Annotated in this window: 61 protein-coding genes (2 of these 61 running past the window's edge); 28 read left to right on the top strand and 33 right to left on the bottom strand. The window is 37.7% G+C overall.

The window, feature by feature from the left end:
* Positions 1-483, top strand: the 3' portion of a protein-coding gene (locus ND855_RS05790) for an RNA polymerase sigma factor (protein ID WP_265355956.1). Its footprint begins 87 nt before the window's first position; 483 of the gene's 570 nt are visible here — the last part of the coding sequence; the start codon falls outside the window, past its left edge; it ends in the stop codon at positions 481-483.
* A gap of 18 nt (positions 484-501) precedes the next feature.
* Entirely contained in the window at positions 502-1032 is a 531-nt protein-coding gene (locus ND855_RS05785) for a hypothetical protein (protein ID WP_265355955.1), read from the top strand.
* 138 nt (positions 1033-1170) lie between these two features.
* Here ND855_RS05785 and ychF read toward each other — a convergent pair whose 3' ends face one another.
* The 6 genes from ychF to ND855_RS05755 are packed head-to-tail and all read right to left on the bottom strand — an operon-like array spanning position 1171 to position 6231.
* A complete protein-coding gene (gene ychF, locus ND855_RS05780) occupies positions 1171-2268 on the bottom strand; it encodes a redox-regulated ATPase YchF (RefSeq protein WP_265355954.1) in 1098 nt (365 codons plus the stop codon).
* A gap of 49 nt (positions 2269-2317) precedes the next feature.
* The gene (locus ND855_RS05775) at positions 2318-2809 is read right to left on the bottom strand and encodes a hypothetical protein (RefSeq protein ID WP_265355953.1); all 492 of its coding nucleotides are present in this window, start codon (positions 2807-2809) and stop codon (positions 2318-2320) included.
* On the bottom strand, positions 2799-3518 hold the full coding sequence (locus ND855_RS05770) for an RluA family pseudouridine synthase (RefSeq protein WP_265357572.1): 720 nt from the start codon (positions 3516-3518) through the stop codon (positions 2799-2801). The genes ND855_RS05775 and ND855_RS05770 overlap by 11 nt, the downstream gene beginning before the upstream one ends.
* Complete coding sequence (locus ND855_RS05765) at positions 3502-4377, bottom strand: DUF2797 domain-containing protein (protein WP_265357571.1); 876 nt, start codon at positions 4375-4377, stop codon at positions 3502-3504. The genes ND855_RS05770 and ND855_RS05765 overlap by 17 nt, the downstream gene beginning before the upstream one ends.
* Before the next feature lie 3 nt (positions 4378-4380).
* Positions 4381-4977: an LIC_11883 family protein gene (locus tag ND855_RS05760; protein WP_265357570.1), complete on the bottom strand. Its 597-nt coding sequence runs from the start codon at positions 4975-4977 to the stop codon at positions 4381-4383.
* Between the two features lie 9 nt (positions 4978-4986).
* Positions 4987-6231, bottom strand: a complete 1245-nt coding sequence (locus ND855_RS05755) for an exo-beta-N-acetylmuramidase NamZ family protein (RefSeq protein ID WP_265357569.1) — start codon at positions 6229-6231, stop codon at positions 4987-4989.
* Positions 6232-6282: 51 nt separating this feature from the next.
* Between ND855_RS05755 and ND855_RS05750 the strand changes: the two genes are divergently transcribed.
* Positions 6283-7509, top strand: coding sequence for a lipoprotein LipL46 (locus tag ND855_RS05750; RefSeq protein WP_265357568.1), 1227 nt, complete (start codon positions 6283-6285; stop codon positions 7507-7509).
* A 133-nt stretch (positions 7510-7642) separates the two neighbouring features.
* Here ND855_RS05750 and ND855_RS05745 read toward each other — a convergent pair whose 3' ends face one another.
* A complete protein-coding gene (locus tag ND855_RS05745; protein WP_265357567.1) occupies positions 7643-8197 on the bottom strand; it encodes a rhodanese-like domain-containing protein in 555 nt (184 codons plus the stop codon).
* Between the two features lie 106 nt (positions 8198-8303).
* Between ND855_RS05745 and ND855_RS05740 the strand changes: the two genes are divergently transcribed.
* The gene (locus ND855_RS05740) at positions 8304-8816 is read left to right on the top strand and encodes a peptidylprolyl isomerase (protein ID WP_135638381.1); all 513 of its coding nucleotides are present in this window, start codon (positions 8304-8306) and stop codon (positions 8814-8816) included.
* A gap of 211 nt (positions 8817-9027) precedes the next feature.
* On the opposite strand, the gene ND855_RS05735 is transcribed toward ND855_RS05740, so the two are convergent.
* Together ND855_RS05735 and ND855_RS05730 are read right to left on the bottom strand one after the other, a co-directional pair.
* The gene (locus ND855_RS05735; protein ID WP_265357566.1) at positions 9028-10884 is read right to left on the bottom strand and encodes a monovalent cation:proton antiporter-2 (CPA2) family protein; all 1857 of its coding nucleotides are present in this window, start codon (positions 10882-10884) and stop codon (positions 9028-9030) included.
* The gene (locus ND855_RS05730) at positions 10877-11455 is read right to left on the bottom strand and encodes an NAD(P)H-dependent oxidoreductase (RefSeq protein ID WP_265357565.1); all 579 of its coding nucleotides are present in this window, start codon (positions 11453-11455) and stop codon (positions 10877-10879) included. The genes ND855_RS05735 and ND855_RS05730 overlap by 8 nt, the downstream gene beginning before the upstream one ends.
* A gap of 21 nt (positions 11456-11476) precedes the next feature.
* On the opposite strand from ND855_RS05730, the gene ND855_RS05725 reads away from it, so the two are divergent.
* A complete protein-coding gene (locus tag ND855_RS05725) occupies positions 11477-13117 on the top strand; it encodes a DedA family protein (protein WP_265357564.1) in 1641 nt (546 codons plus the stop codon).
* On the opposite strand, the gene ND855_RS05720 is transcribed toward ND855_RS05725, so the two are convergent.
* The 3 genes from ND855_RS05720 to ND855_RS05710 are packed head-to-tail and all read right to left on the bottom strand — an operon-like array spanning position 13092 to position 15644.
* Positions 13092-13499 (bottom strand): DoxX family protein, encoded by a 408-nt coding sequence (locus ND855_RS05720; protein ID WP_265357563.1) that lies wholly within the window; start codon positions 13497-13499, stop codon positions 13092-13094. The two genes, ND855_RS05725 and ND855_RS05720, sit on opposite strands and share 26 nt — an antisense overlap.
* Positions 13496-14368 (bottom strand): alpha/beta fold hydrolase, encoded by an 873-nt coding sequence (locus tag ND855_RS05715; protein ID WP_265357562.1) that lies wholly within the window; start codon positions 14366-14368, stop codon positions 13496-13498. Before ND855_RS05715 ends, ND855_RS05720 begins: the two co-directional genes overlap by 4 nt.
* Positions 14352-15644 (bottom strand): adenylate/guanylate cyclase domain-containing protein, encoded by a 1293-nt coding sequence (locus ND855_RS05710; RefSeq protein WP_265357561.1) that lies wholly within the window; start codon positions 15642-15644, stop codon positions 14352-14354. The genes ND855_RS05715 and ND855_RS05710 overlap by 17 nt, the downstream gene beginning before the upstream one ends.
* Before the next feature lie 193 nt (positions 15645-15837).
* Between ND855_RS05710 and ND855_RS05705 the strand changes: the two genes are divergently transcribed.
* Genes ND855_RS05705 through ND855_RS05695 form a run of 3 tightly spaced genes read left to right on the top strand, consistent with a single transcriptional unit; the run spans position 15838 to position 18153 of the window.
* Positions 15838-16716, top strand: a complete 879-nt coding sequence (locus ND855_RS05705) for an LA_0442/LA_0875 N-terminal domain-containing protein (RefSeq protein WP_265357560.1) — start codon at positions 15838-15840, stop codon at positions 16714-16716.
* Positions 16717-16718: 2 nt separating this feature from the next.
* A complete protein-coding gene (locus ND855_RS05700) occupies positions 16719-17726 on the top strand; it encodes a hypothetical protein (RefSeq protein ID WP_265357559.1) in 1008 nt (335 codons plus the stop codon).
* 49 nt (positions 17727-17775) lie between these two features.
* Entirely contained in the window at positions 17776-18153 is a 378-nt protein-coding gene (locus tag ND855_RS05695) for a tetratricopeptide repeat protein (RefSeq protein ID WP_265357558.1), read from the top strand.
* 119 nt (positions 18154-18272) lie between these two features.
* Here ND855_RS05695 and ND855_RS05690 read toward each other — a convergent pair whose 3' ends face one another.
* The 11 genes from ND855_RS05690 to ND855_RS05640 form a co-directional block, all read right to left on the bottom strand.
* Complete coding sequence (locus ND855_RS05690) at positions 18273-19538, bottom strand: methyl-accepting chemotaxis protein (RefSeq protein WP_135638365.1); 1266 nt, start codon at positions 19536-19538, stop codon at positions 18273-18275.
* A 158-nt stretch (positions 19539-19696) separates the two neighbouring features.
* The gene (locus ND855_RS05685) at positions 19697-20545 is read right to left on the bottom strand and encodes a flagellin N-terminal helical domain-containing protein (RefSeq protein ID WP_100727265.1); all 849 of its coding nucleotides are present in this window, start codon (positions 20543-20545) and stop codon (positions 19697-19699) included.
* Between the two features lie 174 nt (positions 20546-20719).
* Positions 20720-21565 carry a flagellin N-terminal helical domain-containing protein gene (locus ND855_RS05680; RefSeq protein ID WP_265357557.1) on the bottom strand — a complete coding sequence of 282 codons (846 nt, stop codon included), beginning with the start codon at positions 21563-21565 and terminating at the stop codon, positions 20720-20722.
* 330 nt (positions 21566-21895) lie between these two features.
* Positions 21896-22723, bottom strand: coding sequence for an LIC_10740 family protein (locus tag ND855_RS05675; RefSeq protein WP_265357556.1), 828 nt, complete (start codon positions 22721-22723; stop codon positions 21896-21898).
* Positions 22698-23810 (bottom strand): N-acetylmuramoyl-L-alanine amidase family protein, encoded by a 1113-nt coding sequence (locus ND855_RS05670; RefSeq protein WP_265357555.1) that lies wholly within the window; start codon positions 23808-23810, stop codon positions 22698-22700. The genes ND855_RS05675 and ND855_RS05670 overlap by 26 nt, the downstream gene beginning before the upstream one ends.
* Positions 23774-25384: a DEAD/DEAH box helicase gene (locus ND855_RS05665; protein ID WP_265357554.1), complete on the bottom strand. Its 1611-nt coding sequence runs from the start codon at positions 25382-25384 to the stop codon at positions 23774-23776. Before ND855_RS05665 ends, ND855_RS05670 begins: the two co-directional genes overlap by 37 nt.
* A gap of 8 nt (positions 25385-25392) precedes the next feature.
* On the bottom strand, positions 25393-26235 hold the full coding sequence (locus tag ND855_RS05660; RefSeq protein ID WP_265355940.1) for a class I SAM-dependent methyltransferase: 843 nt from the start codon (positions 26233-26235) through the stop codon (positions 25393-25395).
* Positions 26232-28334, bottom strand: coding sequence for a tetratricopeptide repeat protein (locus ND855_RS05655; protein ID WP_265357553.1), 2103 nt, complete (start codon positions 28332-28334; stop codon positions 26232-26234). The genes ND855_RS05660 and ND855_RS05655 overlap by 4 nt, the downstream gene beginning before the upstream one ends.
* An 8-nt stretch (positions 28335-28342) precedes the next feature.
* Positions 28343-28765 carry a transcription antitermination factor NusB gene (gene nusB, locus ND855_RS05650; protein ID WP_100719589.1) on the bottom strand — a complete coding sequence of 141 codons (423 nt, stop codon included), beginning with the start codon at positions 28763-28765 and terminating at the stop codon, positions 28343-28345.
* The gene (ribH, locus tag ND855_RS05645; RefSeq protein ID WP_100719588.1) at positions 28762-29229 is read right to left on the bottom strand and encodes a 6,7-dimethyl-8-ribityllumazine synthase; all 468 of its coding nucleotides are present in this window, start codon (positions 29227-29229) and stop codon (positions 28762-28764) included. Before ribH ends, nusB begins: the two co-directional genes overlap by 4 nt.
* 23 nt (positions 29230-29252) lie before the next feature.
* Complete coding sequence (locus ND855_RS05640) at positions 29253-29405, bottom strand: hypothetical protein (protein WP_265357552.1); 153 nt, start codon at positions 29403-29405, stop codon at positions 29253-29255.
* 100 nt (positions 29406-29505) lie between these two features.
* Between ND855_RS05640 and ND855_RS05635 the strand changes: the two genes are divergently transcribed.
* Positions 29506-29949 carry an SET domain-containing protein gene (locus tag ND855_RS05635; protein WP_174705010.1) on the top strand — a complete coding sequence of 148 codons (444 nt, stop codon included), beginning with the start codon at positions 29506-29508 and terminating at the stop codon, positions 29947-29949.
* Between the two features lie 82 nt (positions 29950-30031).
* Here the strand turns inward: ND855_RS05635 and ND855_RS05630 are convergent, their stop codons facing one another.
* From ND855_RS05630 to ND855_RS05620, 3 genes are all read right to left on the bottom strand, one after another.
* Positions 30032-30238 carry a hypothetical protein gene (locus ND855_RS05630; protein ID WP_100719586.1) on the bottom strand — a complete coding sequence of 69 codons (207 nt, stop codon included), beginning with the start codon at positions 30236-30238 and terminating at the stop codon, positions 30032-30034.
* Between the two features lie 67 nt (positions 30239-30305).
* Positions 30306-31892, bottom strand: coding sequence for a glycoside hydrolase family 57 protein (locus tag ND855_RS05625; protein WP_265357551.1), 1587 nt, complete (start codon positions 31890-31892; stop codon positions 30306-30308).
* Entirely contained in the window at positions 31889-32641 is a 753-nt protein-coding gene (locus tag ND855_RS05620; protein WP_265357550.1) for a hypothetical protein, read from the bottom strand. Before ND855_RS05620 ends, ND855_RS05625 begins: the two co-directional genes overlap by 4 nt.
* Before the next feature lie 104 nt (positions 32642-32745).
* Here ND855_RS05620 and hpf point away from each other — a divergent pair, with 104 nt between their 5' ends.
* Positions 32746-33033, top strand: a complete 288-nt coding sequence (hpf, locus tag ND855_RS05615; protein ID WP_100719583.1) for a ribosome hibernation-promoting factor, HPF/YfiA family — start codon at positions 32746-32748, stop codon at positions 33031-33033.
* Positions 33034-33039: 6 nt separating this feature from the next.
* Positions 33040-33912, top strand: coding sequence for a hypothetical protein (locus ND855_RS05610; protein WP_265357549.1), 873 nt, complete (start codon positions 33040-33042; stop codon positions 33910-33912).
* Positions 33913-33926: 14 nt separating this feature from the next.
* Here the strand turns inward: ND855_RS05610 and ND855_RS05605 are convergent, their stop codons facing one another.
* Genes ND855_RS05605 through ND855_RS05590 form a run of 4 tightly spaced genes read right to left on the bottom strand, consistent with a single transcriptional unit; the run spans position 33927 to position 37390 of the window.
* Complete coding sequence (locus ND855_RS05605) at positions 33927-34481, bottom strand: LIMLP_12425 family protein (protein WP_265357548.1); 555 nt, start codon at positions 34479-34481, stop codon at positions 33927-33929.
* A 4-nt stretch (positions 34482-34485) separates the two neighbouring features.
* The gene (locus ND855_RS05600) at positions 34486-35091 is read right to left on the bottom strand and encodes an RNA polymerase sigma factor (protein WP_233440819.1); all 606 of its coding nucleotides are present in this window, start codon (positions 35089-35091) and stop codon (positions 34486-34488) included.
* A 60-nt stretch (positions 35092-35151) separates the two neighbouring features.
* Positions 35152-36972, bottom strand: coding sequence for a DNA mismatch repair endonuclease MutL (gene mutL / locus ND855_RS05595; RefSeq protein ID WP_265357547.1), 1821 nt, complete (start codon positions 36970-36972; stop codon positions 35152-35154).
* 43 nt (positions 36973-37015) lie between these two features.
* The gene (locus ND855_RS05590; protein ID WP_100727276.1) at positions 37016-37390 is read right to left on the bottom strand and encodes a Fur family transcriptional regulator; all 375 of its coding nucleotides are present in this window, start codon (positions 37388-37390) and stop codon (positions 37016-37018) included.
* A gap of 106 nt (positions 37391-37496) precedes the next feature.
* On the opposite strand from ND855_RS05590, the gene ND855_RS05585 reads away from it, so the two are divergent.
* Genes ND855_RS05585 through ND855_RS05575 form a run of 3 tightly spaced genes read left to right on the top strand, consistent with a single transcriptional unit; the run spans position 37497 to position 41551 of the window.
* Complete coding sequence (locus ND855_RS05585) at positions 37497-37976, top strand: flavin reductase family protein (RefSeq protein ID WP_265357546.1); 480 nt, start codon at positions 37497-37499, stop codon at positions 37974-37976.
* 9 nt (positions 37977-37985) lie between these two features.
* On the top strand, positions 37986-40232 hold the full coding sequence (gene purL, locus ND855_RS05580) for a phosphoribosylformylglycinamidine synthase subunit PurL (RefSeq protein WP_265357545.1): 2247 nt from the start codon (positions 37986-37988) through the stop codon (positions 40230-40232).
* Between the two features lie 32 nt (positions 40233-40264).
* Entirely contained in the window at positions 40265-41551 is a 1287-nt protein-coding gene (locus ND855_RS05575) for a hypothetical protein (protein ID WP_265357544.1), read from the top strand.
* On the opposite strand, the gene ND855_RS05570 is transcribed toward ND855_RS05575, so the two are convergent.
* The gene (locus ND855_RS05570; protein ID WP_265357543.1) at positions 41539-42216 is read right to left on the bottom strand and encodes a penicillin-binding protein activator LpoB; all 678 of its coding nucleotides are present in this window, start codon (positions 42214-42216) and stop codon (positions 41539-41541) included. The genes ND855_RS05575 and ND855_RS05570 overlap by 13 nt on opposite strands.
* Positions 42217-42502: 286 nt before the next feature.
* On the opposite strand from ND855_RS05570, the gene ND855_RS05565 reads away from it, so the two are divergent.
* The 7 genes from ND855_RS05565 (at position 42503) to ND855_RS05535 (ending at position 49616) form a co-directional block, all read left to right on the top strand.
* Positions 42503-42880: a hypothetical protein gene (locus ND855_RS05565; protein WP_265357542.1), complete on the top strand. Its 378-nt coding sequence runs from the start codon at positions 42503-42505 to the stop codon at positions 42878-42880.
* A 297-nt stretch (positions 42881-43177) separates the two neighbouring features.
* Entirely contained in the window at positions 43178-43786 is a 609-nt protein-coding gene (locus tag ND855_RS05560; RefSeq protein ID WP_265357541.1) for a hypothetical protein, read from the top strand.
* Position 43787: 1 nt separating this feature from the next.
* Positions 43788-44045: a hypothetical protein gene (locus ND855_RS05555; protein WP_265357540.1), complete on the top strand. Its 258-nt coding sequence runs from the start codon at positions 43788-43790 to the stop codon at positions 44043-44045.
* 54 nt (positions 44046-44099) lie between these two features.
* Positions 44100-46709 (top strand): DNA polymerase domain-containing protein, encoded by a 2610-nt coding sequence (locus tag ND855_RS05550; protein ID WP_265357539.1) that lies wholly within the window; start codon positions 44100-44102, stop codon positions 46707-46709.
* Positions 46710-47141: 432 nt separating this feature from the next.
* Positions 47142-47957 (top strand): DNA adenine methylase, encoded by an 816-nt coding sequence (locus ND855_RS05545; protein WP_265357538.1) that lies wholly within the window; start codon positions 47142-47144, stop codon positions 47955-47957.
* Positions 47908-48465 (top strand): hypothetical protein, encoded by a 558-nt coding sequence (locus ND855_RS05540; RefSeq protein WP_265357537.1) that lies wholly within the window; start codon positions 47908-47910, stop codon positions 48463-48465. Before ND855_RS05545 ends, ND855_RS05540 begins: the two co-directional genes overlap by 50 nt.
* A 2-nt stretch (positions 48466-48467) precedes the next feature.
* Positions 48468-49616 (top strand): DGQHR domain-containing protein, encoded by a 1149-nt coding sequence (locus tag ND855_RS05535; protein ID WP_265357536.1) that lies wholly within the window; start codon positions 48468-48470, stop codon positions 49614-49616.
* Between the two features lie 227 nt (positions 49617-49843).
* On the opposite strand, the gene ND855_RS18820 is transcribed toward ND855_RS05535, so the two are convergent.
* Both ND855_RS18820 and merTP read right to left on the bottom strand, forming a co-directional pair.
* Complete coding sequence (locus ND855_RS18820; RefSeq protein ID WP_322113527.1) at positions 49844-50053, bottom strand: GDCCVxC domain-containing (seleno)protein; 210 nt, start codon at positions 50051-50053, stop codon at positions 49844-49846.
* Positions 50054-50055: 2 nt separating this feature from the next.
* A complete protein-coding gene (gene merTP, locus ND855_RS05530; RefSeq protein ID WP_135689176.1) occupies positions 50056-50685 on the bottom strand; it encodes a mercuric transport protein MerTP in 630 nt (209 codons plus the stop codon).
* Between the two features lie 92 nt (positions 50686-50777).
* On the opposite strand from merTP, the gene ND855_RS05525 reads away from it, so the two are divergent.
* The 7 genes from ND855_RS05525 to ND855_RS05495 form a co-directional block, all read left to right on the top strand.
* Entirely contained in the window at positions 50778-51161 is a 384-nt protein-coding gene (locus tag ND855_RS05525) for a MerR family transcriptional regulator (RefSeq protein ID WP_238761893.1), read from the top strand.
* Between the two features lie 197 nt (positions 51162-51358).
* A complete protein-coding gene (locus ND855_RS05520) occupies positions 51359-52765 on the top strand; it encodes a KAP family P-loop NTPase fold protein (RefSeq protein WP_265357535.1) in 1407 nt (468 codons plus the stop codon).
* A 208-nt stretch (positions 52766-52973) separates the two neighbouring features.
* Positions 52974-53894, top strand: coding sequence for a hypothetical protein (locus ND855_RS05515; RefSeq protein ID WP_265357534.1), 921 nt, complete (start codon positions 52974-52976; stop codon positions 53892-53894).
* Positions 53895-54153: 259 nt separating this feature from the next.
* Positions 54154-54399 carry a CopG family ribbon-helix-helix protein gene (locus ND855_RS05510; RefSeq protein ID WP_265357533.1) on the top strand — a complete coding sequence of 82 codons (246 nt, stop codon included), beginning with the start codon at positions 54154-54156 and terminating at the stop codon, positions 54397-54399.
* Positions 54399-54815, top strand: a complete 417-nt coding sequence (locus tag ND855_RS05505) for a putative toxin-antitoxin system toxin component, PIN family (RefSeq protein WP_265357532.1) — start codon at positions 54399-54401, stop codon at positions 54813-54815. The genes ND855_RS05510 and ND855_RS05505 overlap by 1 nt, the downstream gene beginning before the upstream one ends.
* A gap of 210 nt (positions 54816-55025) precedes the next feature.
* Positions 55026-55832, top strand: a complete 807-nt coding sequence (locus tag ND855_RS05500) for a hypothetical protein (RefSeq protein WP_265357531.1) — start codon at positions 55026-55028, stop codon at positions 55830-55832.
* A gap of 198 nt (positions 55833-56030) precedes the next feature.
* On the top strand, positions 56031-56859 hold the 5' portion of the coding sequence (locus ND855_RS05495) for a hypothetical protein (RefSeq protein ID WP_265357530.1). The gene runs 113 nt beyond the window's last position; only the first 829 of its 942 coding nucleotides appear in the window; it begins with the start codon at positions 56031-56033; its stop codon lies off the right edge, out of view.

The following is a 56859-nucleotide window of genomic DNA, read 5'->3' as shown; positions in this document are numbered from 1 at the left end:
CTAATCATTGGAACTTGCGCACATTACGTACCAAGAGAAGAAGTGGTAGATACTTCCCAACTTGTGTATTTAAAACTCACAGAAAATGACTACCAATTATTACGTAAGTTCAAAGGGGAAAGTTTACCTGCCTTTATTATCTATTTAAACGAAATTGCCAAAAATATCAGTATGTCCCAAACACGGAGCATTCGCCGAACCGAATATAGAGAAGGGATTTCTCTCGATTTGAGCATTGATATTCTGGATGAGAGGTTAACCCAAGAGGATGTTTATTTCGAATGGGAAGAAAAAAAGGAGTTTTACGATCTCATTGAATCATTAGATGAACCCCATAAGGAAATCCTCATCTTACGACTCAAAGGGTATAAATTCAAAGAAATCGCTGAAATATTAGAAGTTCCTATCGGAACAGTACTAGCAAGGGCCAATCGTGCCAAAGAAAAGATAAAAAAATTACAAACCAAGGAAATAAAGCCGTAATGGGGGGACATCAATAGTATGGAGACAAAAGATCCGAATCCATTTATGAACCGACTCAAACTGAAAGAAGCCATGTATCTCATGTCCCAAGGGGAAGAAGTGGATCCTTCCACCCTCAGTAGGATCTTACAAACGGTAGTCCCAAATCCTGATTCCAAAATCCGAATTTACCTACAGTTTTTAAACGATTCCTGGAAGGTGCTCATGAGTGACTGGGAAAATGCCACACTACACACTTCCCAGATGGCTCTCAGAGGGCAGGGAAACCTAGGTGCATTCCGAGTCCACAGACAGGTGGCAGGAAGGGATCTGGATTTTGTTTTCCAACCAAATCCAGAAAAAAACCAAGTGTTTTTATCGGTAGAAGCATCCAATGCAGAAAGGTTATCAGCAAAATTATTTTTGGATGGAACTCCAGTAGAAACCTTACCCAAACTAGGTAGCCAATCGATGTTTGACTCACCCATCACCTTGGATTCCAGCCCAGAGCTTGCCATTTTTGAATCTGGCAAAGAAATTGGTAGGTATCATTTTATGTTACAATCGTAATTTTTTTGGAAGGTGTGCAATAAACAGGAAACAATAAGCAATTGATAGTGAGAGAAGTGGACCTACCTTTTGGTAACTACTTTCTTTTTCCAAACTAGTTCACACTTAAAGTCATCCCGACGAAAGTCGGGATTTTTTTTACGCGTTCACTCGGAAATAAATCACATCTCCATCTTGGACAATGTATTCCTTTCCTTCCACGCGGAGTTTCCCTTCTTCTTTTACTTTTGCTGCATCACCAGTCCGATCTAAGTCTTCATAACGCATCACTTCCGCACGGATGTAACCTTTTTCAAAATCAGAATGGATGACACTAGCAGCAATGGGACCAGAACTACCTTGTTTGGTTGTCCAAGCTCTTACTTCCTCCACACCTGCTGTAAAAAAAGTAAGTAGGCCTAACAGTTGGTAGGAAGCACGAATCATACGAGAAAGGCCTGATTCTTTTTCTCCAATCTCTTCTAAAAATGCCAATTGGTCTTCTTTTTCAAGTCCAGAGATTTCTTCTTCAAATCGACCACATAAAACAACAACTGGTGCTCCTTCTTTGTTTGCAAAGTCAGTGATGGTTTTAACAAGTGGGTTGTCAGTTGATTTTACATCTGAATCAAGGATATTGGCAACATATAACACGGGCTTAATGGTAATTAAATTGAATTTTTTTGCAATTTTTAACTCTTCTTCGTTTAATTCAACTGTAGAAGCCCTATTCCCTTTTTTAAGTGCTTCCAAAATTTTATCCATCACTGATAAAATTTCTGCTGCTTCTTTATTTCCAGTTTTTGCTGTTTTTGATACTCGTTGTTGTTGTTTTTCTAAACTGTCCAAATCGGCAAGGATGAGTTCGTAATTGATGACTGTGATGTCTTCTATAGGATCAACTTTTCCATGAACATGTGTTATATTTTCATCTTGGAAGGCTCTTACAACATGGCAAATCGCATCTACTTCCCGAATGTGGGATAAAAATTGGTTTCCGAGCCCTTCCCCTTGGCTTGCCCCTTTTACAAGTCCAGCAATGTCCACAAATTCAATCATTGTGGGAACTGTACGTTTTGGTTTATAGATTTCAGCCAGGCGGTTTAATCTTTCATCAGGAACTTCCACAACACCCGTATTTGGTTCGATGGTACAAAAAGGATAATTTGCAGCCTGTGCGCCTGCTTTTGTGAGTGCGTTAAAAATAGTCGACTTACCGACGTTCGGGAGACCTACAATGCCACAATTCAAAGCCATAAGGATAGGTTTTTTGAACCAAGCCTTAGGGACAAGGAAAAATGTTGTCTTAGTTTTGAAATCCTGTTTCTAAATAAACAGAAGTAAGGTAATACACAGAAATACAGATCACTGTGAGATAAAAACCTAAATAGAGTTTTCCAATTCGTTTCCAAGGGAATCTGTCATGTAATTGCAAAGTACTGACAATCCAATCGGGACTGGGATTTTCTGGTAACTCAACTTCTTTCCCTGACTTTCTCCAAACATGTTTTTTTTCTTCAAGTTTCAATTGATAAAAAGGAGAATCCAAACCCAACTCAGAAACAGACAATAATATACTAGGAATTTCAAAGTATTTAAACCGAATAAGTCCAGAAAATCCAGTAAAAATAGCCAAATAATTAATTACTACAATCAAGGGACTTGCCGTATAACGTGAGCTAAACAATAAATACAAATAGATGGCTAAAAAACTAATCGAGATCAATTTGGAAACTGATGTAAGATTTTTATAAAGTTTTTGTTCTTTTAGAAACAAAATAAATGGTTCACGATTCATAGCGAATTTGATTTCTCATTGGAATTTGAGATTTAGATATTGATGGCATTCTTCCCATCCAATCAGAAGGAATACCTGTCTCTACCATATGATTTTGGCCCTGTAAGTCAGTAAAGGAAAATCGAAACGAATGGAGATACATTCGTTTTTCTCCTTTTTCTTTTTTCCCATACAAAGTATCTCCTAGGACAGGAAAACCCAAAGAAGAAAGCATAACACGAATTTGGTGTCTTCTTCCGGTTAAAATTTTTGCAAGCCCAAAAGATATATTCTTTTTTTCATCAGATTCGAGGATGGTAAACTCCGTGATTGCTTTTTTACCTCCACTCCTTACGATACTTACTTGTTTATTCCCATCTTTTATAAAACATTCCATTCGGTGTTCTTTCCAATTTGGAATTCCATCAGATAAAAAAATATAGGTTTTCTCAGCATTTTTTAATAACTGGTCTAGTTCCAGGTTTTTGTCTTTATTTTTTCCGAGTAAGACAATTCCACTCGTACCAAGATCCAATCGATTGACAGTCCTTAGTTCAGGAATTTGTAAATGATTTGCAAGTAATCGAGTAAAGTCCAAACGATTTGGGTCTTTTGTTTCATGGACAGGAATTCCTTCCGGTTTTTCTGCGAGTAAAAAATCCTCACATTCAAATAAGATACGGGTGGTATACTGATTTCCTAATAGAATGAAGTTAGGCGGAGAATTCAATCCAAAGACCACCTAAACTTCGAATATTGATGACACCAGTGTCAAACAATAAGTATTGACCCTTGATTCCAACAAGGGTTCCTTCAACTGGTGTTTCTTTTGTGAGTTTTAAAGATTTTATTTTAGAAGGATAAGATAAAATCGGGTAATCGATTTCCATCATTTCTTCTGTAAGGATAGGTTTCCAGATTAACTTTTGTTTGGTTTCGATAGGAGAAAAAAATTCATTTTTTTCTAAATGGTTTAAAAATTTAACAGCTTCTTTTTTGAGATCAATGACTCCCGGATCTCCTGCTACCATTTTTTGCCAGGATGTTTTATCAGGTAAAAATTGACTGAGAAAATGTTCTAAAATGCCTGCGTCCCTTCTGGAATTCACCTCCAAAATGGGGATTCCGAATTTGGCACCTTGGTCCACCCATCGGTTTGTGACAGGATTTTCTTTTGTGATTCCAACTTTCATTCCACTGGAATTGGCAAAGTATACAATGTGTTTTTTAAAACAATGAGTATTCCCCCATTCAGCATCACGGCATGTTCCTTTGTGATGGTGGCAAGTTTCTGGGCGCATGATACAAAGATCATTTTCTGCTAACTTCGAAAAACAAACAAAACAATAACCTTGGTTAAATGACTTTTTTGTTTTTTTTCCGCAGTGCATACAGCGAATTTCATCATTTGTAGTGAGTGAAATTTTTTTGCCTAGAAAGGATTCGATTGGTACATCTGAAGTTAGTTCTTTACCTTCAATTGTTTTTGTTTTTTTGTCCTCAATATAATTTGCATATTCCCAAAAATAGGAAACAGGTTTTGTCCCTTTGTGGGACATCTTTCGAACATAACCTTGGAAACTTGGCATGGACTAAAAAGTAAATTCCTTCACTTCTTCTGGAAAAAATTCATCGTTCACTTTCACAAAATAAATTTCTGCCAAGGAAGGGGAATCTTCTGTTTTCTTCCACACAAAGATCACGATCATTTTTTGGTATAGGTAATGAGAGATTTGTCCTTTGGGTGAATAAAAAAGAGATAACTTGTTTTCACCTTCTCCTAGGTAAATCACTGTCCCGTTTAAATTTCGTGATTTCTCCTTTGATACTTTGATGTGGATTTTTCCACTTGGGTTCATGTCTTCTGGGTCCCTTCCCATTGCAAATTCTGCATCACTCACTTCGGACTCGGTTTCCACTTGGTCGGTAGCCCCTGTTACATCCAAAAAATTACATGGAAAGTCACCCGGCATGTTTGGAAAATCATCGGAACAGGTTTGGTAAGTGACTTCTCTTTCATCAAATTTGGTATGAGTCACCATCACAGTGGAACGTATGGTTGCATAGGCAAGAGACTTTAATACTTTTGCCGTTTTTTGTTTGGGTATTTGTTTGATTTTGGTTTCCGATGCGTGAACCACACCTAACAAAACAGTAATGGCTAATAAAAAAGTAAATTTAAACTTCATTTTGGATCCTTAGTAGATTAAGTAGGGCTCAATTTTTTTTCGTTCTTTTTCTTCATCACTAAGATAGGTATTATGAAACTCAACATAGGATTTACCATCGTTGATGGCAGAACGAAAATGATCATTCCCCCATAATTGGTCAACCCAGTGGTTTGTAGAACCTTTACTCCACTTAAAATCATTTGGATACGTTTCTTTTATAAGCCTAATGAGTTCATAAGCAAGTAACATAGGATCATAATCTGGTCTGACTAAATTCATACGTAATCCTGAACAAATTTTTCCCTTATGAGGACCAAAGGTAGGTTTAAAAAACACAGTTGAAAAATAATACGATTTGTTGCCGATGGCACTGAGTTTTGTAGCAAGTTCTTCAGGATTTGTCATCCAAGGTGCACCAAAATAAACAAAAGGGGCTTGGGTTCCTCGTCCAACTGATACATTCACACCTTCTAGTAACACAAGGGATAAATAATTCCTAGCGGAATCCACCATTGGTAAGTTAGGTGAAGGTGTTGTCCAAGGGATTCCCGTATCCTCAAAGTACATCCCACGTTTATAACCTTCTACCGGAATCACATCCAAATCCACAGATTCTTTTAAGTATTCCTTATTATAAAATTGGGCAGCTTCTCCAGTTGTCATCCCCGTAATGAGTAAGGAAGGAAATTCTCCTGCAAAGTTTAGGTGTTTAGGACTCATTTTTTCTCCCATAGGTGAGAGGTGCATCGCGACATGGATATGATCGAGAACAATGAGTTTGGTTTTTGTATTTTTTAAAGCATCCATCAGACGTTTGAGTACACTTAAATATGTGTAACAGCGCATTCCCACATCTTGTACATCAAATAAAACAAAATCCACTTCCTTCACTAAGTCTCTTAGTTCGGAATCCTTGATCCGATAGATGTGATACAATGGACGATTAAAGGTAGAGTCCATAGTAACAGGAGTTTGGCTAAATTCTTCCTCTAACCCAAGGAATCCATGTTCCAAACCAATCAAATGTTCTAATGTTATTTTGTGTTTTTCGAGAGATGAAATGATCTTTTTTGGATTTGTTCCAATTCCAGAAGGGTTTGTCGCAAGCATCAATTTTTTTCCCGCCATGGTAGGAAGGATTTTTTCGTAAAAAATGTCCTGGGACAATCGAACTTTGGAATCAGCGGGGTGGACACGAAACTGCGGAACCGTGTTCCCATGGCAAGCAAGGACAAGAAACGAGAGAGAAAACCTAAAAAAGTAATTGGTCATGTAAGTATATGTTTCTATAATATAGCAAATCTTCAAGGAGAAATGTCCTTCATGCTTCATCGACTTCGAATTGCTCCCTATACTGGGATTCTAGTCCTCACCATCTTGGCATGTGCTGGGTCCAATTCCGCGCAAAAAAACCCGTCTTTACCTGACAATGTGGTTACTGCTATGGGAGAGGCTCCCATTTACCAAGGAGACTTGGCCCTTGCCCGTAACAAGGCACTCAAAGATGCAAAACTCAATGCCATCCGTAAGTTGGTGGGAGAACAAATCACAGAAAAGTCGGGAGTTTCTGATGGGCAATCCCTAGGATCCAAACTCTATGGGAAAACCGATAGTTTTGTCAAAAAATACGATATCATCAGTGAAGAACAATGGAAATTGGACACCCAAGACATGATCCGTCTCAATGTCCGTTGTGAAGTGGAAGCAACAAAACTTTCTACAGCTGTGGATGCTCTCCTCGACGATGTAGGAAACCCAAGGATCGCTGTCCTTGTCCAAACCGTTGTGAATGGAAAATCCTATCCCATTGGATCAGCAACTAACATTGCAGAAGCGGAACTCATTGAAAAACTCCGTACAAAAGGGAATAAAGTTGTCGATAGTTCCCAACTCACTGCCCTCCTCAAAAAAAATCCTAGCCTTGCAAAACTTGACCTTACCTCTGTAGAAGAAGGTAGCCCCCTTCTCACACTGGCACAAGATTCAGGTGCGGAAGTATTGATTGTAGCAAAAGTTACAACCACTGACCAAAAACCTGTAGTCTTACCTGGCGGTAAAAAAACTGATTTTTTAAGTTCAGCGGCAACAGGCCCTTACCGTATCATCCAATTATGGGGTGATGGAAAAATTTTTGGATCAGGGAGTTTGGAAGGCCGAGGTGCTGACATTACCCAAGAAGTTTCCAGAGAACAAGCAGTGAAAGACTGGGCAAACCTTGTTTCTGTAAAAGTAGGAAAACAAATCAAAGATGAATGGTTTAAACTCACAGAACAAAACACTGTGATCTTAAAGTTCAAAGGACTTGCTTTGGAAGATGCAATTAATTTCAAAAACGATTTGATGGAATACACATCGGTGAAACAAATCAATGATCGTAAAACAGAAATGAATGGATCTGAATGGGAACTTACTTATCCAGGAAAGGAATCAATGTTTGCAGAAGAGCTCATGTATAAAAAGGATTCTAGTTTCCGTTTTTTGAGTAGCAAAACTCTCAACATCAACAGTTCCAAACGTGGAGTTGTGGAAATCGAATTCAAAAATAAATAGATTTTCTTTTATCAGATTTTCCTGCAGAGAATCGAATGTTTTTCTCTGCAGGTTATCTCACCTTCTCACCCATTTCCAATCTCAAATCCAATCAACTAGGATCCAAACTCACAAGTATTGATTTCGATTTGGTTCATTCCGCGGGAGCTTGGTTTTCTTTTGGTTCACTCACTAGAGGTAATTTGGTTTGGTTCACATCCAGTAGTGGGCCCAATTCGAAAATGTTTGAATAACCATACGCTTTTAGAGAATTGTAAGTAGATAAATTTAAGGAAGCCGCCGGGCTTTTGGCTGCAAACGCTTGTTCGTTGCCTTCAAAATTATTATTACAATAAATTAAAATTTTGGATTTTGGTTCTGGGATCACAGTAGCCAAACTGTCTTTTGTAAATTCGGTAAAAGGTAAATTCACTGCACCTTTGATATGCAATAAACGAAACCGATATTCGCTCCTTGCATCAAGGACAACAACACCATCTTCTGACATCATTTTCAAAAACTGATCCTCCGTTAGGCGGTGGTTTTCGCGTTCTGATTCAGATCGATTGACAATTTTTTTGAATTCACCATAGTCGATAAGCCGATTTGGGATGGGTTTTAGTTTTGGTTGTTTTTTTTGTTTTTCAACGGGTTTTGCCACTATTGAAACTGTAATTAGTAGGAGAGAAACAATGATGGTTCGATTCATAACTTTACCCATTTCCAAAATCGCTAAAAGTATAACTTCTATTTCTATCAGAACTCAAACCTTTTTTCGACTTGCCAGGGGAATTTAAAGAAATTGAGTGAAAGGTATGAGTACTTTACGCGCTGTTATCAAAACCAATAAAGGTGAAATCCGAATCGATCTTACTCCTGACAAAACACCGAATACGGTTGCCAACTTTGTGAATTTGGCACAAAGGAAATTCTATGATGGATTAAAATTCCACCGAGTCATTGCTGATTTTATGATCCAAGGTGGTTGTCCACAGGGAACTGGAACGGGTGGACCTGGGTATAAATTCCGCGATGAATTTGATTCCAGTTTAAAACACAACAAACCAGGAATCCTTTCAATGGCAAATGCAGGCCCTGGAACCAATGGAAGTCAATTTTTTATCACACATGTTCCAACTCCATGGCTTGATGGAAAACATTCTGTGTTTGGTTCCGTGGTTGATGCCTCTGACCAAGAAGTTGTGAACTCCATCCAACAGGGAGATAAAATTGAATCCATTACGATTGAAGGAGATGCCTCTTCAGTATTGGAAGTGGCTAAACCGTATTTGGATGAGTGGAACCAGATCTTAGATTCTAAAAAATAAAGGTTGTTTCCTTTTCCGTTTCTCTATTTAGTCTAAATACTATGAAAGAGAAACGGAAACCAAACCCTATCGTCCCAATCAAATTGGCTTCTCGGACAATTTTTAACTTGAAGCCAACAAAAATCAAACCATCGAAAAAAATTTATTCCCGAAAAGGTAAAAACGACCATTCGGGAATTCTTTTTTTCAAAACACTCTTTTTCTAACCAACTTACAATCGTTCCATTTCACTCCAAGAATCCAAATCCAATTCGTCTTCTTTTCCCAAATCAACAAACATCAAACGTTCCAATTCAGAATTCCTTTGTTTGGCAAGGCTAATGTACTGGACTCGGTCTTTACGTAAGTCAAATAGTTCATGGAAGGTTTCATCATCATGTGTTAGGAATAAATTTTTAGCGCGTTCTGCTGCATAGGATCTCGTTCCCAATAATTTCAAAACATCCCCACCTAACTTCACTGCAGTTTCTCTGGTTTCGCGGTAAATGAAAGAAAGTCCCATTTCTTTTAAGTCATATGCTTCTTCTCGATCCCCGGCTCTGGCAACAATTTGTAAATTTGGATAATGGTGTTTTACATTACGGATGAGTTCGTGTTGTTTTTCGGGATGGTCAAGGGCTGCTACCAATACTTTGGCATGTTCTAAACCAGCACTTTCCAAAAGTTCAATTCGTGTTGCATCTCCAAAAAATACTTTAAATCCAAATCGACCAAGCATCTCCACTCGATCCGCATCATAATCTAAAATTGTAATCCCAATCCCATTTGATCGTAAAAACCTGCCTACCATATTTCCAAAACGACCAAATCCACATATGATCACTGGATTTTCTTCTTTTTCTAAGGTTTGGTTTGTTTGTTTCTTAGGTGCCTTCGATTGTAAGGCTTCAAAAATTGTCTTTTCATATAACAATAATAATATGGGTGTAAAGGCCATACTAAGAGCAACACAGGCAACAAGGATTACAATTGTGTCCTTATCAAAAATTCCCAATCCTTCGGAGTATCCAAATAAAACGAAAGAAAACTCTCCTACTTGTGATAATGCCAAGGCCATGTATAAATTTTGGTCTAAGGGAAGTTTAAACAAAAAACCAAGTAGGAGTAATACGAGAGCTTTTAGAAAGATAATGCCTACAACTATGCCTACAATTTTCATTGGGTGTTGGAATACGACAGGGAGTTCCATGGAAGCACCCACACTTAAAAAAAACAAACCAAGTAACAAACCTTTAAATGGTTCTATATTACTTTCCAATTCATGTCGAAATTCACTACTTGCAAGCACAACTCCTGCAAGGAAAGTTCCAAGTGCCGCAGAAACTCCCACAGAAGTCATTAGGACTGAGATGGCAATCACAAGTAACAAACTTGCACCCGTAAAAATCTCTCGACTTCCAGACTTGGCGATCAATCGAAAAATGGGACTTAAGATATACCTACCAATCAAAATAATCCCAATCACTACAAAAAGGACAACAAGTGTTTTTTGGTAACCAGGCAAATGGTCCACAAGAGAATGTCCATGGTCGTTTGTGGCAGAATCTCCTTCACTTAACATAGGGAAGATGGCAAGAATCGGAATCACTGCCATGTCCTGGAAGAGAAGGATTGAAAACGAAGCTTGCCCAGAAATGGATTTCATCAATCCTTTTTCTTTTAAGGTTTGTAAAACAATTGCTGTAGAAGAGAGAGATAAGATGAATCCGAGCGCAATTGAGGATTTCCAAGAAAATTGAAAACCTATGGAAAATAAAAACACGAAAAGAGTCGTTAATACTAACTGAAGACCACCTAACCCGAGTAACCAGAACTTTAACCTCCATAACAGGTTTAATTCCAATTCTAAACCAATTGCAAATAACATCATTACAACACCAAATTCTGCAAAATGCAAAAGGTCTTTTCCTTCCGTTCCCACAAAACCAAAAACAAAAGGTCCAATGACAATGCCTGCAACCAAATACCCAAGGACGGAACCAAGTCCCAATCGATTGGCAATGGGAACCATAATGATGGCACTTGTAAGATAAATGATTGCTTGAATGAAAAAATTGACCTCACCCATGTTTTGCCTCTAAGTATGAAAGAATGAAATTTCGATAACGAAGGGATTCTTTTTGGAAATCTCCTTCTTTTAATTGGAATGTACCTTGGACCAAAAAAGGAGATTGGTAGTCCATCTTACAGAGCTCTGCTGTCCTTCGAAATGGTAGTAGAAAGTCCTCAATAGGATGCTTATGAAAGCCGTCTTCCTTATATGCATTTTCGGATCCACCTGTGGTAATGGTTTGGATCCATTTTTTACCATTTAATACATTTCCATTTTTACCATAGGCCCAACCATCTTCTAAAACAAAATCGATCCATTGTTTCATGAGTGGTGGGCAACTGTACCAATAAAAAGGATGTTGGAAGAGGATTACATCATGTTCCAAAAGAATCTTTTGTTCCAATTTGACATCAATCGTAAAATTAGGATATATTTCATATAAGTCTCGTAAGGTGATATGATCAGAGATGGGTATGGAATCTAATAACATTTGATTTGCTTTCGATTTTTCCAAAAATGGATGGAACAACTGGATCAATATTTTTGGCATTTGGATTAAGTCATCAAATAAGAAGATTGGATGCAAACATTAAAAATATGATTTCAATTGACCAATTCCAAAAAAATACAAAATTCGTCTGTAGTGGGAAATTTATTTCTAATTCTCTTTTTTTCTACCTTTGTATCAGAAGACTTAACCTGTATCACCTCTGGTTTACTTGCGAAAGAAGGAAAACTTCTATTATTACATGCAATCATTGTGACTGGACTTGGAATTTTCGTAGGTGATTTACTGCTTTATTTTGTCGGATTCTTTTTTGGATCGTATTTAAAATTATGGAAACCAATCCAAAACTGGGAATCCAAAATTAGTTCACAAACTCTTTACAAACATTGGCAATCAAAGTTTAGTCTTTCAGTGATGATTTCTCGTTTTTTACCGGGAACTAGGTTACCTCTCTACCTCATGAGTGGGTATTTTAAAATGCCATTTTTCATTTTTGTATGGAGTAGTTTTTTTGCTGTTTTGATTTGGACCACTTTATTCGTATCCTTGGTATTTTATTATGGAAAGTGGATCAGTGAATATTATTTTAACCAATCCAATTTGTGGACAAGTATTGGAATTGGACTTAGTTTTTATGGGTTCTATCTTTTTTTCCAAACAATTCTCATTCCCGAAAAGAGAAAAAGGGTTACACTGCAATGGACCAAGTTATTCCAAATGGAATTTTGGCCAAGCACCCTCTTTTATCTTCCACTCATACCTTATCTCTTTTATTTGTCCATTCGGTATAGAGGAATACGATATCTCACAGCAACAAATCCAGGAATCATCGCCTCCGGGATCGCTGGCGAATCGAAATACGATATCTTAAACCTCATTCCAAACAAATACATAGCCAAATCTTGTTTGGTCTCTTCTGGCATACAAGATCCAGAAACATTGATCAAACAGTGGCTTACCATAAACAAAATTAAGTTTCCAATCATCGCAAAACCAGACAAAGGTGAAAGAGGCTTTCTGGTACAAAAAATCCATACGATGAGTGAACTCAAACAAGTTTTATACAACTATCCTATCGATTGGTTGTTGCAAGAATGGATAGAAGGACCGTTTGAAGTAGGAATTTTTTACTGCAGGTATCCCGATGAATCACAAGGAATGATTTTTTCTGTGACTGACAAAGTGTTTCCTGAGATCATTGGAGATGGAATTTCAACATTAGAATCATTGATCGAAAATCATCCCAGATTCCGTTTCCAAATGGAAACTCATAAAAAACACAATCTTGGAAAATTACAGCAAATCATACCACTTGGAGAAAAACGAAGGATAGGTTCCATCGGAAACCATATCCAAGGTTGTATGTTCCAGGACGGAGGTTATCTCCTCACAAACAAACTAAAAACAGAATTGATCAAAATAGGAGACAGGACCAAAGGATTTTATTTCGGAAGGTTTGATATACGGTTTCAAGATGTAAAAAAATTCCGAGACGGAAAAGGATTTAAAATCATCGAACTGAATGGAGTGACAAGTGAATCTACCAATTTATATGATCCCAAGTTTTCGATCTTACAAAGTTATTCCATTTTATGGAAACAATGGAAATTCATCTTTGAAATTGGGTATCAAAACTACCAAAAAGGAATTCATTTGTACCCATATGGGAAATTGGTTCAATTGATTCGACAACACAACCTATACCGTAAAAAATTCAGTCGATTGGAAAAAAGTCCCTAAGATAAGGAATCTTTTTTCTCTCATAGTACACAACATACAGAGACAATAGGAATACAACAAGGGCTAAAATAAAGAGTAATCCACCATCATTTTGGACAATAATGCCCAAAAATACTAAATGAGATAAAATTGCACCTAACATTAAGTTTGATGCCAATAGAGCACCTAACCAAACCAAACGTGGAAACAATAGGAGGATTATACAAATGGTTTCTAAAATCGCCAAACCGATTCTCCCCCACGGTTCCATCGCAAGAACGGTAAAGATGTATTTAGATTCTTCTGAGCCAGTAAATTTAAAGTATAAAGTTTGCCCTATGATCAGAACAATCAATGTTCTAGCGAAATAAAAGCTATAAGGATGGAATAGGATTAATTTCATAAGGAGACCTCTTTGAATACAATAGATTTGATTTCAGAAAACCTTGTCCAAGGGATAAAATGACTCCCTCCCGAAAGAAGATACACTTTCGATTCACCTTTGTATGATTCATGATTCAAATAATTTGTGTGTTCCCATGGGACAAGTCCATCCGAATCACCGTGGATCATCACTACTGGAAACCGAAATTGCCTCAATTCAAGTTCCAAACCGAGTAAATCTTGTTTTAATTGGAACATTTCTTCGTTACTTCGCACCCAAGACTTTGGCAAAATCCACTCAATGATTATACTCTTCGCAAGATGGTTATAAAATCTAAGTTCTTCATACATAGGATCCATTGGTGCCGAGAGTAAAAACACTTTTCCATTTTTTTTTAAACTTTCACTTAACAAGAGGAAGGACTTCATAGAAACGGGTCCTCCATAGGAATGTCCAACAATGAATATAGAAGTCACTGAAAGTTTTTGACTCACAATAAAAGATTGGATCATTTCCGAAATTCCTTTGCCTTGGGTATTCACACTGGGAATAAATTCTTCTCGTTTTGAGAAACCAAATCCAAGCCGATCTGGAGACATCATACAAAAATGAGTTTGGAAATCCTTATCTTGCAAATAGGGCAAAAAATCAGAACCATTCCCGGGAGAACCATGAACAAAGACCATTAATTTTGACTTCGATTGGCAATCATTCGTAAGTGTGAATACATTTCCCTCTTTTGTTGGAATTGTAAATTTCTCTATATTCTCTTTTCCTTCTAAATTCGGAACACATTGGAGAAACACAACTTGAATCCAAATTACCATTTGAATGTATTTTTTAGGATCCATCAGATACCAATGGATTTGGTTAAGATTCAACATCATTTGTATAAAACAAAGCACCTGTTTTATAAAGCCTTTGGAATAATTCGTTCGGCAGTTTGGGATCTATGGGACTTGCGTATTCAGGTAAAAATCCCTTCACTAAATACATTTCAATGTCAGCTTTGTTTTTGATGGAAACAAATCCTCTTGGTTCGCACTCAAATATTTTTTTGACTTCTTCATATACAGATCGCGAAATATTCACTTCGGCAACAACACCACTACTCTCTAACCTACTAGCTGTATTTACCGTATCACCCCAAACATCATATACAAACTTATCACTACCAACTACACCCGCAACAAGTGGTCCGATATGGATTCCCAATCGGATTTCCCAGAATACTCTACCATGTAAATGATGGATTTCTTTTTGTTCCGCCATAAACGATTGGAACCCAAGACCGCATAACACTGCATCAACGGCGTTAGTATTATTTTCATTTGGAATTCCTCCCACTGCCATATAGGCATCACCTATGGTTTTGATCTTTTCCATTCGATTGACTTTACAAATTCGATCAAAGGCACGAAAGATTTGATCGAGTTCATGGACTAAATCTTCAGCATTCATAGTCTCTGCAATTTTGGTAAAACCAACCATATCACAAAATAATACAGAAGCTTTTTCATACCGTTTTGGTGCAACCCTTGCTTCCTTCTTTAATTCATCGGCGATGGGTTCGGGAAGGATATTGAGAAGTAATGCTTCTGATTTTTTTCTTTCTATATTTAAATTTCGGCTTAGGATAAAAATCAAAATCCCTGTTAGAATTTGTACGAATAAATAATTTCCACCAGCATCCATGTAACGATCCATTTCAGTGGCATACCCTGTTACCCAATCCTTGTGAAAGTATTCCACTATATAAAGAGAAGCAGAGACACCAATATAAATAGAATAAACAATCCAAATATTATGATTCCGAATGAGGATCAGTGCAATCACAAGTGATGGAATCAAATAATAATGATTTCCACCAATGGATCCGCCATTAAAAAACCACATTGATGCAAGATAAAACAAAATCGTTAAGTTAAAAGGCCAATACAAAATGAAGTAGATACTCTTGACTCGGCTTAAGTAATACATGACAAGCATGAGAAACCCAGAACCCACATTCAGACAGATGAGAACCAAATAATTCTCTAAGTACAAAACACCAAAAACTCCCAGTAAATTTAATACTCCATTTACGAGGGATACTGTATTAAATAACCGATGTTCGAGTGAGTGTTTTTTTGGGTCTCCGAGTAAGAGGTATATCCATTTCATTGTAATTGATCAGTATCACCTTAAAAACCAAACGGATTCAACCTTTTTTCAAAATGATTCTTTTTGATTTTTAAGTTTTCCGACGATTTACTTGCATAAAATTCTAGTTAAATGATTTTTGGTGGATTCCAACGAGACAAACAATGAAAGAATGTTCATTCGTTGGAACCATTATTCGAAAAAAGGAATCCAATTGAAACTTAATTTCAAATTATCTCTATTCTTACTAGGGAATCTATTTCTAACGGGTTCTCTTTTTTCTGAAACAATCATTTTAAAAACAGGTAAAACATTTTTTGGAAGAGTCATTGAACAAAATAGAGATTTTTTAAAACTAAAAGAGACTAATGGAAATGTTCTACAATTTCAAAAAACTGAAATTTTAAAAGTCACCTATAAAGATTTAAATACAAAAGAAATCAAAAAAATCATCGATGTCGAAACCAAAAAAAATCAATCTTCCTTAAATCAAGTTACGGAAACAAATGAGAAGTTCGATCTAAATTCAAAAAAAGAGAATCTAACGGATTCTTCCATTGAAAAGCCATCTCCTCTGACTCCCAAAAAGATTCGTTGGGAAGTAGTTGGACGTTCGGCGATTTTACCGGGATGGGGACAATACCATTGGAATGAACCTATTCGGGGTTCTCTGTATATACTCTCGTTTTTAGGTGCCGCTGTCCATTACAACCAAGCTTGGAATTTACACAAGGAAGCTAAGTCGGAATACCAAAACGATTTTCGTTCCTTGGTGATTTTTACTTCAGGGAGTAGTGGTTTTCTTCTAAACCTAGTCGATAAAAACAATCTTGCTTCGGAATATCGCAGAACAGGGAACAACTTAAACACTGCCTCCGATATTCTCATTGGAGTCTTTCTCATCAATCTGATCGATTCCATGTTGTATCGTGGTGAAAAAGAGGATCGCTTATTTACATCGAATGGAAGAAGACAAGGTTTTTATGCCAATGCTGGTGTGACACAACCGAATCGGTTCGATCTTGATTCTAAAGACCAAAAATTCGGTCAAGGAAGTGTAGAATATAAACTTGGCTACACTTGGGTATTTTAAAAATGAATTTCTTCAAACGAGTTGAAACTATTTCTCTTCACAACATTGTTTTTATTTTGTTCATAGTCTATTTTCTCCATTGTCGAGTGAATCCAAATCCAAAAGGCAGTCTATTGGATCCTCTAAGCGAGGAAGGAATTATACCATCCCTCCTATTAAATGATTTCATTAACAATGTATCCATTCGAAATTGGACGGCCATTTCATCTCCGTTTGGGACTACGGATCCGACTGATTCAGTGTTGTTTGACCAAATTAGTCCAACAACTTATGCGATTTATATTAGAAATACAAACTTAACAACAGGACTCTATTCCAGTACAAATGGAACCACATACTCTCAGTTAGGTGTTTTGATCAACAATACCAATACAAATATTTTTGGAGCATTTACGGGTCGATTTCAATTGTCGAATTACAATTCACTAGACAATGGATTAAATTGGAATTCTACCGTTTTGATCCAAGGTTTTTGTATGGTGAAATACAATGGAACAAGTGCCTATATATTAGGAGACGGTTTTGTTGATAGAACCATTGATTCCGGAGTTTCTACTACTGCTCTCACCACATCCCCCGCATACCCTTCTCGAACTTCCGGGTCTTGCTTATATGCAAACGGAAAAGTCTATTTACTTGGTGGGAAAAACGCTTCTGGCAATTTATTTGATTTTTGGGAATCATCAGACGGAATCAATTGGTCTCTTATCACAACAAGAGTCAAACAATCATCAGGCGGTGGTTTCAACCGACCTTGTAACCAAATAGAATCTTCAAATGATATAAGTGTCCTCGGGTTGGTTTACTCTACGGTTACAACATACAAATTTCACGTTGTCTTTAATAACTTGAGCCTTTTACAAAGTAATGATGGGAAAACATGGACATGTTCCAATCCAAATCTCAATTTTAATTCTGGATTCAATTCTATTGTAAACAGGGCGGTTTTGATCGGGAAAAGACTTTTTGTCTATGGACAACCAGACACTGTTTATACAGATTTAGAATGACAATCCAACCAGTTGACATTTTTTTAAATTCCAATACAATCGTATGTCTATGGCAGTGGATGCAAGAAAAGCACTAGAGCTCCTTTCGAATGCAAACGAACTCAAAGACAAAGGCGACAAAAAACAGGCTCTACTTGTCTTTCAGGAATATTTAAATATGGTAGATCCTTCTTTCACGCATGGGGTTTGGAATACAATGGCAGAAATCTTATTTGAGAATCAAGATTATGAAAAAGCTCTTTCTCACTGTAATCGTGCATTGGAACTAATGAAAGAATTTATCCCTGCACTTGAATTACGTGCGAAAATACAAAATGCCTTAGGAAATACCACTGCAATGAAAAATGACCTAAACACCATTAACAAGCTCAATGCAATTGAACAAGCAAAGTGGGATGATCCCAATCATTATTATCATTATAAGTAATTACCAATGCAAAGGAACAATTCTTTTACAGAATTGTAAGGATCAAAATCCAATCCAATTGACTGGTTCCAATTTACAATTGTTTCAGTGGAGGATTTTCTTTTTACGTTCTATATCCATTAAAATTGATAAAATTCCATATTTTTTACCAATTGATTTGAAATATTAACAATCTCTTCGGATGCCGCAGATAATTCCTCAGCTGATGCGGCATTGGCAGTACCCAACTCACCCATTTCATCAATGATTCCTTTTGTATTTTCTACAGAGTTCTTGTATTTTTCTAAATACGATTGAATGATGTTCGAAATTTCGATACTTTCATTTGCTTCTTTCGATACACTTGATTGATTTTGTATTTGTTGGTTCATTTCCAAACCTAAAGCTTCAAATTCAGAAGTGATTCGTTTCGTCTCATGAGACAATTCATTGACGACATTAAAATTTTCTTGGAAAACTTCCATACCTAAGCCTACTTCATTTTTATTTTCTTTCACAAGTGATTGAATTAACTTTAAACTATTACCTGTCTGGGTTGCTAATTTTGAAATCTCTTCTGATACAACCGCGAAACCTCTGCCATTCTCGCCTGCACGAGCAGATTCAATTGCAGCATTCAAAGATAATAAATTAATCTTATCTGATATAGTTTGTACTACCACGACCGTTTTGGTGATTTCATCGGAACTATTTCGTATTCTATCCATCTTTGACTTTAACGATAACAAACTATCCTCTAAATAAATAAATCTCCTTTCAAAATTTTTAGTTCGATCAATGGCACTATCTGAGATAAATTTTAACTTTGCAATGGCACTCGATAATTCTTTTATCTGACTCATCAGACCATCCATTGAATGACACAAAATATTAAATTGTGAAATGGAATAAAACAAATTCTGTGAATTGTTTGAGGTTTCCTGGTTCATCCATTCATACTTTTCTGATAATTTCTGTGTATTGACAGACAAATCATTTGTGGCAATTTTTTGTTCTGCCATTGATCGGTTGATTTCAATTGCTAACAATTTAGTATTTAAAATTGAATCTTTTAATTTTGCCATTACCTCGTTATAATGTGATACAAATTCCCCAATTTCATCATCTGAATCTATTGATAAAAATCCTTTAAAATTTCCGAGTGATACTTCTTTAGAAAAATTACTGATTTCAAGTATTGTTTTTAATAGGGACTTTTTTCCTATCCAATAGGAAAATAATCCTACAAATATGCCAGCTATCACACATAATACGGTAAAAGAAAACTGCAAGAGTGGAGAATAAAAAGAAACAAAAAAAGGAGTAATGGTTCTGAATAGAATTCCCATCACGATACCAAAAACGAGTGATAAAAATAAATAATTCCTCAAGATACTCTTCTTCAAAATTCAACTCCCTATCCAAACCATTTGACGAAAATTTACACAATTTGATGAAAGTAGTGGCACGAGAAATAGAAATCAGATTCCAATAAAAAAGCCCCTCCTCAAAGTTTCCTTCGAGAAGAGGCAACCGTCTTAAGGCAACTCTTGCCTTCTACAACTTAAGCGTTATTCAAAAGTCGTAGTACAGAATTTGGTCTGAGGCTGGCTTGCGCTAGCATTGCCGTACCGCTTTGCACGAGAATTTGTTTCGTCGTGAGCGCTACCATTTCCTCAGCCATATCTGCGTCCCTAATCCTTGATTCGGATGCTTGCATATTTTCGTATGCACCCATGAGGCCTTTTGCAGTACTTTCGAGCCTATTTTGATAAGCTCCCATATCTGCTCTCTGCTTCATGATCTTGTTCAAGGCGAAGTCCGCTTTAGCAATCGCTTCGTCAGCTTTTCCAGGTGTAGAGAGTGCAATTTTAATTGCCCCTTCTGACATCTTAAGAGCTTTCGAAGTCATAGTTCCAATGTAGAAACGCTCTCTTTGCTTTGCGTTTGCTCCCATGTGAAACCACATCGATGCTTTCGTTGACTTTCGAGCGAAGTCTCCTTCAAACAGTTTCATTTTATTGAATTCTGCTTGGGAAGCAATTCGATCGATCTCATCCACCAGCGCAGATACTTCTACCTGCACGAGTTGCCTGTCCTCAGGTGTGTAGATTCCGTTCGAAGTTTGAATCGCCAAGGTTCGGATACGTTGGATGATTTCAGCCGACTGGTCAAGGTAACCCTCTGCAGTCTGGATGAAACTAAGTCCATCTTCCGTATTCCTTTCCGCCTGACGTAAACCACGAATTTGTGTTCGTAGTTTTTCCGAAACAGCAAGACCAGAAGCATCATCACCGGCAAGGTTAATCCTTTGCCCAGTGGAGAGGTTCCTCATGGTCTTATCTACATCCCATTGTGTAAACTTGAGAGCACGATGTGATTGTATCGCACTCATGTTGTGATTGATAATCATTGGCCTACACTCCTTTGTGTATAACCAAGAACGGTATGTCTTTCGTTCTTAGCCGGACAATCCCTGTCCGGTGTCAAGGATGAGCTTTCATTTTGCCACCTGGCAGGGGAAAGCCGGCTGATTATCTAATTACAACTCTTCAGTTACACTAACCACTCTCTTCGTTAACGTTAATTAACGAAGGAGAGAAAGAACTCCTTGTGGACGAACATTCGCCTGAGCTAACATAGCAGTTCCAGATTGAACTAAAATCTGGTTCTTTGTGAAAGCCACAGTTTCTTCTGCCATATCCGCATCACGGATCCTAGACTCGGAAGCTTGGGTATTCTCATAAGCGTTCATGAGCCCTTTTGCAGTATGCTCAAGACGGTTAAAGTAAGCACCTAAGTTTGCTCTTTGTTTGCTAATACGTGTTAACGCAGCATCCAAAGTTCCGATCGCATCATTTGACTTATCAGCAGTTGATAAAGATAAGAGTTCTCCACTTTGACCTTTAAGATTAAGTGCACGTGCAGTCATTGTCGCAATGAACACTCTTTCTCTTTGGTGCATGTTTGGTCCAATATGGAACCACATGGAAGTTGCTCTAGATCCACGAGCAAAATCACCTTGAAGCAAATTCATTTTATTGAATTCAGCTTGCGAAGCAATTCTGTCCACTTCGTCGATTAGTTGTGAAACTTCGACTTGGATCATTTGTCGATCTTCTTCAGTATAAATACCGTTAGACGATTGAATTGCAAGAGTTCGAATTCTTTGAATGATATCATTCGATTCTTGCAAAAAACCTTCCGTTGTTTGGATAAGGCTCATACCGTCTTCGGTATTTCTTTCTGCTTGTCTAAGACCATTCACTTGCGTTCTCATTTTTTCCGAAACGGCAAGGCCTGATGCATCATCACCTGCCCGGTTGATTCGCATACCTGAGGATAGTTTTTCCATATTCTTGGAAACTTCCTCGTTTTGGAACTTGAGGACGCGATGTGAGTTGATCGCGGCTAAATTGTGGTTTATGATCATTGGTTTCCTCCTTGAAACTTGATCTGGCAAACAAGAGAATCCCTTCTCTCGCTTTTTTTTGTGTCTGGCTTTCAGGCCCCAATGGTGCCTAAAATCTCTATTTATTCCCTTAGTATGTCGGTACTTGGATAGAAGAAATTAATTCGAAGAAATTGGCTAATTTTTGGAGGATTTTGAGGTTAATTGCCTATTTTTGGCAATTTTTGGCTACTTTAGCGTTTTATTTTTTTTAAAAAAAATTCTATTTTTCCCAATACGATCATCGGTATTTCTCCATTTTCCATGAGTAAATTTTGAAAAATGGAGAAAAGTTAAAGGGAAAACCCTAGATTAACGGGTAGCGAGAGGAGAGATGGTTTCCCATTGGTAAACGGGATTTGAATTTCCTGAAAATTTATGTTCGATTGTTTTGACATTTTTGAAGTTTTCAAAAAGGCTTGCATTTAACGCACGTAAGGTTTGATCCATTGCCTGGATCCTTCGTTTGTTTAATACCTCTTCGGATTCTTTAGGACCAGTTTCCGTTCCACCTGTGTAATACGTGATGGTGTCAACAGGAGCATTGGAATTTTCATCTTCAGCATCGGCCGAATCATCTTCTGATTTGGTACGTGGTAATCGGTATTTTTCCATGATGGACTCTAATCGATTTGTATTCCAATCAATTACCAATTTTTGATTTTGATCAAGAAACCATGATTGTTTGATCGCAAACCGAATGTCCAAAAGTTTTTTAGGGGAAAAAAGTTTCCCATCTTTTGCCAATGCTTCCACCGAATCAAAATAAGGTGGCGCACCAACTTCCCCTACAATTTGATAAATGAGATCCGTTGCTTCCTCTTGTTTTAATACCTTTCTGTGGATTGGGATTTGTTCCCCTTCTCCATTGGAAATATACACAATGATGGCTTCCCTATGGTCCAAAGAAGGATAGGAATACAATTGGAAGGGAACTAACAGGCGGAATGGATTTTGTTCTGCCAATATGAAAAAACTAAAAAACAAAAGTAAACTAAACCAAGAACCAAATAAAAATATAAAATCACGAGTGAGTTTGGTTTCGCCTGTTCCGATTTTATAAAACCGAATGGAAACGGTTTTTAAAAATTCCCAATAGTTCTTCAGTAACTCTTTAATCTTTTGCAGATGCGTATTCATGAATTCCTTTAATCACACTCCGAGCAATTTTCTTTTGGAAGGTTTTATCTCGCAGTTTTTTACTTTCTTCAGGGTTTGTGAGATACCCCATTTCCACAAGTACAGCAGGCATAAGGCTTCCTCGCAAGACGGAAAAATCTGCCTTTTTCACTCCCCTTGCAGGAATTTCAGGGCTAAGGGCTTTTTCGTATTGGTTTGCGACTGAATCTGCCAATTTTTTAGAACGCCTTTGGGTCACACTCGATAACATTTGGGACTGGATTTGCGAAACCACAGGATTTTTATGTTTTCCAATGTAACGATTTTCAATGAGGGCAGTTTCCCTCGCGTTCTCTGTACTTGGACTTTGCGATAAGTAATACACTTCGAATCCAGCAGCTTTTTCAGAAAGAGAAGCATTACAATGGAAACTGATAAAAATCACATCTCTTGTATCAGACAATACCCGATTGGCAAATTTGGAACGGTCTTCGAGTTCCACAAATCGATCGTCTTTTCTTACCATCTCCACTCGAATTTCAGGGTAATACTTCCTTAAATACAGATAGGTATACCTTGCAACACCAAGGCTAACCTCTTTTTCAAAATACCCAGTGTTATCAGATGTTCCAGGATCCTTTCCTCCATGCCCTGCATCTATGATGATGGCTTTTACACCTAAGTTTCGTTTGGGGATGGTTTCCTTTGGCACAAGGACAATGAGTTCAGTTTCTTTGAATTGGTAACGAACATCATAAGCAATCAAATTGAGTAAAATGGCTTCCACTAAATCGAGAGGAAGGTAAACTTCTTCTTCCTTCTTTAAAATGGCTTTTGGGATTTTATAAATTTTACCATCCAAAGTATAAAAACTACTGCCAATCCGAAATTGGATATTCCCTTGTGGTGTGTAAATGGAACCCACATTTGTGTATTTCTTTAGTTTGGTGGAAAGTTCAGGTAATATGGTTTTTAAATCAGAAAAACCAACATAATTCCCTTTCCCGTAAAGCGGAAGTTTTGTGACTTCAGCATTTACGAGACATGGGAAAACAATTAGTAAAAGAAGGATTAATCTTTTTTGAAAAAAGAAAGGATTCGTTTCCAAATCGATTGTTTCTGTTTTTTGGATTGTTTCACTTCGTTGATATCGAAGAGATTCCGTCTTGGGTCATTCTTTTGGAAAGATTTTCCCTGTTGGTTTTTCTTATGCCCAGGTTTGCCCTTGCCATCTTTTGTTTGGTGTCCATGTTTGAATTCATGGTGGGTCATCTTCGCTGGGTGTTTGTGATCACTTGGGTGTCCATGACTATGGCCTTCTGGATGGGACATCTTTGCAGGTGGGTGTCCACCCGATTTTCCTTTATGGCGATTCCTGTCACCTGACCGATGTTCGCCTCTCTCGCCACCCCGTTCTGTGCGATCCCCTCGCCCAGACTGGTCTCCTCGTCTTGGTTTTCCACCCCTTCCACCTCGTTCGCGGTCTTGGTATTTTTTTTCACCAGGAATCACTTCGTCGGCAAACACAGGAGTGAATTCACCCGTTGGGAATTCTAAATACTCTTCTCGGATTTCTCCCACAGGGATTTTTGAGTTAAGATACTTTTCAATGCGTTCCAGTTCTGTATAATCTGTTTCGGAACAAAATCCAATTGACTGGCCTTTTCTACCTGCACGAGCGGTACGACCAATTCGGTGCACATAGTTTTCTGCATCTTGTGGTAAGTCATAATTATAAACCACATCAATGTTTTCGATGTCTATCCCACGAGAAGCAACATCTGTCGCAATGAGGTATTTGTATTTCCCTGCTTTAAAATCACGAAGTAGTCGTATCCGTTTCTTTTGGTCCAGTTCGGAGGAGAGTCCTGTTGCTGTGATTCCATATTTCCGTAACACAGAAACAATTTTTGGAATGTTCATTTTGTAGTTGGTAAAAATGATCCCAAGACCTTCGATCTGATAGTTTAACAAGGAATTGACGAGGTAAGGGAGTTTTTCTTCTCTCCCCAAATGTAAGAGGGTTTGGTCAATCCTTTCTGTGATGACTTTTTCCGGATTGATATGAACTTCAATGGGTTCATTCAAATACCGACTAGCAAGCCGTACCACTTCGTAACTGAGGGTGGCACTAAAGAGTAAGGATTGTTTTCTGTTTTTACATTTGTGGAAGATATACTTGAGGTCTTGGACAAACCCCATATCGAACATTCTGTCCGCTTCATCCAGGATCACCACTTTGATGTTTTCCAAAGAGAGTCCATGGTTTTTCACAAAGTCAATGAGTCGTCCTGGGGTCGCTACGATGATACAAGCTTTGTTTCCAAGGGCTTGTTCTTGGGATTTGTAATCGGTTCCTCCAATGATGGTGGCAACTCCGAAGTCTGTGAACTCCAATAATTTTTTTGCTTCTTCTGCGATTTGGATCGTGAGTTCTCTTGTGGGTGCAAGGACAAGGGCATATGGAAGTGCTTCCTCTTCCTCTGCAGAGAGAAGTCTATGCAAAGTGGGAAGTAAAAAGGCCATCGTTTTTCCCGTTCCGGTTTGGGCAAGACCTGTGAGGTCGTTACCTTCCATGGCGAACGGGATGGATTTGGCTTGGATGGGAGTGAGCTCTGTGTAACCGATTTTGTCTAAGGCTTTCTTTAGAGACTCGTGGAAAGGTAATTCATTAAATTTCATATTGGATTTCAGTGTGTTCTTTTTCTGGCAATCAGTTCGATGGTATCACCATAGGCAAATTGGTTTGCATATAGCCGATACAGCCATTCAGGGAGTTTGCCTCGGAGGCCTAAATCCCGGTAGGAGTGATACGACATAGGTCTAACATAGTTCACGTCAAAGCCAAGGATTGACAAGAGTTTTTTCAGGGAGTGGACTGAGTAGTCAAAAAAGTGGTCAGAGGGATGGGTCAAAAACCATTCCTTGGGATTAGTCTCAAAACTTGGCCCAAAACTAGAAGGAACTGCCAAATACAAAAACCCACCAGGTTGTAACCAAGACAACAATCGCCTCCAAATCCCTTCGATGTCTTCAATGTGTTCGATCACAAAAAAGGCAGAAACCACAGAGAAGGATTCTTTCCATTCCTCCTCTCCTACTGATAGGACAGACCTTTTTTCGACATCCAGACCCAATGTGTTTTGTGAATATTCCACTTCTTTTGGAGAGAGTTCGAGGCCCCTCGTTCGGAATCCGGCAATCCTTGCTTCGTCTAAAAAAAATCCAGCAGCAGAACCAATCTCGAGGAGTGTTTGCTTTGGTATCGCTGTCCTATCACTGGTGCCAACGTTTGCCACAGGTGAAAGAGGAGAAAACTTTGCTAAGTTTGCGAGCCTGCGTTTTGCCATGTCACGAAGGTTTGGTTCATCTTCGTAATAGGACTTTTTGTATTGAGACATGTATTCTTCCATAAAATAACTATCCCCGTACTCTCTTTGTTTTGCGGGAAGAAATCGCAAAACACCTGTATGCTGGCAGATTTCGTAATATTCTGGGAATTTACGATGTGGGATAAAATCAAACAAACTCAATAAAAGGTTCTCTTTTTGGATTCCAAGGATTTTTCATATTGGGCACGAGCCGCTCGTTTGTTTTCATAAGCTTCTGTCAAACTGGGATTTAAATCAATGGCAGTTTGGAAACTGGAAAGTGCCCGTTTGAATTCCCCATTTTTAAAATAACAAACACCCAAATAATTATGTGCTTTGGAAGAAATGGTAGGTGTCACATCCGAACGGGTGATGACAGTTAACTCTTCAATCGCTTTCTCTCTGTCCACAAGCGAACCCGAATCGATGAGGATTTTGGATAAAACTAACCTTGATTCCATATCCTCAGGGTCGATGTGGGTGGCACGAAAGGCTTCTTCTTTTGCCTTTCTTGAAAGCCCTGAGTTTCCACTACTCGCATAACTTAAGGCAAGTTTTCTATGAGCGAGTTTGATTTCTTTTGGATCCTTAGCATTTTCCAACACATACACTAACATCTTTTCGGCGGCAGGGTAATTTTTGGTTTGGATGTAAACATCAGCCAGTTTCAGTCTTGCTTCATAGAGTTCTGGTTTCCAAGCAATCGCTTCTTCGTATTCGGAAATAGCTTCGCTATAAAAACGGTTTTCTAAATAATAATCGGCGATGGCAAGTCTTGACGGAACATGATTCGGATCCAGGGCTTGGGACTTTCGTAAGGACTCGATTGCCATCGTTGGTTTTCCCGCGTGTAAATAGGAAAGACCCAAATTGTAATAGGCTGATTGGTTTTTGGGATTTAAAGCAAGGGCTCCTTCAAAGGCCGCTATACTTTCCGAGTACCGTTCCATTTCATCCAAGATGATCCCTAAATTCACATAGGCTGTTTCTGAATACGTATCCCCAGGGGTAAGGCGGATGATCCTACGAAATAAACTCTCCGCTTCCACAAGTTCCCCTTTTTTATAATAAAGCTCAGCAAGAGCAAAAAGGGAATCCACATCCGAAGGTTTTAAGAGTAACGCTTTTTTTAAAGCAGTGATTGCCATATTGGTTTGTCCCATGGACAAAAACGCATCAGCGATGTAACGATACACCTCTGGTTCGTTTGCATTCGAATCGAGTGCCTTTTGGAAGTATTTGGCCGCCTCTTCTGGGACTTTTTTCTTCAAATACACCAAACCTAAGTTATAGTAAGCTTTGGCATCTCCCGTTTTCAGGCGAATCACTTCTCGGAAGTAATACTCAGCACGGTCATAGTCTTCTCTTTGGTAAAAGATGGTTCCCAGGTGGCCATAAGACAAAACAGCAGTTTGGGAATTCGGTGCCGTTTGTACCACTTTTTGGAACTCGGAGATAGCTTCGGCCATATTCCCTTGTTTTAGATAACTGATCGCAAGGTTATAGGTAAGTGTGACATCACTTGGAGCAAGAGCTTGTCCTTCTTTATAAGCTTCAATGGCACTTGCCGGGTCTCCAATTTCTTGGAACAAATTCCCTTGTAAGAGGGCCACACGGTAGTCGTTAGGTGCAATTTCTTTGGCACGCTGGGCGGCACGCCTTGCTTCTTCAAATTTCCCTGCGTGTTTGAAAGCGAGGGACAAATTATAAAAGGCAAAATAGTTTTTGGAATCGTATTGGATGGCTTTTTCCAATCGTTCGATGGCATTGATGTAACGCCCTGCTTCATCATACATCACCCCAAGCACAGTCAGGGCAATGGATTTGTCTTCGTCACTGCCAGGGGAATTGAGAAACTCTTCACAAACCGTGCCCACTCGGTTCACATAACGGTTGTGATAGGCATTGAGACAGGCTGCAAGTTTCGGATTCACCGAATCATCTGGCAGATACGGTTTATCGACAAGAAGGCTCAGTGCTTTTTTATCTGTGGGAAGGTCTTTTAGGACTTTGGCAATTTCTTCAGGATTTTGTTTTTTTTGTAAATACCACCAGTAGGCGGCGGTTAAGAAACCAAGGATCAGTAAAACAAGAAACGACCAAAACAAAAACGATAAAACTGGTCGCCTTACCGTTGTTTCTGATTCATAAGTTGTTTCTTTTTCTTTTCCCAGGTTCCTTAAGTATGGATCTTCCTGGTAATAACTTGGCTTGGAGGTTTGTTCCTCAATGCGAAAGCGGTTTTTTTGGATAGGATCCATTTCTTTTGTTAGTGGGACTCTTTTGTTAAGATCTCCTTCTTATAGAAGGCATCGAGTAGTCCGTTGATGAATTGTGCAGATTCGTCTGTTTCAAATTCCTTTGTGAGTTCCACCGCTTCGTTGATGACAACAGGTGCTGCAAGGAAAGGTTCCTTTTGCAAACTCAGGATTGATAAACGCAAAATACAACGATTGACAACGGAAATACGCGAAAGTTCCCAATTCTCCGAATACTTCTTAATAAGAGTATCGATCGCTTTTCGATTTTCGACCACTCCTTTCACAAGAAAGACAGCATAATCCTTTTCTTCTCGGGTGATTTTTTTGTCGTACCAATCAAATTTCATGGCACGATCGGGGTCTGTTCCCACTAAATCAATTTGGTAGAGGCACATGAGGGCAAGGCTACGCCCACGGTGTCTAGAACTCATCCGATCTCTTTGAAAAGATTTGCCATTTCAATGGCTGTTGTTGCTGCTTCGTATCCTTTGTTTCCCGCTTTGGTCCCTGCTCGTTCAATTGCTTGTTCGATGGATTCTGTGGTGATGACACCAAAGATCACAGGAACGGATCCATCTGCTACGGATCCTACTTTTGCTGCTTCCCCAGACACTAAGTCATAGTGAGAAGTAGCTCCACGGATCACAGCACCGAGGCAAACGATGGCAGAGAATTGGTATTTTTTAGATTGTAAGACTCGTTTGACAGTTTGCGGGAGCTCAAATGCTCCTGGAACATAGATGACGGTCACATCAGAGTCAGCTACTCCATGTTGTCTGTAAGCGTCTTTTGCCCCTTTTAAGAGGGACTCGGTAATGAATTCATTGAACTTTGAAACGATGACACAATGTTTTTGTCCGTTTCCAATTCGTGTGCCTTCCAATAAAGCTGTCATGTATCCAAGTTCCAAAAGAGGGGTTATTTCGCAAGACGAATGACGAGGGTAATTTTACCATCCGGATTTTCCACGACTTCAAAACCATCTCGTTCCAGTGCCTTTTTGGCTCGGTAAATGGCCAAATTCACAACATTGGTTTTGTCATCCGCTTGTTTTTGTGGTTCCCGTTTCATAGGCCCCCCTCTTACTTTTTAAGTTCGGAGTCGGACATAGTGAATCTTAAATACCAATGACTTTACAAGCGAGAATTGTTTTCCTCTTATGTCATATAGGATGAAAATGAAGAAAAAGAAATCTGTTAAGAAGGCCAAAAAGAGAAAACCGGTTGTATACACCGAAAAGGATTTTATCGTAAAACCGTCTTCTGTTCCCAATATTGGTATGGGACTTTTCACCAAACAAACATTATATAAGGGTGATACCGTTGGTTATTACATGGGTAAAATCATTACCGATGAACAAGCGGAATCGAATAAATATGTAGATTCAAAATACCTACTTTGGATCTGTAAAGATTGGTGGATTTACGGGGAAGGACGCGAGTCAAATTACACTCGTTATATCAACCACTCGTCAAAACCCAACGCGGAACTCATCACGTCTGTTCGTTGGAAAACAGCTAGGTTTAAAGTCTTAAAAACCATCAAAGAAGGCGAAGAAATCTTTTTTGATTATGGAAAGGATTATTGGGATAATGTAGATTTCAAACCAAAGTGATTTGGTGTTCCACTTGCACAGAAGAACCAAAACCCGCAAAAACAGTTTTTATTTTGCGGGTGAATCTATGATCGATTTTGTTTTATAAAATGCCTTGGCCAAATCCAGAAGGTTTTCGGGTCACCTCGGCTTTATCAGCTCGTTCTAGAGTTTCCACATACCGAATGACCGAATCATCCATACGGAAAACTCCTTCCTGGGTTTCGCGGTGGTTCCATTGGCAGAACACAACATTTGCCAATACGAACAATGCGATGAGAACTAAGGGAAAACGGTAAAAATTCGTCATACATACCCTCCGATCTCTTCCAGTTTCCAAAACCTAGTTTCTCTAGGCAATTTCTTTTAGAATGATTCTAGCAAAAATCTTCCGGTCTGATGTCCGGGAAGGCATTATTTTCGGCTTCGGCAGCCTCGAGAACGGTCAGGTCAATGGGACCTGTGAGCATAGCCTCGAGAGTGAGAAACAAATTGGTGTGCACATTGGTACGACGGACCGCATACTCCACCATGGTTCCCGTTTTCATGATGAAGGCCCAGTCACTACTTTGTAAGAGTAGGAGTTCCCTTCCCATTTGTTTTAGGATGCGGATTTGTGTTTCTGTTCCTGATCCAAATTCATGAACTCGTTTGTGCATCCGAATGCTAAGGTCATGGATGAGGGGATAAATCCAATCATTGGTTTCATTTAACCAAACATCACCATACCCATTTTCCCCCCAACTCGACATCTTCATTTCCACAGATTGTACCCTTGGTAACGCACGTGCCGCTTCCAGTGGGTGGGAAAGTTGGATGGTGTTTTGGTTGAAGTGGATTTTTTTAAATAAAAATTCGATGAACTGTGGGCCTTCATACCACCAGTGACCATATAACTCGGCGTCATACGGAGAAACTACCACTGACGGTTGTTTGTTTGTTGCAAACAAATGTTCTGCTTGTTTGATTCGATTGCGTAAAAAATCTTCAGCATGGTTTCCACAAGCTTCCATTGCCCAATCAGGGTGGTAGTATGCTTTGTCCCCCGTTTTTCCTGTGATGCGGTAGTATTTGATACTCGTATTGATGCGGATCCCATTCGAATGAAGGTAAGGAGAGATATCTTCCCAAGGAAGGTCATGACCGATGTCACGGTAGTATTCTCGGTAACGGAAGTCCCCAGGGTATCCATCGATCGAACTCCATACTTGTTTGCTACTCTCGGGGTCTCGGCCAAATGCAAAAACACCATACCCCACTTCCACGGGTGCATAGACTCCAAACTTGGGTCTTGGGCTTGCATGCGTAATGCCATGTGTGTCCACAAAAAAATAACGAAAGCCCTCTCGATCGAGTTCCTCTTCTAATGATTCCGTATAACCACATTCCGATAGCCAAATCCCTTTTGGGTCCCTACCCCAAATCCTACGAAAAGTCCTGCGTCCATTTTTCAATTGGGAACGAAAGACCGACTTTTCAGAATCATAAAATGGTAAAAAGGCGTGAGTGGCAGGGCTTGTCATCGCTTCGAGTTCACCCGATTCGATAAACGGCAAAAACAATTTCGTCAAATCTCCGTTAGCTTCCTCGAAGATTGATTCCGTATCTAAAAAATGTTCCAGATACCTTGTTGCCAAATAGTGTAAATGCGGATCCGACTTTGTTCGTTTGGTTTCGTGACCTGCAAGTGAGATCAGGTTTTTGATGTACTTACGGAATTGATTTTGTAAATACGGGTCCACTAACATTTGTGAGAGTGTCGGTGTAAACGACATGGTAATCCGAATCCGAACTGATTCTTTTTTTAAATTACGAAACACACGAATCAGAGGGATATAGGTTTCGAGGATGGCTTCGTTTAACCAATTTTCTTCAATAAAAGGAGTGTCATAACCAGGGTGTCTAACGAATGGTAGGTGGGCATGTAATACAAAAACCAAATGCCCCTTGATCGAATGGTTCATCCAAGAATTCCCTTTCCAGAACCCGACCCATTGGCAAAAGGAAAATTTTCATTTGGCAAAGAATCTTGGTTTGCCTGTTTGTTTCTTGGGTTTACATAATATCCACTTGCGTTTGTTTCTCGAAAGTAAAATTCACCACTCGGGCTTTGGGTGACAAGTCCTGCGCTAATCCATTCAGGGTGGATCCATTCTTTGTCCAATCGAAAAGACTCAGTACCCAGTGGTAAGTCTTTCCCAGTAGAATGTAAGGACGGAATTTCCTTTTCTAAATAAGAAACAAAAATGGTGCATTGAATCATTTTCACAGGAAACATAAACTTGAGATAATACGATTCTGTAAAGGGAGGAAGGTCGTACCATTCCACACGGTCACTCCCAAAAACATTTTGGTATTCTACTTTCAAACGAAACTTTAGAACATCGGTAGTTTGCACTTCCAATTCTTTGGTCATTCGTTCTAAGGTGTTTTCTGAAAATTTCCAAAAGACAAACGCTTCTTTCGGCGACCGAACTAGTACCTTAATTAAATCTTCAGTTGGGTAACTGGGATGTTTTGTATATTTGGAATCATTGTAAATTTTAGGAAGTTTGTTTGGTGGCAAAGATCGAGTTTCACTCGGTGGTTTTACGAGTTCTTTTTTAGAAAGTACCTTGGATTCATCTTTTGCCTTAGGTTTTGCAGGAGATGCTGATTTTTTTTTGGCCACTTTTTTTTTGGCGGCTTTCTCTTTCTTTTCTTCCTCTGCCATGCATACAAGGAGTATGCCTCGAAACACCCACCTTCAATTCTTTTTTATTTGACGTTAGCTTTTTTTCCAAAATACAATCATTCCATACCAAATTGGGACAAACTATGAAAATCAATTATACTTGGAAACATTTAGACCGATCCGAAGCTGCTGAAAAATACGCAGATGAAAAACTAGAACGAGTGACAAAATTCGTACAAAAAGTTGTATCTTGTGAAGTTTCCTTTGAAGCCATCCATGGAGAAATCAACGCTAACCTCAAGTTACACGCTGATGGAAATAATTTTAACGCACACAACCAAGACAAAGACATTTACGTGTGTATCGATGGTTTAGAAGACAAAATCATCTCCCAAACAAGCAAACACCACGACAAAAAAAGCCAACACTAATCTCTAATGATCCAGAAGTCGGAAGAAGCACTTACCTATCTTGGAAATGGTGAGTTTCAAACTGCTAAATCTATCTTTTCTGTACTTCTGGATCGTGATCCCGAGGACATTGCCACCATCAGTGGATTTTATATCGCAAGTTTTTGGGACCACAGACTCGATCTCATTTTAAAAACAAGGGAAGGAAAGGAACGGGGAAAATTACTCCTCCAACTTTTTTCTGATTTTGAAACGGAAGTGCGAAAACGTGGGTTTCAAAACACAGACAGTTTTATTGTCACACAAGATTGTATCTTAAAAGAAGCAAGAGACCATCTCAAACTTGCTTACCAATGGGAAGGATCAAATGCTCTCGACAAAGAGTTGCTAGGTGACCTCGCCCGAAGTCTCATCAAAATCCAAGACTATTCGATGGCCATTGAAGTACTTTTATATGGTGGGAATAAACAATCACCTGTCCTTTTGTATTATCTAGCAGAATCCCAGGTGATGACTGGAAAAGAAAAAGAAGGTATCGATAATTACCGCATTGCCTTTTTAAATGACCCACAACTCTTTCCCTATACCATTGTACGCTGGCCACCTTTACTCCAACTCATCGAAAAAGCAAATTCCTTTAGCCAAAAAGAAGAAGATATGAAAGAACTCGTGCCTGTACTTGCATGGAGAGAAGGACTCTTTGTCACCGGTGGCAAAAAAGATGAAGGTACCATTCAGATTTGGTTTAGTGAATTAAAACGCCTAACAGAGAGTAAAGAAAGGAGTGGGGGGAGTTTTCGATTGGAAGCAAGGATTGAACAATTTGCCCTTGCCATCCTCAAAACTGCTGACGACATCCGTTCACGGGATGCCGTTTTGTTTGCTAAAAACTTAGTTTAATTTTAGTTTCTAAATTATTTTTCTACGGATTCAATGAGGAGATGGAGCTCTTCAGCTGCAGCATCCCTACCTGTTTTTTCGTAGTAAAGTTCGAGTTCGCGAAGTCCATAGACGGAACCTGGTGCCGAACGTAAATGATCGAGTAACACTCGTTTTTGGTAAGGTTCACTTAAATCAATGCTTGTAGGTTCATATTGGTAATTGTTTTGTTCAATCACAACTCCAGCAGAATCATTTTTTGTGAAGGTAGTTTCCGATTGGGAACGGTTTAAGAGAACAAATACCAAACTCACAGCCATCACAGCTGAAAAGGAATACTGAACTGTGCGGTTTTCAATGAGATCCCGGAAGGAGAAGGAGGTTTTTTCTGTGGGACGATCAATGGAAACTGATTCTAGGAGGTTCAGCAATCTGACATCAAAGTCATTTGACATTCGAGGCAGGATGGTATCTTCCTTTTCCTTGATGTGTTGGAACAGAGAACAAATTTTATTCTCTAAAACCACTGAATCCGTGTCTTCTGGGAAAAGACCTGGGTATTGAGCACGAAACCAATCTTTTAAATTCATAAACCTATTTTTCAAAGAAACCTTCTCCTTTTTCGTCTTTCTGGATGAGGTGCTTTAAAAACTCCTTCGCCTTAAAGAGACGACTCTTAACCGTTCCAACATTACATTCCATAATCTCGGCAATTTCGTTATAAGAAAGGTTTTCAAAATAACGAAGTTCGAGAACTTGTTTGTAGGAATCTTCTAAGAGTGCAATCTTACTCATTAGATAACTCGATTCTTCAGAAAGTTCCAATTTTTTTTCATATCCGACACGGGAATCCACAAATTGGTTATCCCCTGAGTCATCCATGGGTTTTTCACGCCCGCGTTTCTTTTTGGCAAGTAAGTCTTTGGACTTATTGACCACAATGCGGTAGAGCCAAGTGTAAACGCCTGCCTCGGCACGGAAGTTTTGGATGGATTTGTAACCAGAAATGAGAGCGTCTTGGACAATGTCTTCGGCGTCATCGCCGTCTTTGACCATGGAAACTGCTTTTCGGAAGAGTCTCTCTCGGAAAGGAGAGACAAGTGTCATATAGGCAGTCGGATCCCCTGCTTTGATTTTTTGGAGCAGGATTTTTTCCTTCTCACGCAGGGTCATGTTTTTGCCTTCTAAGGGTCTTGGCATCAGAACCTAGAATTTCGAAAGCGATAAATCAATCAATGTTTTTCGGATTCGTTTGGCAGTTTAGATCCTATGGAACATGGTCTCTAGGTCTTTTCGTGTCAGTTTGATGAGTGTTGGCCGACCGTGAGGGCATAGGGAAGGATTTTCGCAGTACGAAAGCCTTTGTAAGAGTTCCCCAATGATGGGGTCTGAGACTTGGTCCCCTTTTTTGATGGCAGAGCGACACGCGACACATTTTGCCATTTCGTCATACAACTCTCTTTCTTCTGGGTCTTTGGACTTGAACCGCTCCCAAAGGTCGAGGATAGTTTCCGTTTCTTTCCCGGGATCAATATAAGAAGGAACCTCTCGGATGAGGATTGTACCTCCCGAAAAAGGTTCGAGGGTGATCCCAAGTTCACTAAACCTTTGTTTTTCTGCGATCATCTCTTCGGCTTCTTCTTTTGTGAGCTCGAGACGAATGGGAGTGAGTAGGCTTTGGGATTTATAGGCTTTCGATTTGAGATCCCGTAATACTTCCTCATAACGGATCCGTTCGTGGGCCGTGTGTTGGTCAATGATGTAGAGACCATCTTCCGCTTCGGCTAGGATAAAGGTTTCAAAAATCACACCGAAGTGTTTTTTGGGAACAAACAAATGGTGTTTGGATAAATTTTCACCTAATAAATGTAAGTTTGTACCAGCCCCTATTCCTTCTAGCGAAAATCCAGACCTTCCTTCGATGGAACTCGGTCCAAGGAGTGGACTTCCTTCGGTTTGATTCCCAAAGTGGGATGAGGACCCACTGCCCAATCCAAATCCCAATCCTCCTTCACCAAACGAAGATTCATTCCTATTGTTATCATATGGAATGGGCATCGATAACCTTCGGCGCATTTCTAAAAATTCCACAGGAGTGGATGTGCGTAAAACTTCCGTGATGCCTTGGTAAAGGATCCCTGTGATGGTTTCTTCTGATAAAAACCGAACTTCTTTTTTTTGGGGGTGGACGTTCACATCCACAAATTCACGAGGGAGGTCAAAAAACAAAAATGCATAGGGAAAGGCACCACTAGGTAATAACTCTCCATAACAACGTTTGAGAATTTGTGCTGAAAATTTGAGTTCCACGGAACGGTTGTTCACAAAAAAGAACTGACCCGTCCTTGAAGATTTATAAAAATCTGGATGGGAGATATATCCTCGTAAGGTCATCCCATTCCGACTTGTATTTACTGGTAAAAGATGATCACGGAGATTTTCACCATAAATGGAAAGCACTCGCTCCAGTGGTTCTTCTTTTTGGACAAAAAATACTTCCTTTCCATTTTGTACGTACCGAAAGCTGATGTTCGGTTCTCCGAGTGCCATGGTCTGTACTCTCGTTCTATTTTTTTTCTCTTCCCCTGATTCGGTTTTTAAAAATTTCCGCCTAACGGGCGTATTATAGAATAAATCTTTGATCTCAATTTTTGTCCCTTGGAAAAACGGGATCTCTTCTTCGGAAACAATTTTCCCCTCTTCAACCACCACACGGTTTGCAGTGCGGTTTCCCTCCGTTCCAGACTCAATCACAAGCCTTGCCACGGAAGCGATGGAAGCAAGTGCTTCCCCCCGAAACCCAAAGGTAAAGAGGTGTTCTAAGTCATGGAAGTTTTGGATTTTACTTGTGGCATACCGTTTGATGGCAAGAGGTAGATCCTCTTTTGTGATCCCATGTCCATCGTCGGAAACAAGGATACGGCCAAGGCCAGCACTTTCCGTTGCGATTTCAATTTTGGAAGCACCTGCATCGATGGAATTTTCTATGAGTTCTTTTAAGATGGAATGTGTGGATTCAATGACTTCTCCCGCTGCAATTTGGTTGATGAGGTCGGGAGAAAGGGAATGGATGATGCCCATATTGGGCAAGCTTGGGAGGGGAAACCTCCCTTTCTATTACATTTTAGTGGGACTTACAAGAAGAACAAGTGCCAGAAACCACAATGTCAATGTGGTCTGCCACAAATCCCATCGCTTTCCAGTCTGTGCTTTCGTCCAGTTTGAGTGCAGGAACGTCAAGGATGGTCCCACAAGAATGGCAAATCAAATGCGAATGGTCGTCAAGGAAGGCATCATAACGAACGGATTCCGATTCAATATTGAGTTTGTTCACGAGTTTGTGGCCTACTAAATACTCGAGAGAATTGTAAACAGTGGCAAAACTGATTTTATCTGCTTTGTCCCTGACCGACTCAAATACCATTTTTGCAGTTGGATGGTCGTGTCTTTCTTTCAAGTCTTGTAAAATCAATTCTCTGTGTTTTGTCAGTGCTTTCATAGGAAATCCCTTTCCCTAATGAGACTCTCAAAAATAGTGTGGGGTCAATTGGAATTTCGATTTTAGAATCCTTCCAGAAATTGATATTTGTCAATACGGAGCCATTATGCCAGTAGCAACAGACCAATTTAAATCTTCTCTCTCCCATTGGGCGTCGGGTGTATCCGTCATTACCTATGCATCAAAGACCATAAAAGGAGGAGTGACTGTTTCTAGTTTTTCTTCTGTTTCCTTAGAACCACCGTTAGTTTTATTTTGTCTGGCAAAACATTCCAAGGCAAAAGAAGCCATCGAAACGGCTGGAAACTTTGCTGTGAATATTCTTTCTGCCGAACAAAAACAAATTTCCGCTGATTTTGCTTCTGGTTCTCTGGACAAAGCGGTTGTTTTGGAAGGCCTAAACCCAGGAACTCTTTCCACCGGAGCTCCCATCTTAGAGGGTGCATTAGCTTCTTTGGATTGCCTGGTGCACCAAATCATCGATGCAGGTGATCATTGGATTTTCCTCGGACTTGTGGAAGCTGTGGCCACAAAGGAAGGTTCACCCCTTCTCTATTTCAATCGCAATTATAGAGAACTCATTTAAGGATATACCATGGAAAAAGAGAAAGTCAGTCTGGAAGAAGCAAAAGAACACGGACTTACCGAAACTGAATTTGTTGAAATTCAAAAAATCTTAGGAAGGATTCCCAATTCAACAGAACTCGGAATTTTTTCTGCCATGTGGTCGGAACACTGCTCTTATAAAAATTCAATCTTAAAACTAAAAACCCTTCCTACAAAATCTGACAAACTCCTAGCACAAGCTGGAGAAGAAAACGCTGGAGCCATGGACATTGGGGATGGCCTTGCGGTTGTATTTAAAATTGAAAGTCACAACCATCCAACGGCTGTGGAACCTTACCAAGGTGCCGCAACTGGCGTTGGTGGGATCATGCGTGATATTTTTACGATGGGTGCACGCCCCATCACTTCCCTCAACTCACTTCGGTTTGGTGATCCAAAAGAACCTCGCAATAAATACTTACTCACTCGTGCGGTCAAAGGGATTGGTGATTATGGGAACTCTCTCGGAATCGCTGTGGGTGGTGGTGAACTTTTTATCCACCCTACCTTTACTAAAAATCCACTTGTGAATGCAATGACTGTGGGAATCGCCAAACACGATGAAATGGCTTCTGCTTCTACCAAAGGCCAAGTGGGAAACAAAGTGTACATTGTTGGTGCGACGACTGGTCGTGACGGGATCCATGGTGCAAGTTTTGCTTCCAAAGACCTTACCAAAGAATCAGAAGAAAAACGTTCCGCCGTTCAGGTGGGAGATCCCTTTATGGAAAAACTTCTGATGGAAGCATCCCTCGAAGCCATACAAAAGAAACTCCTTGTCGGAATCCAAGATATGGGTGCAGCAGGAATCTCTTGTGCCACGTCTGAAATGAGTGCCAAAGGAAAAACGGGAATGGATGTGGATTTAGACAAAGTCCCACTCCGCGAAGGGGACATGAATGCCTATGAAATCATGTTATCCGAATCCCAAGAACGTATGCTTGTGATCCCAGAAGTGGGAAAAGAAGGAGAACTTGTTTCCATCTTCCACAAATGGGGGTTAAATGCAGTTGAGATCGGAACTGTCACTGGTGACGGAATTTTGCGCATTCGTAAAAACGGATCTCTCAAAGCGGAAATCCCAGCGGAATCCCTTGTCCTTGGTGGTGGTGCCCCAAGGTATGTGAGGGAAGAAAAAAGACCATCTTACTTAGATGAGGTGGTAAAATTTGATCCAAACAAAATCCCCGATCTAAAACCTGACACAGTCCCTCAATCTCTCAATAGTCTACTATCTTCCCTAAACATCAGTTCCAGAAGGCCACTTTACGAACAATACGACACAGAAGTGGGTCTTGTCAAAGTAGTAGAACCTGGTGAAGACGGTGGTCTTGTCCGAATCCCTGGAACCAAAAAAGGGATTGCTGTCGCCACAGACTGTAACTCACGTTATACCTATTTAAACCCATACGAAGGGGCACAAATTGCGGTTTGTGAATCGGCAAGAAACGTTGCAGCAACAGGTGCCGAACCTTATGGGGTGACAAACAACCTCAACTTTGGAAATCCCTACATCCCAGAAAACTATTATGTGTTCAGTGAATGTGTGAGAGGCCTTGGGGATGCATGTCGTTTCCTAGGACTCCCTGTTACGGGTGGAAACGTTTCCTTTTACAACGAATCCCCCGAAGGACCTGTGTTTCCAACACCTACCATTGGTATGGTGGGAGTGATTGATGATGTATCGAAAGGACTACGCACCTACCCCAAAACAGACGAAGGAGTGAAGTATGCACTTGTTGGTGATTTTTTACCCACAATTTCTGCCTCTGAGTATTTGTACAGGTCCCAAGGCCTTGATACAGGTGCCATTCCAAAAATATCGTTAGCAAAAGAAAAACAAACCATTGATGCCCTGATCCAATGCCGCAAACAAGGAATTTTGACCTCCGCCAAAGACTTGTCACTCGGTGGCCTCCTTGTAGCACTCGCAAAAATTGTGATTGTTGGGAAAAAAGGAATCGAAGCCAACCTAAGTGAATTACAAACAAAAATTCCAAGGTTAGATACTTTGTGTTTTGGTGAAACAGGTGCTAGTTTTATTGTGAGTTATCTACCAAAGGATGAAGCAAAAGTGAAAGAATCGTTTGAAAAGAATGGTTTGTCATTTTATTCCTTAGGAACATCAAGTTCTAAAAACTCCCTTTCCGTCAAAGGAGAGGGTTTTCATTGGGAATGGACAACCAAATCACTTGAAGTGGAATTTGAAAGTGGATTAAAATCCTATTTCGAATAGACAAGTTTCAAATTACAGGGAGGATATGCCAGATGCGTGTTCTTCCTGTTTGGTTCCTTTTTCTCATTTTCACAATCCAATGTACAAGTCTTGCAAAACGCCAAGACTATGAAGATTCCCTTCGTTCTTACAAAAAAGCAGCGATTGACAATGCACTCACAACGTTACCTCGAAACGAACGAAAAGGTTTTATTGCTGTATTAGAAAAAGCTCATCTTTCCTTTCTTTCTGGAGGAAGAGAATTCCAAGACTTGGAATCTCTCGCAGAAGCAAGTAAAGAACGCCTACGATTTAGTGCTTCTAGAACTCTAAAATCATTTTTTTATATGGAATCAGAAGATGGATATTATGCATCAGAAGCAGAAATCATCTACTTACACATCTTACTAGGACTCTACTATTCACGAGTGGAACAATATGAAAAAGCAAAAATCCAAGCAAGGTATGCTGGTAATTTGTTAAGTGGAGAATGGAGCGCAGAAGGCCAGTTTGATGACCCCACCTTACGGTTATTACTTGCAACTCTATGGCTTTCAACTGGTGCCAGAGAAGAAGCGATGGTGGATTTTCGTAGAGCGACTCAAATGAAACCACAATCTTCAACAATTCGTTCGTTTGCAAACGAGATGGTTCCAATGGATGGTGAGTTTATCTTTGTGTTTGGGGGTCCAGGTGCCGAACCAGAAATGGATCCTTCTGCCAATCTCAATTTTATCCGTGGTCTAAGGAATCTGAAGTTTACAACTTCTGGAAAACAAAGTTCTCTCCTACTTGTCGACAAATCCAAATCCATCCAATTGAGTTTAGAAAAAGGAACATTGGGATGGTACGAACGCCATCTCATCCGAGACAATGAAATCGCAGAACTCGTCCAAGATTCTAAATACTTCCAATTGATGTCTGCAACAGCAATCAAGGAAGGAACAAAAGGGACTCTTAAGATCACAGGTTCCATCCTTGCTGGTGTGACTGTCATTGCACTCGGTGCTGGAATTGTGTATATAGGTGCAGAAATACGCTCAGGTGAAGTGATGGGACTTGGATTTGTTACCATGGTTGCTGGGTTTCAACTAGGTCGTGAATGGATTGGCAGGTCCATCCACCAAACCAAAACAAATATCAAAGAAGATTTGGATGTATCCAATGAATACAGATATGTCCGTTTTTTCCCTGAATATGTGTGGATTGGTAAATCAAAAACAAAATTAAACGAACCAACCTTGACTTCAAACCAAGGCCCTGTCACTTACCACCTTACGCCCGCTATGGGGAAAATCAAAGTTAGGTTTGGATTTGTTCCGGATGTTCAGAACCCGTAACCTTCTACTCGGCTTTTTTTAAGAAAGTTAGTTTGTTCACTCCAAACGATTTGATTCGTTTCCAAACTCACAAGAAAAAGAGTCACTGTGATGTATTGAATTTTTGTTCCTGATTCGAAATTAACTACTTCATTGATCTCACCTTTAATTTGATGGGATGGGGACTTAAACTTTCCAACTGCCAAACGAGAATCGGAAGAAACCATTCCTGTTTTTCCAAATGCCATTTCTTTGGTTGCATCTTCCCGAACAGAGGTATCAACAAAAGGAATCTTATCTTTTGTAAGTTGGTTTAGAATTTCATTGGTAATTAGTTTTGTATCAATATGTTCCGACGTACTATTCTGTAACTTTCTCCATTCTAAAAAACCAGTCTTCATTTCTGTTTTATAATATACTGATAAAGAATGGCTCATACTTTTTACAGTTTCTTTTACTTCCACAACCCCCCATTGTTTGGTGGCCTTGGCGTTTTCTGGTTTTTGGTAAGATGTCGCAGTCGAACAACTAACAAGAATAAACGATACGAAAAAAATTAAAAATTTCTGATGCATAGGTGTTAGTTTGGGATGGGAATTGGAGTTTGGCAAGAAGTTTGCGGTGGTATCCCCGCCCGATTTTGGGTGGGGAACTGGACCCGCCACCCAATGAGTCTCCTCTACCATGAAGTCTCATTTTTCACAATCGTTTCCCTTCAATTCCTTATTTTTTTGAAAACTTGTTCATCTTTTGGCCGGCTTATGGTTTTGGCGCCTCATTCGATCCAACACCAAACCGTTCTCGTGACAGGACCAGGCTACTCAGGGGTGCGCGTTCGCTCCCGTCTGCCATGGGCAGACCAAGCCCTCCGTATCCTTGGCGCAAACTCAATCTATTAGGGTTTGTTTCCTAGATTCGAAGAAATATTGTCTTGAAAGTTTTGTTTCCATTGGCATACTTCAGCATTAATATATGGGCAAATTCATCTTTCGTTTCAGTTTATTCCTTATCCTACTCGCGATTCTGTTTGCGGGTTATACTTGGCTTACCCTCACTTGGAGTTATTCGGAAGGAGACCGTGCCGGTTACATCCAAAAACTCTCCAAAAAAGGTTGGGTTTGTAAAACTTGGGAAGGTGAAATGGCACTTGTGACCATGCCAGGTACAATGACCGAAAAGTTTTATTTCAGCATCCGTGATGAATCGATAGCCGAACATTTAAACGGTTCTATTGGTAAACGTGTGGTATTAGAATACGAAGAACACATTGGTGTTCCCTTCAGTTGTTTTGCTGAAACCAGATATTTTGTAACGGGTGTAAAAACGGTTGGAGAAGTCCCTCCTCTCTAAAATTTCCTCACAAACAAACGACCACCAAACGTGTATTCATCGATGTTGGTCGTTTTTCCTTTTGCATCCAACGTTTATTTGAATGTTTCCATTCCTCCCTCTACTCGATTACTACCGTTCCAACATTTGATTTTCATTGAGTAACCGTTGGATTCGCTATGGTTTTAGAACCGATCTTAAATATTTTTTTCGAATTATGTCTCTTTAAATCCTGTTCTTCGGATTTTACAGGGAGTGAAAAAAGATAACGAGGGAAATTTCACTTTACATATTTTTACTATACATATAGATAGTATTATGGATCTCGCGGAACAAACCCACTACTCTTCCACAAATATCTACGAACCAATACAAAATTGGAACCAAAAGGATTTGGGACTTCTGACGGGAGAAAGGGGGATGTACAAACTTGCCCACTATTGGCAATACGCACTGGTTTGTTCAGGTTTCCAGGTGTTTAACTTGGATTGTGCCATCCGCTTCAATCCCTTCACCATAACAGAAGAGACAAGGAAACAAAACTTAGCCCCAGAACCTTTTTTGGAACAAATTCAAATCCAAAGAGCTTTCACCCCTTACCAAATCCTGGATGCTCTCCAAAATATTCTGAAAGAAAAAAGAGAAAATACCATCTATTTCTTGTTAGCCCCTTGTAAACAATTTCTGGATGGGGATGTAAAAGATGACGAAGGAATTTATTTATTAAATTTGATGCTTGGTTTTATTGAAAAATTTCCAACAGAAAATGTCCCTCTTCTTGTCATTGAATCATGGACCTATTCTCATAAAAATTTTAAACTTTTTTTCCCAAAACTTTTACGGGCTTCTCAAACCCTATGGGAACTCAAAACAGAAAAAGGACTCTCAAGGATCCGCACAAGAAAAACATCTATCACTGGAGCATAAAATGGGACGAACCATTTCCCCTTATTCACGTCAAATGTTACAAATCGAAGAAAACTTATCTGATTTCAGAAGAGCACTCAGAAAAGTGGACCAAGAGATTTATGATGATCTCATTCGAATCGCCAAATTACAGGTGCAAGCTGGTGTAATGGCTTCACTCCCCTATCCAATTGATTCTATGCTTTTATCGATGATGATTGAATTAAAAAAAGAGTTAAATGAACTAAAAAGGAAATTTCCGGAAGAAACTAAACTTTAGCGAATATTAATTCCCAAAATGATAGTTCTGAAGTGAATTCAAGTCCAGCTCAAAATGGAAACTTACAATGGTTATCTATTTGATATCTACCACTCAGAACAAAAAATTTACATTTGGATCAAATCTGACTCAGGTGAATTAAAACTTTTTGTTGATGAATACTTTCCTGTTATTTATGCAAACGCTTCACCCACTATTTTAAAAAAACTAGTCAAACGATTTTATGAATTAGATGCCTTAGCAGAAATACCGAACTTCACAGAAAAAAGACTGTTTTACCAAAACAAAACAATACCCGTTTTAAAACTTGTCATCTCAAAACCACAACTCCTTCCTAAAATCACAAACAAACTTTTTAATTTGTACGGAAAATATGACATCTACCATTCCGACATTGAAATCACTACTGGATACATGGTAGATAAAAAAATTTATCCACTTTGTTATGTTACAATAGAATATGAAGCTACTAAAAATAGATTAAATCAAATTAAAACCATTAAATCCCTGACCGATTTAAATGAATTGGACTATGAAATACCGGAACTACTTGCAATTTCTCTTTACTTAGAAAAAAGCCATAGACATCCCTTCAGTGAAAATAACTTAATCATCGAAACTTCCAATGAAAACTACAATATCCCCACAGGCAATGGAATCACACTCATCAAAAAACTAAACGAAATCTTTCTGAAACACAATCCAGATATTGTTTTATCATCTTTTGGTGACCAAGTCATTTTTCCCTACTTATTCAAAACAGCTCAAGAAAACCACCTAACAACAGAATTCGATAGAGATAAAACAAGTTTGATTCGGCGTTCCATCCAAACGCAGGGAACAAGTTTCAATACTTACGGCACTATCGTGTACAGAGCACCTTCCTATCCATTGTTTGGCAGATGGCATATCGATTCCCGAAATAGTTTTGTATACAAAGAAGCAGAACTAATTGGTATCATTGAGCTTTCTCGTATTTCCAGATTACCTGTTCAAAAAATGGCAAGAGCATCCACGGGAAAGGCACTCACTTACATTGAAGTTGATGTTGCTCTTCGTATGAACTACCTTGTGCCTTGGCAAAAAAGTGCTCTTGAATCAGAAAAATCTGCCTTGCAGTTGTTAAATGCTGATAAAGGAGGACTTGTTTTCCAGGCTGATATATCAAATGGATTTGTTTTAGAAAACGTAGCACAACTTGATTTTTCCCAAATGTATCCGAGTATCATGGTAACTCACAACGTTTCACCTGAAACCATCAACTGTCTCTGTTGCGAAAACTCAACCGACATAGAAAGGGTTCCTTCACTTGGTTATCGAATTTGTTCGAAAAGGAAAGGCATCGTTTCGGAAGCATTGGCTCACATAGTCCAAAGACGAAATCACTATAAAGAACAAAAAAAAAACAATCATCCCAATGCCATTAATATCCAATCAAAACAATCAAGTTTAAAATGGATGTTAGTTACCTCCTTTGGTTATTTAGGTTATCGAAATGCAAAATTTGGGAAACTCGAAAGCCATGAAGCTGTTACCGCTTTTGGCCGAGAAAAACTGATCACCGCCAAAGAAGTATCGGAAGAATATCAATTCAAGGTTGTACATGGAATCACAGATAGTATCTTCATTCAGAAAAAGGATCATAGTCCCATTACAAAAGAAGACCTAACATTCCTTTGTTTAGAAATAGAAAAACGTACAAAAATACGGATGGAAGTAGAAGGGATTTATTCTTGGTTATGTTTTCCACCTTCTACACAAGATGAAAAACTACCAGTAGCAAATCGTTATATGGGAAGATTTACCAATGGCCAATTCAAAGGCAGGGGCATCATCACAAGAAGGAAAGACTTTCCAAAATTAATTCGTGAAGCTCAAAACCAAATGATCCAATGGATGTGCCAATTCAAAACAATTGCTGAAATGCAAAAAAAAGAATCTGAAATCATGAAAATCTTCTACCATTATGACAACAAACTTGTAAAAGGCGATCTTAATTGGAAAGATTTGGTTATCCAAAAATCGACTTCAAAAGAACCAGAAGATTATACCGTTGATGCACCTAGCACCATTGCCGTTAAAGACCTACTTGGCATGGGGGTTCGTGTGCAAGCTGGTGAAAAAATCAAATACATTGTAATCAATCAAAAATCTGAAAAAAAAGGAGAGAGGTACCTAACCCTAGAACGAATGGAAAATAAACTAAAGCAAAATGAAAAGATACATTCCAGCAGAAACCAAACCCAAATGGATCCTACCCCACAAAACTATTCAGAAAAATATAAATTCACAAACCAAATACAAAAGGAAAATGAGATTGTAACACATGCAACAACCCAAACAAGAGAAAAGAAAAATAGGATAAATGAAAATACTATAAACTTACATTCGAATGGAATTGATCAGTTTTTAGACAATTCACAAAACAACTACACAAATTTGAATCTGAACCCTAAAGGAATGAGCAACAAAACACCAAAATATGATGAAAAATACTACAGAAATCTATTGGTAAAATGTTTTAAAGAAATATGGATTGGAATCTCCACTTTCAAAAACTTTGATATACTAATCAGCGACGAAACATTCTTACCCTTCTCATTCGAAAAAGATCAAAATTACAATAAAACAATCAACAAAACGAATTCCATTTTTATTGCATAAATTACAAAAAAAATACAACAAAAAGTTCTAAAGAGTCTCGTGTTAAACGATAAAAAAGACCACCAAACAAAAAAATATTTGAACTCAAAATGTTCGAAATAAGAATCAGATTCACTTTTTACTCAATGGGACTGAGGGGGCGAAGCTATGCCTATCCCTAAACCAAGAAAACGATGAACGATTTATTATGTCCCATAAAAAAAGAGGCGCATTTTTTATACGAAAATAGCATCAAAAATACAATACGAAAAAAAACCAACCAAGAGTGTTAAACGAAATACAGATACCAAACAAAGAAACGAAGATAACCATTAAAGCGATTACTAAACATTAAAATTTTTTAAACGCATTACAGAGATCATTCGTTAGTCGCAATGCCTATTTTGAATCGACTTTTATTGAGCTTTGGTTTAAATGGCTGATAATTAAAAAATGGGCAAGGAATCAGTATATAATCCAATCTTACGGTGGGCTGGAGGAAAAAGATGGCTTATTCCCAAAATTGTTGAACTTACAGAAAGCATGAAGTTCAACGATTATCACGAACCTTTTATTGGTGGTGGATCAATCGCATTTAATATCAGAACAACAAACAAAAAATACATCTCTGATATTAATCCAAACTTAATAAATTTTTACAAAATAGTTAAGAAAGAACCAAATGAACTCATCGAACTACTTCTTAAATATAAAAACAGTGAAAAATTCTACTACAAAATTAGATCACAAAAAACAGATGATCCTTTAGTAAGAGCAGCTAATTTCTTTTTCCTAAATCGAACTTCATTTAATGGACTTTATCGCGAAAATCTAAAAGGCGAATACAATGTACCTTATGGGCATAGACAATTAATGAAAGAAGATATATTAAAATTACTTCATTTAAATTCAAAACTAAAAAATACAATTATAACTTGTCAGCCATATGAATTATCCCTAAAAGGACCAAAAAAAGGTGACCTTGTTTATATTGATCCGCCTTACACGGTCGCTCACGAAAATAATGGATTTATAAAATACAATAGAAAACTATTCGCTTATGAAGATCAGATTATGCTTGTTCAAATAATTCAGGAACTCGATAAAAGAGGTGTCTATGTAATATTAAGCAATGCAAAGCATGCTTCAATATCGAAAATTTATTCTAAATTCTCCAAACCAAGTATTATTTCACGACATTCTATCATTGGAGGTAAAAATGCTCACCGTGGAAAAATTTCAGAATTTCTGTTCACAAACCTTATCTGAACTAAAGGAAAAATCTAAACAATTTATAGAGTCAAACTTATATAAGGCGTTCATTAAGTCCCTGGATTATAGTATTTTAACAAATATTATCTCCAATGGGCTACCATTCTATCTATCATTCTTCATTTTAAGCTTTGTCAAGAAATGGTCTGGACTCGAATTATTTGTTATAGACGGTGGACTCTTTCTGTATAGTATTTCATTATTAACAGGTAGCCTATATGCAGTAAATGAAGGCCAAAAAATATCAAATTGGTTTTTTAGATTTGTTAAAAATATATCATATATACTTCTTTTGTTTTGTTCTCTAGGATATGGAATTCCAAAAATAGAAGAAAATTTCGATCTTAAGTTTGCGACAATGACTGCAACAATTCTCACAGGAATAGCATTTTTCATTTCTGCATATATCCAATTTTCGCTAACCTATTATAAGCCCGATATACATGGATCACGCGAAGAGGCATTGTCTAAATTATCTCATGATTTTTCCCGTCTCGGAGATTAACTATGTCAACCGAATATATTGAAGCAAAATGCATAGAAATCAATCAGCCGATTGGAACATTTTATATTTGTTCAATCAACTGGCATGATTTAGTAGGAATTACACAAACAGATATTAGACGAATAGAAAAAGAATCAAGTAACGATGATTTCGAAAGAGTAATCGGAATTCAAAGGGAACTTAGTCAACACAGAGTAAAAGAAATAGGTCTTTATGTACAAAATGTAGACGCTACTTTTCCTAGTAGTATTATATTATCAATAAAACAATTTGATCACAATTCAAATAAGGAGAATATAGTAATAAATAAAGAAAAGACTAAACTAAAAATATTAAAAAAAGAAAATATTGCAAACGTAATAGATGGGCAACATAGAATAGAAGGATTAAAATCTGCTTTCTTGTCACCTCTATTTCCAGCACCTTCGACTTTTGAATTAAATGTAACAATATTTGTAGATATGGACATAGAAGACCAGGCTATGGTTTTTGCTACTATCAATAAGTCCCAAACAAAGGTAAATAAATCAATAGTGTATGATCTTTATGAATACACCAAATCTCGTAGTCCACAAAAAACTTGTCACAATATTGTTAAACTTCTAAATTCAGAAAAAGGAAGTCCATTTAAAGATAAAATAAAGATACTTGGAAAGGCAGATGATAAATACAGAGAAACTATCACTCAAGCTACTCTTGTTGACTGTATACTCCAGTATGTTTCCGAAAACCCGCCAAGAGATAGACTCTTACTTCGCAAAAAAATGAAAATAGAGTCGGTAAATCAAAAAAATTCTGCCAAATATATTTTTAGAGAATATTTTCTTGAAGAAAACGATGCATTTATCGCAAAAATAATCTGGAATTATTTCTCTGCAGTTTCTCAAAAGTGGCCAGAAGCCTGGGATTCAAATATTAAAGGAAATATTTTAAATAGAACAACTGGCATTATTGCTCTCTTTAAATTTCTAGGTCCTGTTTATAACGAATTAAAAGTCAAAAACAAGATACCTAGTGTAAAAGATTTTTTTGATTTATTGAATAAGGCAAAAATAAAAAGCACAGATTTTACTCCTCAAAAATTTGCTCCTGGCTCAAGTGGTCATTCTACTTTGTTTTTATTATTAAAAAAAGAATGTGGCCTAAAATAAGGCACTGCGACTAACAGCGCGTAAACGCTGCGCTTCGGCACTTACTGCCTCGCTTGGTCTGCGACACATTCCCCTCCTGGCATTCGCTCGCATACGCAAGCTGCATGCCAGTCCCTAACGTCCCGATGGGACTCAGGGTCGGGGAACGTCGTTTACACTAGTTCGTTATGCGTAATTTCCCAAAATTAGCAAAAATGAACGATCTAAATTTTTCAACGTTAGCAACACTAATTTTCCATTTGCTTAGGTGGGCAGGTAACTGTTCCATAGGAGCAAAATACGCAACAGTCACCTTGCTTAGGTTTCATAAAAAAATTACATTTAATACATGTATAAAAATATTGACATGACTCGTTGGGCATCTCCTCTTCTTTCTGGTTGCCGCAATTGGGGCAGGTTAATATTGATGTAGTTATTATTTCTTTTTTGTTATCCATATTTATTCTCCCTTTATAATATTGGATATTTTATATCCAATATTATTCTCAATTACATTTTTAAAATCGTTTGGATCCACTTCACTTTTATCATATTTTATTTTAGCAAAGCCAGTTTTGTGATTTGATTCTACATCTAAAACACCCGATAACGACGATATCGCCTTGTTGACAGCTTCTTCACAACCGACACAAGTCATCCCTTTAATTTCTATCTTAACTAATGCAATATTTTCTCTCTCTACGATAATTGTGTCTTTTTTTGAAATCCGAAAGAAAATATTGGAATAATAAGGAAAAGCTAGTAACATCCCTGTAAGTAAGGTAACAATACCTAAAAAAGTTTTACTTTGTAAAAAAGACGGAGTTTTAGTATTATCCGTTTCACATTTACAAGCGATCACTTTTCGATTAAGAGATATGAGCTTTCTATACCAGGCAAACCCGAATAACAATGTAGTCAGGCTGATTAGATAAGGTCGGTAGGGTTCTAACCAACTGAAAGTAGAGGCAACTCCGGATATGCCCCCTAAAACACCTACGATTGGTGTTATGCAGCATAACGATGCAGAAATTGACGCAAGAATTCCAACAGTGATAAAGTTATTGTCGTTGAAATCTTTTTTATTCATGATGATTCTCCTAAAAATTTTCCTATACAATATATATGACAACCCTCTAGTATACTCCAAAGTTACTGTTTTTTTTAAAAAAAAGGAAATTTATGCTTATTGGAGAATTTGCAGAAAAAAGTAAATTAACTAGAGAAACGATTAGATTTTATGAAAAAGAAGGTCTTTTAGAAGGAGTAAGAAAAGAAAATAATTATCGTTACTATTCAAAAAAAGATATTGAAATAGTTCAATTTATTAGCTCTTTAAAAAATTTAGGATTTACTCTACCAGAAATTAGAAGTATTTTGTTAGTGTATAGTTCTGAGTTTAAATGTAAAGATATGCAAATGATACTCGAAAAAAATTTAAGAAAAGTAGAAGAAAAGCTTCGTTCACTTATAAATATAAAGAATAATCTTAGCAAATCAATAAAAGGATGCGAAGAGAATCCTAATAAAAAATCTTGTAATGTTTTTACCAAATTTAAGTTTTAATATGGGAAACTACGCATAACAGCGACTTACCGCTTCGCTTCGGCACTAGGCCTCGCTCGGCCTGCGGCAAATCCTCCTTCTGGCATTCGCCTCGCTTGCGCAAGCTACATGCCAGTCCCTAACGTCCCGTTACCGGGACTCAGGGTCGGAGGACTTCGGTAAGTCTAGTTCGTTAAACGCAATATTGGAAAACGCCCATGAAAACAAAAATTAAAAAATTTGAAATAAATAAAACTGCGCCTTTTGAATTAGATATATTCGATCGCAAAAAAAGCGTACTAATATTGAATGAATTATTCAAACGAATAGCCGAACCGTTTGTATTATCAATCACTTCACCATGGGGAACGGGGAAAACGACATTTCTCTCAATGCTTAATGGATATTTAGAAACTGAGAAATACAATACAATTTATTTCAGTGCTTGGGAGAATGACTTTTCTAATGATGCTCTTATATCAATTGTAAGTGAATTAGAAAATAGTATTAATAATTTAAATGTAACAATAGACGTTAAAAATGAAACAAAGGAACTCTTTAATAAATCTAAAAAAATTGCTACTAAACTATTAAAAAATTCAATACCACTAGCAGTAAAATTAGGCTCTGCAGGTTTACTTGACTTAAGTGACTTTACTGAGGAAGCAATTTCAGGATTTGCTGAAGATTTAGCTAAGGATCAGATAAAAAAATATGACGAATCGAAAAAAACCATAATCTCATTAAAAACAAGCTTATCTGAACTATCAGAGTTTCTTTATGAAAAAACAAAAAAACCAATAATAATTTTTATAGATGAATTAGATCGGTGTCGCCCAAATTACACGATTGAAGTATTAGAAAAAATTAAACATCTATTCTCCATCAATGGAATTATTTTTGTCTTAGCTTTGGATAAAATCCAAATTATTAACTCAATAAAGAAAATCTATGGTGAAAACATAGATTCCGATGGCTATTTACGTCGGTTCATTGACTTAGAATACAACTTACCTCTACCAGACAAAGATAAATATGTAGAATATCTTTATATGGAGTATAATATAGAAAACTTTTTCACAAGTTTTCAAGATAGAGGGATCGGAAATTATGAGATTAGTGAATTTATAAAAAGTATAAAAAGGTATTCAAAAGCTACTAATGTAAGTTTGCGAAAGTTGGAACAAATTTTCATTGAAATCTCTATATCGCTGATGATGATTAAAAAGGATGAATTTCTTATCTTACATTTACTAACACTTTTAATCTTTTTCAAAAATACAAATATAGAGTTTTACTTCAAACTTAGGGAAAAAAATACAACCTTCATAGAAATTGAAAACGAAATAGAAACTTTCAAACTCAATAATGATAATGAAGGAAACTATCGTTTAGAAATATTTAGAGTATATCTTCAAATAAGTATAATTTCACAAAAAGAACTAACTGAAATAGTAAATAAAAACAAAAACACCATTCAAACAAATACAGAACCGGAAGATGCTATAGCAGAGGCTGATTTTTTTAATAGAATCGTATATGATAAAGAACAAAACTATCGCCGTTTAAATATACTAGATTTTCTTTTAAGCAAAATTGATTTATCTTCTAATTTTTCAGTATAAATAATATTACATAACCAATACTGCGTTTAACAGCGACTTACCGCTTCGCTTCGGGACAAGCCCTCGCTCGGGCTGCGCCAAATTGTCCTCCTGGCATTCGCCTTGCTTGCGCAAGCTACATGCCAGTCCCTAACGTCCCGTTTCCGGGACTCAGGGTCGGACAACTTCGGTAAGTCTAGTTCGTTATACGAAATTTCTCAAATACTTTATGAATACCAAAAGCATCTTTTTACTTTCAAAGTTTGATTTATCAAAAAATGAAAATTGCAGTCCTCCCCGACATTTTTTAAATAGAGATGGCTTTAGTTTTCGATTGTTTTATCCAAATTCCTGGATAAAAAAAATAAATCTTGAAACAGATACATTTTCATTATTACGATTTAAAGTAGAAAATGAAAACACAAACCAAAACAATTTATACGAAATAACCATAATAGCTGAGCTATATCATGAACCTGAATCAGGCAGTTTCAGACTAGAAAAAAGTAAGGATAGAAATTTACTAAAACTATATCCCGTCGATATAGAAATTAAAGATTTAGTAAGATTCGATATATTTCAGCAAGAATTTTATCTAGAAAACGATAAAATTGATTTCAAAGGACTCGTTACCTTCTGCCTACGTAACCATTTAATTCCAAGGTATACATTAAATGGAGTCCTTATTCAAATTGGAATTCTAGTAGACATTCTTAAAACATCAACGAATAGATTTACCTGTTTTTTAATTAAAAATATCTTAAAAATCCTTTTTGGTGTAAAATTATACGAATTGGATTCTCCGATTTATAATGAAAGCAAGGATGAAACTATCACAAGAAAAAAGAAAAATGACTTAAAATTCAATCTTTCAATCGGAGAATATAAAACTAATTTTCATACATTAATATCATTTTCCATATTTACAATGATCTATGCATATTTTTGCTTCGAATCTAAAAATACAGTAAATGAACTATTACAAAATATAACTGCAAATAATTTCTTTTCTCTAATATTTGGATTCCTAACTCTGTCGATATATGATTTATTATTCAAGAAAGCATTAATGAAATTATTTAAAATTTTAGATATAAAATATAGAAATAATACAAAAAATAAAATTATTAACAAGAGAAACTTCGTATAACAGCGACTAACCGCTTCACTTCGGGACTTACGCCCTCGTTCGGTCTACGACACATAGGCTTTTGGCACTCCTCTTGCCTACGCAAGTGTCGTGCCAATCCCTAACGTCCCATTCGGGACTCAGGGCCAGCCTACGTCGGTTAGTCTAGTTCGTTATGCGAACATAGCGGGGAAGAATCGCCACATCCGTGTGGCGTTTTAAGAAATCTTAAAAAATTATCGATTTGACAAATATATAAATTTTGTATATTCTGGAAATTATGAATCAGACTGTAAATATCTCTTTCGAAAAGGCACTTTTAAAAGAAATCGATAAAATTGCAAAAAGAGAACATAGATCCAGATCTGAACTGATTCGTGAAGCTGCCAGAGCTTACATTGAGAAAAAATCTAAATGGCAAGCTATCTTCGATTTCGGTACTAAATCCATAGATAAATCAAATCTTACAGAAACTGACATATTTGGAGAAATCAAAGCTGTTAGAAGAAATAGAAAAGCTTCTTAATGTTTAAAGTTCTCCTAGATACAAACATTTACATTTCTGCTATTCTATTTAATGGGAAACCTAAACGAGTTCTACAAGATTTAATCGACGAGGCTTTTGTTGGATACATTTCAAATGAAATACTCGATGAAATTGAAGAAACTTTAGCAAAACCTAAGATCAAACTTCCCAATGATTTTATTCAGTTCACTATTGAAGAAATCAGAAACTCTACTACTATTATCAAAAATAAACCTCTGAAAGATTATTTAAATCTAAGAGACAGGGATGATTTTCATATTTTAGAAACTGCTTTTTCTGCAAATGTAGATTTTCTTATTACTGGTGATAAGGATCTTCTTACTCTTGAAAAAATCAAAGGTTTAAAAATAATTACGCCTGATGAATATTTAAGAATCAAAGACGAACTTAGCTAAGAGTGCGACATCCGTGTCGCTCCCCGCAACGTCGCATAACAGTATGTTACCGCTTCGCTTCGGCACTTACGGCCTCGCTCGGGCTACGCCAAATTCCCCTTCTGGCATTCGCCTTGCGTTCGCAAGCTACATGCCAGTCCCTAACGTCCCGCCGGGACTCAGGGTCGGGGAACTTCGGTAACACTAGTTCGTTATACGCCATTTTTTAAAATGTTAGAAGAAAAAATAAAAAATACTAATCTCTTAATTAAAAATAATGAAATAGGACCAAATTGGAAAGGTCATTTCCCTAACCTCTCTTTCCATTACCAAATAAATAAAGAGGAACAAACAAATAATCTATCAAAAATAACCAATGAATTAACCAGAGACATTTGGAAGTTGGCGACAACTTTCTATCTAATTGAATATACACGAATACAAGCACTAAAAGATAAAAAACTCAGCTCACTTTTCGGAAGTTTCACAACACTAGATATTGAGTATTCACACATAGTAATTAGATCTTTATTCGATAATTTAGCTTTATTAATAAGTGCTACCGCTACTAAAAAGGGACAGTTACCTGACTCTTACAGTGATCTTTCCGAATTTGTTAATAAAAAATCAATAAAATTTGTAGAACTTACAAATGAACCACTTTATCTACTATTAAAAGAATACCAAACTTGGTTTTTAAGCTTAAAAGAAATTAGAGATGATATAATCCATAGAAACTATAATTCAATGGTTTTCGGAAATTTGGAAGAAGACATCTACTTTTGGATAAAAAACCGGAAGGATAGAAATAGAATAAAAGAAACATATCCATATTACAATTTAATTCGTTACAATCTTCACGATGTGCTTTCTTATTCAAAATATTCAGGCATTAATTTTGCTTTAACAATAAACCTCATGGAAGAAATTTCGGAAAATATAATAGAATATTCAATAAAAAAAGAGTTAAGCTATAATACTGGATTATCTTCCGAAGGATTTGGAACTGCATTAATTTGGATGAATAATGTTCTATAAAAAACGGCGTATAACAGCAACTAACCGCTTCGCTTCGGGACTTGCGCCCTCGCTCGGTCTGCGACACATAGGCTTCTGGCACTCCTCTTGCTTACGCAAGCGTCGTTCCAGTCCCTACCGTCCCGTCGGGACTCAGGGCCAGCCTACGTCGGTTAGTCTAGTTCGTTATGCGTAATGTGGCAATTAATTTTAAAAAATATGAATATTACTTACAATCCTTACGAAACAAACAAAGCAAAGTTAAATTTTGAAGAAAACTACCATATAAAAAGCATCCTACTTGAAGGCGAATGGAACAATGATGTTTTTGAATTCGTTTTAAAAAACAATATTCTAGGACTATTTTTTAATTTTGTAAAAGGATCCAAGGCTACAGATTTTGATTTTTTAGAAAATTTAAGCCACTTTCAATTACTAAATATAATCTCGACTCCAATTGATAACCTTGATAAAATAAAATATTTATCAGAACTTAAAGTCTTATCATTACAATGTCATATCAAAAAAGGAATAGATTTCTCAAATCTTAAAAAACTAGAAAAATGCTTTCTATACTGGAATAAAGGGGCAGATTTGATTTTCAAATGCATAAACATAAAAAATCTTTCTATTGATTCATTTAAATCCAAATACATACCTGAAAATTGGAGCAATGAAGAACTGGTGCAATTAGAAATATATAGATCAGATTTAGTTGATTTAAAAAAAATTAAATTACTCAAAAATATTAGAAAACTATCTTTATACAATTGTAAGAAACTTTCTGATTTAGATGATTTAGAGTTATTCGAAAATTTAGAATGGCTGACTATTAATGGCTCAAAACAAATCAAAAATTTTAATGTAATATCTAAACTAAAAAAGTTGAAAGTATTGGATCTTTCTGATTCAGGAAAAATTCCAACAATTGAATTTATAAAGAATCTAATCAATTTACAAAGTTTTGCTTTTGCTGGTTCAAATACTTATATTGAAGATGGAAATCTCTTACCACTTACAAAACTAAACAAACTTTCGATGTTAATGT

Origin of the sequence: Leptospira paudalimensis (assembly GCF_026151345.1) — a bacterium.
GTDB classification, from domain to species: domain Bacteria; phylum Spirochaetota; class Leptospiria; order Leptospirales; family Leptospiraceae; genus Leptospira_A; species Leptospira_A paudalimensis.
The sequence above is the reverse complement of the archived record's forward strand: the minus strand, read 5'-3'. Positions and strand labels throughout refer to the sequence as shown.

Bases quoted from the DNA above. Each gene is read 5' to 3' on its own strand.
- ND855_RS05785 (WP_265355955.1), top strand. From the start codon at position 502: ATGGAGACAAAAGATCCGAATCCATTTATGAACCGACTCAAACTGAAA.
- ychF (WP_265355954.1), bottom strand. From the start codon at position 2,268: ATGGCTTTGAATTGTGGCATTGTAGGTCTCCCGAACGTCGGTAAGTCG.
- ND855_RS05775 (WP_265355953.1), bottom strand. From the start codon at position 2,809: ATGAATCGTGAACCATTTATTTTGTTTCTAAAAGAACAAAAACTTTAT.
- ND855_RS05765 (WP_265357571.1), bottom strand. From the start codon at position 4,377: ATGCCAAGTTTCCAAGGTTATGTTCGAAAGATGTCCCACAAAGGGACA.
- ND855_RS05760 (WP_265357570.1), bottom strand. From the start codon at position 4,977: ATGAAGTTTAAATTTACTTTTTTATTAGCCATTACTGTTTTGTTAGGT.
- ND855_RS05755 (WP_265357569.1), bottom strand. From the start codon at position 6,231: ATGACCAATTACTTTTTTAGGTTTTCTCTCTCGTTTCTTGTCCTTGCT.
- ND855_RS05750 (WP_265357568.1), top strand. From the start codon at position 6,283: ATGCTTCATCGACTTCGAATTGCTCCCTATACTGGGATTCTAGTCCTC.
- ND855_RS05745 (WP_265357567.1), bottom strand. From the start codon at position 8,197: ATGAATCGAACCATCATTGTTTCTCTCCTACTAATTACAGTTTCAATA.
- ND855_RS05740 (WP_135638381.1), top strand. From the start codon at position 8,304: ATGAGTACTTTACGCGCTGTTATCAAAACCAATAAAGGTGAAATCCGA.
- ND855_RS05735 (WP_265357566.1), bottom strand. From the start codon at position 10,884: ATGGGTGAGGTCAATTTTTTCATTCAAGCAATCATTTATCTTACAAGT.
- ND855_RS05720 (WP_265357563.1), bottom strand. From the start codon at position 13,499: ATGAAATTAATCCTATTCCATCCTTATAGCTTTTATTTCGCTAGAACA.
- ND855_RS05715 (WP_265357562.1), bottom strand. From the start codon at position 14,368: ATGATGTTGAATCTTAACCAAATCCATTGGTATCTGATGGATCCTAAA.
- ND855_RS05710 (WP_265357561.1), bottom strand. From the start codon at position 15,644: ATGAAATGGATATACCTCTTACTCGGAGACCCAAAAAAACACTCACTC.
- ND855_RS05700 (WP_265357559.1), top strand. From the start codon at position 16,719: ATGAATTTCTTCAAACGAGTTGAAACTATTTCTCTTCACAACATTGTT.
- ND855_RS05695 (WP_265357558.1), top strand. From the start codon at position 17,776: ATGGCAGTGGATGCAAGAAAAGCACTAGAGCTCCTTTCGAATGCAAAC.
- ND855_RS05685 (WP_100727265.1), bottom strand. From the start codon at position 20,545: ATGATTATCAATCACAACATGAGTGCGATACAATCACATCGTGCTCTC.
- ND855_RS05680 (WP_265357557.1), bottom strand. From the start codon at position 21,565: ATGATCATAAACCACAATTTAGCCGCGATCAACTCACATCGCGTCCTC.
- ND855_RS05675 (WP_265357556.1), bottom strand. From the start codon at position 22,723: ATGAATACGCATCTGCAAAAGATTAAAGAGTTACTGAAGAACTATTGG.
- ND855_RS05665 (WP_265357554.1), bottom strand. From the start codon at position 25,384: ATGAAATTTAATGAATTACCTTTCCACGAGTCTCTAAAGAAAGCCTTA.
- ND855_RS05655 (WP_265357553.1), bottom strand. From the start codon at position 28,334: ATGGATCCTATCCAAAAAAACCGCTTTCGCATTGAGGAACAAACCTCC.
- nusB (WP_100719589.1), bottom strand. From the start codon at position 28,765: ATGAGTTCTAGACACCGTGGGCGTAGCCTTGCCCTCATGTGCCTCTAC.
- ribH (WP_100719588.1), bottom strand. From the start codon at position 29,229: ATGACAGCTTTATTGGAAGGCACACGAATTGGAAACGGACAAAAACAT.
- ND855_RS05640 (WP_265357552.1), bottom strand. From the start codon at position 29,405: ATGAAACGGGAACCACAAAAACAAGCGGATGACAAAACCAATGTTGTG.
- ND855_RS05635 (WP_174705010.1), top strand. From the start codon at position 29,506: ATGAAAATGAAGAAAAAGAAATCTGTTAAGAAGGCCAAAAAGAGAAAA.
- ND855_RS05630 (WP_100719586.1), bottom strand. From the start codon at position 30,238: ATGACGAATTTTTACCGTTTTCCCTTAGTTCTCATCGCATTGTTCGTA.
- ND855_RS05625 (WP_265357551.1), bottom strand. From the start codon at position 31,892: ATGAACCATTCGATCAAGGGGCATTTGGTTTTTGTATTACATGCCCAC.
- ND855_RS05620 (WP_265357550.1), bottom strand. From the start codon at position 32,641: ATGGCAGAGGAAGAAAAGAAAGAGAAAGCCGCCAAAAAAAAAGTGGCC.
- hpf (WP_100719583.1), top strand. From the start codon at position 32,746: ATGAAAATCAATTATACTTGGAAACATTTAGACCGATCCGAAGCTGCT.
- ND855_RS05610 (WP_265357549.1), top strand. From the start codon at position 33,040: ATGATCCAGAAGTCGGAAGAAGCACTTACCTATCTTGGAAATGGTGAG.
- ND855_RS05605 (WP_265357548.1), bottom strand. From the start codon at position 34,481: ATGAATTTAAAAGATTGGTTTCGTGCTCAATACCCAGGTCTTTTCCCA.
- ND855_RS05600 (WP_233440819.1), bottom strand. From the start codon at position 35,091: ATGCCAAGACCCTTAGAAGGCAAAAACATGACCCTGCGTGAGAAGGAA.
- mutL (WP_265357547.1), bottom strand. From the start codon at position 36,972: ATGGGCATCATCCATTCCCTTTCTCCCGACCTCATCAACCAAATTGCA.
- ND855_RS05590 (WP_100727276.1), bottom strand. From the start codon at position 37,390: ATGAAAGCACTGACAAAACACAGAGAATTGATTTTACAAGACTTGAAA.
- ND855_RS05585 (WP_265357546.1), top strand. From the start codon at position 37,497: ATGCCAGTAGCAACAGACCAATTTAAATCTTCTCTCTCCCATTGGGCG.
- purL (WP_265357545.1), top strand. From the start codon at position 37,986: ATGGAAAAAGAGAAAGTCAGTCTGGAAGAAGCAAAAGAACACGGACTT.
- ND855_RS05575 (WP_265357544.1), top strand. From the start codon at position 40,265: ATGCGTGTTCTTCCTGTTTGGTTCCTTTTTCTCATTTTCACAATCCAA.
- ND855_RS05570 (WP_265357543.1), bottom strand. From the start codon at position 42,216: ATGGTAGAGGAGACTCATTGGGTGGCGGGTCCAGTTCCCCACCCAAAA.
- ND855_RS05565 (WP_265357542.1), top strand. From the start codon at position 42,503: ATGGGCAAATTCATCTTTCGTTTCAGTTTATTCCTTATCCTACTCGCG.
- ND855_RS05560 (WP_265357541.1), top strand. From the start codon at position 43,178: ATGGATCTCGCGGAACAAACCCACTACTCTTCCACAAATATCTACGAA.
- ND855_RS05555 (WP_265357540.1), top strand. From the start codon at position 43,788: ATGGGACGAACCATTTCCCCTTATTCACGTCAAATGTTACAAATCGAA.
- ND855_RS05550 (WP_265357539.1), top strand. From the start codon at position 44,100: ATGGAAACTTACAATGGTTATCTATTTGATATCTACCACTCAGAACAA.
- ND855_RS05545 (WP_265357538.1), top strand. From the start codon at position 47,142: ATGGGCAAGGAATCAGTATATAATCCAATCTTACGGTGGGCTGGAGGA.
- ND855_RS05540 (WP_265357537.1), top strand. From the start codon at position 47,908: ATGCTCACCGTGGAAAAATTTCAGAATTTCTGTTCACAAACCTTATCT.
- ND855_RS05535 (WP_265357536.1), top strand. From the start codon at position 48,468: ATGTCAACCGAATATATTGAAGCAAAATGCATAGAAATCAATCAGCCG.
- ND855_RS18820 (WP_322113527.1), bottom strand. From the start codon at position 50,053: ATGGATAACAAAAAAGAAATAATAACTACATCAATATTAACCTGCCCC.
- merTP (WP_135689176.1), bottom strand. From the start codon at position 50,685: ATGAATAAAAAAGATTTCAACGACAATAACTTTATCACTGTTGGAATT.
- ND855_RS05525 (WP_238761893.1), top strand. From the start codon at position 50,778: ATGCTTATTGGAGAATTTGCAGAAAAAAGTAAATTAACTAGAGAAACG.
- ND855_RS05520 (WP_265357535.1), top strand. From the start codon at position 51,359: ATGAAAACAAAAATTAAAAAATTTGAAATAAATAAAACTGCGCCTTTT.
- ND855_RS05515 (WP_265357534.1), top strand. From the start codon at position 52,974: ATGAATACCAAAAGCATCTTTTTACTTTCAAAGTTTGATTTATCAAAA.
- ND855_RS05510 (WP_265357533.1), top strand. From the start codon at position 54,154: ATGAATCAGACTGTAAATATCTCTTTCGAAAAGGCACTTTTAAAAGAA.
- ND855_RS05505 (WP_265357532.1), top strand. From the start codon at position 54,399: ATGTTTAAAGTTCTCCTAGATACAAACATTTACATTTCTGCTATTCTA.
- ND855_RS05500 (WP_265357531.1), top strand. From the start codon at position 55,026: ATGTTAGAAGAAAAAATAAAAAATACTAATCTCTTAATTAAAAATAAT.